Genomic DNA, 46,329 nt, shown 5'->3' with positions numbered 1-46,329 from the left:
GTATCAGGCATATCGGCAGTCATACAGGGCACGGTGCGCGGCCCGGACCGGGCCTGCCGCCGGGGCGGGCTACGCTACATCGGCCCGCACGTCGAACTCCACCTTCCAGCGTTCTTCGCCACCCACGGGCACGGCGTTGAGCTCCAGCGTGCCGATGTCGGTCACGCGTGCATGCAGGGTGACGGGCACGATCTCGCCGGGCGCACGGCCTTCGGCGGGCAGGTGGGCCTCGATCTCCTGCAGCTCGACCAGTTCCTCTGGGCCCCAGAAGTCCAGCACGGTGCCGACCTGGTCGGCGCGGCGCACGGAGGAGCCGAAAAAGCGCAGGCGCACGGGCTCGCCCACGACCAGGCCGAATTCCTGGGTGTCCAGCGCCACCTCGGTGCCCTCTTCCATGCCGAAGGGCGCCAGGCACAGGGCCGAGATGGGCGGCTCCATGCCGGGGATGGCGGGCATGTTGCTTTCCACGCCCACGTAATAGCTCTGCGCCGTGCCGCCACGGATGCGCACGCCACGGCCCGCAGCCGCCACATGGCCGAAGTAGGCGGCGCCGCGCGCCACGGCCAGGTCCAGGTTGGCGCCGTCCAGCAGGCGCGCGGGTTGCGCGCCTTCGCCGGCCAGCCAGCCGTTGACGACTTCCAGGATGCGCTGCTCGATCTGCGGCGCCTTGAGCACGCCGCCGTTGAACAGGATGGCCGAGGGATGCAGGAAGGACGCGCCCTCGAGCTGCGTGCCCTTGAGGCCTTCGATCTGCTCGGTGGCGCCGGCCTGGCGCGAGAGGAAGGCCGCCAGGTGGCGCGTGACGGCCGCGTCCTGCGCATACGGCAGGCCCAGCTGGGTCAGCGCGGCGCGCGCGCGGGTCTGGGGCTTGTCGGAGACGGCGGCGCGCGGGAAGAAGCCTTCCACCAGCATCTGCAGCACCTCGTCACGCGTGACCTCGGTGCGGATGCTGCCGCCGATGAGCTTGCTGCCCCGGCTGGGCACGACCACGGGCACGGACTGCAGCGAGGCGTCGGCCAGCAGTTGCTCCTTGGCCTGGCGGCAGCCATGGGCCAGGGCGCGGGTCTGCCAGGCGTCGAGCTGCCTGCCCTCCTGGGCCAGCTTGCGCGCCACGCCGTAGGCCAGGGCCAGGTCCATGTTGTCGCCGCCCAGCAGGATGTGCTCGCCCACGGCCACGCGCTGCAGCTCCAGGCCGCCGTCCTTTTCCAGCACGGCGATCAGCGACAGGTCGGTGGTGCCGCCGCCCACGTCCACGACGAGGATGATCTCGCCGCTTTGCACCTGCTTGCGCCACTGGCCGCCGCTGGCCTGGATCCAGCTGTACAGCGCAGCCTGGGGTTCCTCCAGCAGCGTGAGCTTCTGGAAGCCCGCCGCGCGGCAGGCCTCGGCCGTCAGCTCGCGCGCGGCCGGGTCGAACGAGGCGGGAATGGTCACCGTCACATCCTGGGCGTCGAACGGCGCCTCGGGATGGGCCTGCTCCCAGGCCCAGCGCAGGTGCGACAGGTAGCGGATGGAGGCGGTCAGGGGCGAGACGCGGTGCACCTCCTCGGGCGCATCGGCCGGCAGCAGGGGCGAGCGGCGGTCCACGCCCGGATGGCACAGCCAGCTCTTGGCGCTGGAGACCAGCCGGATCGGCGTGGCCGCGCCGCGCGATCGCGCGAACTCGCCCACCACGAAGTCCTGGCTGGCGCCCCAGGGCAGGGCCATGTCGGCCGCAGTCAGCTCGCTTTCATGCGGCAGGTAAAGGAAGGACGGCAGCAGCGGGCGCGCCTCCACGCTGGAGGGGCCGGTGAGCTGGGGAATGTCCAGCACGCCCTGCTCCACCTTCTCGCCATCGCTGGCCTGGCGGTCCACATAGGAGAGCGCGCAATGCGTGGTGCCCAGGTCGATGCCGATGCTGTAGCGCGCCTGGGAGGATTGACGGGACTGGTTCATGCTCACAGCTCCACCTCGGCCTGGGCCACGATGGCGGCAGCCTTGTGATCGGTGAGCTGGGGCAGGCGGACATCGTCCACGCGCCAGCCGCGGTGGCCCAGCGTGCCCGTGAAGGGTGCCTGGCCGACCACGTTGCCCGTCAGGCGCACGGCGGCGGCATCAAAGCCTGCGGCCAGCGTGACGCGGCTGCCTTCGGCCTCGGCACGCACGGGGGCGATGCTGAAATGCTCGCGCAGCACCTTGCGGCAGCCTTCGTGCACCACGCGCGCTGCGGCGCCGATCTCGGCATCGGCATAGCCGGCCACGTCTTCCTGCACGAAGTCCACAAAGCGCGCCTCGCGCTGCAGCAGGCCCAGCAGCTGCAGGGCGGCAGTGCCAGCGGGTGCGGCCGGCTCCACGACGGTCTTTTCGACGATCTTCTCGACCGGCACCTCGACACGCTTTTCAACCACTTTCTCGACCACCTTTTCGACAGGCACCTCGACACGGACCTCGACGATCCGGTCCACGGGCACCTCCACGCGCACCTCCTTGGGTGCGGGCGGCGGCACGTCGGCGGCCAGCGGCTCGCCGTCGCGCAGGCGGGACACATCGGCGGCCAGGGGGCCGTTGCCGAGGATGGCGAAGAAACTGCCGATCGCGATGGCGATGCGGCTCAGGAACGAGGGGGGAGTCTTGGAATTCATGGGCTTCTCTTGGCGAGAGGACCCTGCCGGGCCGATCGCCGCGCAGCAGGGCAACCGGGCGCCGATGGTCCTCCACCGGGCGCCCGCAGGGTCCGTGATGTTACCCAAAGCAACGAAGCCCCGTCCTGTACACGGCCCCATGCCCCCGTGCGCAAATGGCCTCGCGGCATAATCGCGGCTGCTCCTGCCCCTGTCCATGGCCCATACACGCCTTTTCCGCCACGCCCCGACCCGCTGCACCGCCTTGCGCGCGCAGCGGCCGCAGCGCGTGCACGGCGTGCCCACGGCCTTCATCAGCCTGTGCGGCTTCACGGCCCTGCTTTCCGCCGCCGTGCGGAAAGCCTGAGGTCCAACCCCAGCTTCCCGCACGGCCCCCGCAGCGAATCCCGCATGCGAAGCGCATGCCAGGAGCTGCCGGCCCACGCCCCGCATCTCCCTGGCCTGCACGCCTTTTCGGCCGCGCCGCCGCATGGCGCAGCCGCCTTGACCCCGGAGCCGATGATGGACATGGAACTCTCCCAAAACTTTCTGCGTGCCAAAAGCCCCTGCGCGGCGGGCTTTCGCTGGTTCGTGCGCAACCGCCATGACGGCAACGACTACCAGCGCGTGCTCGACGCCCTGGTGGGCGATGGCCGCGTCGAGGACGCGCGCTGGCTCATGAACCAGTTCGGCCCCACCGACGCCGTGCTGGAGGTCGATCACCTGGAGGCCGATGCCCTGGTGTTCGCGGGCAGCGTCGTCGTGCATGGCGAGCTGCGCGTGCCCGGCCTGCTGGCCGTGGGCCGCACGCTGCAGGCCGGCGCCGGCATCCACGCCGGCCGCATCGAGGCCGGCCAGGACCTGCACAGTGGCGGCGCCATCTTCTGCAGCGGCCCGCTGCAGGCCGGCGGCCTGGTCAAGGCCGCCTGGAGCGTGGACGTGCACGAGGAACTGCGCGCCGAGGACGTGCGCGCCGGCTGGGAGCTGCGCTGCGGCGCCGACCTGCGCCTGGGCGGCGGCGCACAGGCCGGCCAGGACATCGAGGTACAGGGCGCCATCCGCTGCGGCAAGGGCCTGCGCGCGGGCGGCAGCATCCGCGCCAGCGGCCTGATCGAGCTGGGCCATGGCCTGTACGCTGGCGCCGACGTGGAAGGCGGCAGCCATATCGAGGTGGACTGGGGCATGCGTGCGCTGGGCGACATCCGCGCGGCCTGCAGCATCCGCGCGGGCGAGACCCTGCATGCCGAAGGCGAGATCGCGGCCGGCCCCGGCTACGGCATCTATGCGGGCATGAACGTGCAGCAGGATGCCTGGCCGTCCTGTGCCTGGGTGCATGCGGCGCAGCGCCCGCCGGCACTGCTCAGCGGCTGGTGGGAGGAGGCAGCGGCACCGGCCTGATGCCCGCAGGGACACGCCGGCCTGCGCCCCCGCAGCGCAGCGCCGCGATGCAAAATACCCGCTTCGCCGCCGACCGGGCGGCTCCAAGGAATCCCACATCGTGTTCACCGGCATCATCCAGGCCGTGGCAAGCATTGCCGCGCTGCGCGACCAGAACGGCCTGCGCACCTTCACCCTCGACTTTCCCGAAGGCTTCTGCCAGGACCTGGCCATCGGCGCCAGCGTCTCCACCGACGGCGTGTGCCTGACGGTGACGGAGATCCTCTCGCCCACGCGCGCCACGTTCGATGTGATGCTGCAAAGCCTGAACATCACCACGCTGGGCGGCTATGCCGTGGGCGGGCGCGTCAATGTGGAGCGCGCGGCAAAGGATGGCGCCGAGATCGGCGGCCATCCGCTGTCGGGCCATGTGGATTTCACCTCGCCCGTGCTGGAAGTGGCCTCCAGCGACACCAACCACCGCATCCGCTTCGGCATTCCCGAGGGCTTTCGCCACTACGTGTTCGCCAAGGGCTACATCGCCATCAACGGCGCCAGCCTCACGGTGTCCGAGGTGGACCGCCAGGCAGGCTGGTTCGAGGTCTGGCTGATCCCCGAGACGCGCCGCATGACCGTGTTCGAGTCCAAGGGCGTGGGCGACCTGCTCAATGTGGAGATCGACCGCAGCACACAGGTCGTGGTGGACACCGTGCGCGAGACCGTGCAGCAAAGCCTGGGCCGCCTGCAGCCCGTGCTAGAAGCCCTGCTCAAGGAAAAAGGCCTGAGCCTGGACGACTTCATAGACGTCCCCAAGCTGCCCGGCTGACTGCCTTCGTCGTTCAACGCCCTGCCGCCAGCGGCGGATTGAAACGCCGCAGGCGCAGCGCGTTGCTGAGCACGAAGACGCTGGACAGCGCCATGGCCCCAGCCGCGAACACGGGCGACAGCAGCGTGCCGTTGACGGGGTACAGCAGCCCCGCGGCCACGGGGATCAGGGCCACGTTGTAGGCAAAGGCCCAGAACAGGTTCTGCCGGATGTTGGCCATGGTGGCCTTGGACAGCGCGATCGCATTGGGCACGCCGCCCAGGTCGCCTGACATCAGCACCACGTCGGCCGCCTCGATGGCGATGTCCGTGCCCGTGCCGATGGCCAGGCCCACATCGGCCTCGGCCAGGGCCGGCGCGTCGTTGATGCCGTCGCCCACATAGGCCAGCGTGCCGTGCTCGGCCTTCAGGCGCTTGACGGCATCGACTTTGCCGCCGGGCAGCACCTCGGCCACCACCTCGTCGATGCCCAGCTGGCGGGCGATGGCCTCGGCCGTGCGGCGGTTGTCGCCGGTGATCATGGCCACCTTCAGGCCCAGGCCGTGCAAAGCGGCAATGGCGGCCGGCGTGCTGTCCTTGATGGGATCGGCCACGGCGATCATGGCGGCCAGACGGCCGTCCACGGCGGCATACAGCGGCGTCTTGCCTTCGTCGCCCAGGCGCGCGGCCTCGTCTGCCAGCGTGTCCACCTGCAGGCCCAATTCGCGCATGAAGCGGTCGGCACCGATCTCCACGCGCACGCCGTCCACCTGGGCGCGCACGCCAAAGCCTGTCACCGATTCAAAGCGATCCACGGCACCCAGCGGCAGATCCTCGGCCTTGGCAGCATCCACGATGGCGCGTGCAATCGGGTGCTCGGAGCGGTCTTCCACGGCCGCCACCAGCGCCAGCACGCGGCTGCGCTCGCCCTCGAAGCCCGGGGCCAGCACCAGGTCGGTCAGCTCGGGGCGGCCGCGCGTCAGCGTGCCCGTCTTGTCCACGGCCACCACGCGGGCGTCCTTGAGGGTCTGCAGGGCCTCGCCCTTGCGCAGCAGCACGCCCATCTGCGCGGCCCGGCCCGTGCCCACCATGATGGAGGTGGGCGTGGCCAGGCCCATGGCACAGGGGCAGGCGATGATGAGCACGGCCACGGCATTGACCAGCGCAAAGCTCAGTGCGGGCGACGGCCCCCAGGCCAGCCATGCGCCGAAGGTCAGCAGGGCCACGGCCATCACGGCCGGCACGAACCACATGGTGACCTGGTCCACCAGCGCCTGTATGGGCAGCTTGGAGCCCTGGGCCTGCTCGACCATGCGGATGATCTGCGCCAGCAGCGTGTCCGCGCCCACCTTGGTGGCGCGAAAGGCCAGAGCGCCGTTCTGGTTCACCGTGCCGCCGACCAGTTCTGCACCCGGGGTTTTCTCGACCGGCACGGGCTCGCCGCTGATCATGGATTCATCGACGAAGCTGCTGCCCTCGATGACCTCGCCATCGACGGGAATGCGCTCGCCGGGCCGCACCTCGATGGTGTCGCCCGCACGCACGGCGGCGATGTCCACCTCCTGCACGGCGCCGTCCTTGCGCACGCGCGCCGTCTTGGCCTGCAGTCGCACCAGGCGGCGGATGGCCTCCGAGGTATTGCCCTTGGCGCGCGCCTCCATGAAGCGGCCCAGCAGAATCAGCGCCACGATCACGGCCGCCGCCTCGTAATACACATTCACCGTGCCGGCCGGCAGCCACTGCGGCACGAAGGTGGCCACCAGCGAATAGGCAAAGGCCGCCGAGGTGCCCACGGCCACCAGCGAATTCATGTCGGGGGCGCCGCGCAGCAGCGCGGGAATGCCCTTCTGGACGAAACGCAGGCCCGGCCCGAACAGCACGATGGCCGACAGCAGGCACTGCAGATACCAGCTGTTCTGGGTGCCGATGGCCTGCCCCACCCAGTGGTGGAAGGCCGGCACCATGTGGCCGCCCATCTCCAGCACGAACACCGGCAGCGCAAACACCGTGGCCACGATCAGCGAGCGCTTGAGCGAGGCCCGCTCGCGCGCCTGGCGCTGCTCCGTGCCGTCTTCGGCCGGCGACTGCGCAGCGCCGCCTTCACTGGCCGGGTTCGCGCTGGCGCCCAGCGGCCGCGCTTCGTACCCGGCCTTGTGCACAGCTGCCACAAGGGCCGCCACACCTGCACTGCCAGCCAGCGTCACCACTGCACGTTCGGTGGCCAGGTTCACGCTGGCCGATTGCACGCCCTCCACCTTTTTCAGCGCACGCTCCACGCGGCCCACGCAGGAGGCGCAGGTCATGCCCTCCACCTCCAGTTCCACGCTGGACTGGGGCACCTCGTAGCCGGCCTTCTCGATGGCTGCAATGGCGGCCGGCAGATCGGCCGCGCCCTCGAAGCGGATGCTGGCCTTTTCGGTGGCCAGGTTGACCACGGCCTCCTGCACGCCGGGCAGCTTCTTGAGCGCGCGTTCCACACGCCCCACGCAGGAGGCGCAGGTCATGCCCTGAACGGGCAGGTCTATGGCCATGCCGGCCTTGGTCGATGCATTCATTGCCTGACTCCTTTGTTCTCGCATGCAGGCACTTTAGAGATTGCCACCATGTCAAGGTCAAGCCCCCTGCAAGGCGATTTCATCGCCGTGTCATCAGCCTTGCCCAGCATCGGCGGCCGTGACAAACCGATACAGAGAGAACCCGTTCATGTCCTTGACCTCCCATCGCCCCGCCCTGCGCCCGCTGGCCGTGGCCCTGGCTGCCTCCGCCCTGATCGCCGGTTGCGGCGGCTCCGGCAACGACACGCCCGCAGGCCAGCCGCTGGAGCTGCGCATTCTGCACATCAACGATCACCACTCCACGCTGGAGTCCAAGAGCAAGACCCTGCAGCTGGACGCCGGCACGGGCAAGGCCGAAGCCGTGGCCGTGGACGCCGCAGGCTTTGCGCGCGTGACCCAGGCCATCGAGGAGCTGGCCGCGCAGTCGCCCAACGTGCTCAAGCTGCACGCCGGCGACGCGCTCACCGGCACGCTGTACTTCAACCGTGCAGGCGCCGACGGCGAGGCCGATGCCGCACTCATGAACACCGTCTGCTTTGACGCCTTCACGCTGGGCAACCACGAGTTCGACAAGGGCGACAGCGGCCTCAAGTCCTTCCTGGACCGCCTGCGCACAGGCACATGCAAGACGCCCGTGCTCAGCGCCAACGTGCGCTTTGGCGCCAACTCGGCCCTGAACGCGGCCAAGGCGCCCGGCTATGTGAACCCCTCCACCGTGGTGGAGCGCGGCGGCCAGAAGATCGGCATCGTCGGCCTGACCATTGCGGGCAAGACCAAGGCATCGTCCAGCCCCGATGCCGACACCACCTTCGAGGACGAGGCTACGGCGGCCCAGCGCGAAATCGACGCGCTGCGCGCCAAGGGCATCAACAAGATCATCGTCATGAGCCATGTGGGCTATGAGTACGACCGCCAGATCGTGCCCAAGCTCAGCGGCGTGGACGTGGTCGTGGGCGGCGACTCGCACACCCTGCTCGGCCCCGACGTGCTCAACACCACGGGCGTGGGCACGCCCGGCGGCGCCTACCCCACGCGCCTGGCCGACAAGGACGGCAGCCCCGTCTGCGTGGTCCAGGCCTGGGAGTACGCCCAGGTCGTCGGCGACCTCAAGGTCCAGTTCGACGCCGACGGCCGCGTCACCCAGTGCACGGGCACGCCCCATGTGCTGATCGGCGACAGCTTCACCATCGCCGGCAAGGCCGCCACCGATGCGCAAAAGACCGCTCTCAAGGCCAGTGCCGCCGCCACCGGCGTGCTGCGCGTGACCACGCCCTCGGCCAAGGCCACCGCCGCGCTGCAGCCGTTCAAGGACAAGGTCGCCCAGTTCAACCTCAAGCAGGTCGCCACCGTGCCCCAGGAACTGTGCTCGCGCCGCGTGCCCGGCGGCGTCGGCACCATGAACTACAGCCAGTCCAGCGCCGCCTGCAATGCCGAAGGCAGCGTCAGCGTGCGCGGCGGCGACATCCAGCAGCTCGTGGCCCAGGCCTACCTGGACGAAGCCAACCGCCACTACGGCGGCGCAGACATCACCCTGCAAAGCGGCGGCGGCGTGCGCATCCCGCTGCTGGGCCAGACCACGGCCGCCCAGGTCATCCAGGTCCTGCCCTTCGGCAACAAGCTGTTCCGCCTGGACATCACCGGCACGGAAGTCAAGGGCATGCTCGAAGACGGCCTGCAGGCCGTGTATGGCCCCAGCGGCACAACCGGCCCCTACCCCTACACGGGCGGCCTGCGCTTTGACGTGAATGCGGCAGCGGCGGCCGGCCAGCGCGTGTCGGGCATCGAGGTGTATGACAACGCGAGCAAGACGTGGAAGCCGCTGGATACGGCGCGCACGTACAAGCTGTTCGTGCTGAGCTTCAATGCCACGGGCGGCGATGGCTACAAGACGCTGGCGGCCGTGCCTGATGCGCGCCGTCTGGACATTGGCGTGCTCGATTCCGATGTGTTCTTCAACTATATCGAGAGGCAGCCGGTGGATGCGGTGTCTGGTCTGCCGCTGCTGTCGCGGCTGCCGATGGATCTGTACAGCACGCGTAGTTTTCAGGGTGGGCGCTGATTAGTTCACGCTCTTTTTTGAGACCCTGCCGGGGGGTTGTTTTTCGAGGCCGGGTCTCGGCCCGGCGGCCGACCTACTTTCCTTTGTTTCGCCACCGGTACGCCGGCCGAAGGAAAGTAGGCAAAGCAAAAGCGACCCGGATGTCCGCGACCCCTTCGCTTCGCTGCGGGGCAACCTGCGTCGTGGCGGTTGCGGGGTTCGCTGCGGAACTCGCTGCGTTCACTGCGTGAACTCCGCTCAGACAACCGCAGCGAGTCAGATCACGAAGCAGTCCTGTCCTTCGGCAGGACTGCAACCCCGCAACCACCACGCCGCAGGCGCTGACATACGGGGGAGTTTTTTCGGGCCGTCGCTGCGCTCGGCCCCATTGACAAAAACAGCCGAGCGCAGCGATGGCGCGTCGGCTGTTTTGCATTTTTGGCTGTTGGCTGTTCCCCAGCCTCCCCCCTTCTGCCCACGCCTGCGTTGGGCGGGATGCGGGGTGGCAAGCCTGCCGCAGGACAGGCTTGCTTCGTTGTCTAGCTCGCCGTGATGTTTGAGTGAAGCGCGCAGCGCGCAACGAGTTTCACGGCGCACCCCGCATCCCGCCCAACGCAGGTCGCCCGCAGCGAAGCGGAGGGTCGTGGGCAGTTCGGGGCGCGCTTCTTTGCCCCGCTTTCTTGTCGCGCGACAAGAAAGCGGGTCGGCCGCCGGGCCGAGACCCGGCCTCGAAAAACAACCACCCGGCAGGGTCAAAAAAAGACCCACCAGCAAACCAGCAAAAAAGGCGCCACCAGCATCCCTGCCAGCAGCGCCTTCCTCAGCCAATCATCAGACCAAGATCAGCGAACGGTATCGCCCAAAACAAGCCCTTCACGGCGCGGATCAGCCCCACCTTCCAGCTGCGCCTGCCCATTGCGCTGCACCCGCAAGATGGTGCCAATACCGCTGGACTGCGCACTGATGGACACCACATGGCCCAGGGCACGCAGGCCGCTGACCAGCGGATCGTCGTTGCCGCCATTGGCCGTGTTGATGTTGGGGTGCTCGCCGCCCACGTTGGTGGTCGGGCTGTTGGCCGCGCCGAAGTCCACCAGCGACGTGGCCTGCTGGGCATCCAGACCCCAGTCCAGCGCGCCGACCAGGGTCTTGGTCACGTACTGGATGATGGTGCTGCCGCCTGGCGAGCCCGTGGCCATCTTGAAGTCGCCGGCGGTGCCGTCGGTCTTCAGGTCGAACACCAGCGTGGGCGCCATGGAGCTGCGCGGGCGCTTGCCCGGCTGCACGCGGTTGGCGACCGGGCCTTCGGTGGTGCTGGGGATGGCAGCAAAGTCGGTCAGCTGGTTGTTGAGCACGAAGCCGCGCGTGACGTGGAAGGAGCCCATGCTGGACTCCACCGTGGTCGTCATGCTCAGTGCGTTGCCCTTGGCATCGACGATGCTCATGTGCGTGGTGCCGGCCTCCTTGACATCGACCACGCCCTGCGAAGGCGTGCCGAAGTTGCCTGCCTGGGCCGTGCCCATGCTCTTGGTCGTGGAGATGAGGGCGGCGCGCTGGCGCAGGTAGCTCTTGTCCAGCATCAGGGCCGGCGAGCCGCCGGGCAGGGGCACGAAGTCGGTGTCGGCCACGTATTTGTCACGGTCGGCATAGGCCAGGCGCAGGGCTTCGCTGACCAGGTGCACGCCCATCACCGAGGGCTTGCCGCCCTCGCCATCGATGGCCGTGGGCGCATAGGCCTTGAGGTCGAAGTTCTCCAGAATGCCCATGGCCTGTGCCACGGCGATGCCGCCGGACGACGGCGGCGGCATGCTGCAGACCATGTAGCGCGCGCGGTAGGTGGTGCAGACGGCCTCGCGGCGCTTGGCCTCGTAGCTGGCCAGATCCTGCAGCGTGGTCTTGCCGGGGGTGATGGGTGCGCCGTCCGAGACGGTCTGCGTCACGCCCACCTTGCTGACGATGGCCTGGGCCAGGTCGCCACGGTAGAAGGCGTCGGCGCCGCCATTGGCGATGCTGCGCAGCGTGTCGGCATAGGGCTGGTTGACGAACTTGACGCCCAGCGCCAGCGGCTTGCCCTGGGCATCGAAGTACAGCTTGGCGGCGTCGGCGTCGCGCGCCAGTTCCACCTTGGAGCCGTCCAGCGCCGCAGCCATGCGGCCGCTGATGGGAAAGCCCTTGCTGGCCAGGTCAATGCCCGAATTGAACAGCTGGGGCCACGCGGTCTTGCCGTAGTCCTTGTGCGCGAGTTCCAGCATGCGCACCACGCCCGGCGTGCCGATGGAGCGGCCGCTGGCGCGCGCCGAGGGCTTGGGCGCAGTCTGGTCGGCGGTGTCGTCCACGTAGCGCAGGTAGTTTTCCGTGGCGGCGGCAGGCGCGGTCTCGCGGCCGTCATAGGCCACGACCTTGCCCGTGGCTGCATCGCGGTAGAGCATGAGGGCGCCACCGCCGATGCCGCTGGACTGCGGCTCCACCAGGCCCAGCACCATCTGCACGGCCACGGCCGCATCCACGGCCGAGCCGCCGGACTTGAGCACCTCGCAACCCGCCTTGGACGCCAGCGGGTTGGCCGTGACCACCATGTACTTGGAGGTGTGCAGGGCCTTCTTGCCGAGGCGGTAGCCCGACGAGGGTTCGGGTGCGGCAGGATCACCGGGCAGGCCCGAGCCCACGACCACGCTGCCATCGCCCGAGGTGATGGCACAGGCGGCCAGGTCGTCCTGGCCCGATCCGCCATTGCCGCCGCCTCCGCACGATGCGAGGAACAGCGGCGTGGCGGCCGCAAGGCCGATCCACTGCCATGCAGGCAGGCGTTGCCTGGAAGGGGGTTGCTTCATGAAATGTCTCCTTGTGGTGCGTGGAATGCGTTGATCTTGTTCACCTGGGGCAGCACCCGCCCGCAGGCTTGCCGCGAGCTTACATCCGTTCCACCACCACTTCGCGCAGATGCAGCCACGCGGTGCAGGACGTCCGTCCGGCGCCTGAGCGACCCGGCATCCATGCAATCTTCATACCAAGCGTGTGCCCTGTTTTAGCGAGCATGAAGGATGCGAGGCAATTGAACTGACGCTAGCGTTCGGAACGCTGCTGCGATGTTTGACGCATGTGTTGTGTTGTCTGCGGGACAGTCTCCGTTGGCAGGCGCCAGTCAAAACCGGCTGCCGTGTTGCCACGCACCAAGGATTCGAGAGGCAACGCAGGTCGCGCCCCATCCGGCCAGGCGTCCGTATGACGCAGAAATGCCCAGAGCGCATCGCTTTCATGCCGCTCTCCATAGGTCACCCTCTCCCTGGCGTTGTCTCGGCCCTCATTCTTGGCGGCGAGCAGCTGCGCCTGGCACCAGGCCACCTCCCGTACCAAGGCAGTCGCCGCAGGTACGTCTCCAAGCTTGAGCCACATGCCTTCCAATGCAAAGGCCCGAATGTTGGCGCAGTAGCTGGGAACCGACCCCACGCGCTCGAATCCGAAAGCTCGGCCATCCTTCGTGTTCAGGCGCAGATAGTCTCCCCAGAGCGGACTGCTATCGATCCACCCCGTCGATGGATCCACCAGCACCCTGGCGATGCGCTCGGCCTGATCCATGCCGCGTTGATCCGGGATGGTGTGCACTCCCTGCGACCTGCAGGACCTCAACGAATAAAGCTTGTTGGACGGCACGTCATGCCAGCCATTCAATCGACGATCCGCATAGGCGTTGACGCATGCCTGCTTCTCCTGCGCGACCTGCTTTCCGCTCGTGCGATCCGCAATGGTGCGGAACACAAAAATCGCAGCCGCCACGATCAGGCCGGCTATCGCCAGCCGAGCTCCAAGCACCTTGAGAGCCAGTCCCGCCAGCTTGGCCCCGGCCACAAGCCCCATTGAGGCACGCGTGCCTATTGGAATCCGGTGCCATGCCAACCCCCAATGATGCAATTGCTCTTCGGGAAGCCACCACTTCAGCCATGATTGCCATTGCTGTTCCACGTAACCCAGAAACCTCGGCGTGAGCAGCAGCTCCCGTGCAGAGTCGGGATTGGGCTCGCCGAGCAAGCCTGTCGCTACTTTGTGCAGCATGGGAGGTAGCCGCGCCAGGCTATCCAGTATGTGTTCGAGTGGCTCCACACCCACCCCTCGGCGGCGCCAGTCGAACACGGCATCTGCGGCCAGCAGCAAGGCGCTGCTGCGCGCCCCGAAGGTCCTGCCGGCGATGCGCCGTGCGAGCTGCCGCTCGAAGGCCTCACGGTTGTCGAAGCCCTGCAATTCCGGCCTTTTCAACAGGATCCGAAGCTCCTGCGTGGCGGCATCCAGCTCCCATGGCTGGAATCGACACTGCCATCCATCCAGCACACGGTTGGCCACATCCTCTGGTGGGTCTGGTGGCTCTGGTGGCTCTGGTGGCTCTGGTGGCTCTGGTGGCTCCGGTGGCTCCGGTGGCTCCGGTGGCTCCGGTGGCTCCGGTGGCTCCGGTGGCTCCGGTGGCTCGGGAGTTTCTGCCAACTCCATCTGTTTGGTTGGCTCGGCATGTTCAGGGCGATCCGGGCCAGGTGCCGGCCTGGCAATGAAAGCCAAAGAGTCTCGGACAAATGCGTCTGCCTGCGGTTCATTCAGCTGCGCTTGGGCGCCAGGCTCCTGCACATTTGCATTTGCCCGCACATGGGCCATTGCCAGCTCGTAAGCGGCGCGCAATTCCATGAAAGCCTGTGGCTGGGACACCTGATCCAGGCCCTTGAGCAACTGCGCGTAAGCCCTGCGCACTGCACGCCCATCAGAGTCGGGGGGCAGCCCAAGTTGTGCGAATGCCTCGCTCAGAGTCATGGCTACTCCAGATCAGGGAGGAACTGGTCAGCCTCGATACTCGCCAGCAGGTCTTCAAGCCGCTTGCGCGGCTGTGCGAACCTGCGCTCATCCTGCGTCTCCAGCGCCACCTCGAGGCCCAGAATTGCATCGGCCAGCAGGCTACGCCACTGGCCAAGCAACTGCGTGTGGTGCCGCTCGGCCCGCGCCATCAGCGCACGCACTTCCAGACGGTCACGCGGGTGCAGCTTGAGCCCCTGCAATCTTTCCAGGCATCTAGACAGCTCCTCCGGAGAGAGCCGCTCGGCCGATGACTCGATCACCAGTTGCTTTACCTGCCCCTGCTGCTGTTCGCCGCGCAGCGGCCAGGCCTCGACTTCCAGCAGACCGTTGGCATCGAGTGTGAAGCGTACGTCGAACGCCACATCGCCGAATTTGCCTCGCGGCAATGGCAGCAGGAGCTTGCCCAGCGCCGTGTTGTCCTGCACACGACGCGCCTCTCCCTGATAGATCTCGATAGCAATCTGCGTTTGGTCCGCCGACACCGGGTAGAAACGCTTCACCCGGCTCGCTGGAACAATGGTGTTGCGCTCCAGCACCGGCGCCATGAAGCCCGTCTGCCGATGTCCGTTGCCCAGTTCCCTGGAGACATGGATTCCGAGCGTATAGGGACAGACATCCGTCATCACCCGCTCGGCCAGCGCCTTGTCGCGCCCGCGCAGCGCGGCCTGCACCGCAGCACCGAGTGCCACGACCTCATCGGGATCGAGCGAGACTTCGGGAAAGCGCCCGAACAGCCGCGTCACCAGCTGCCGCACGGCCAGCAGACGCGTGCTCCCACCGGCGAGCACGACGGCATCCAGCTCCTGCGGGCGAATGCGCGAATCACGCAAGGCGCGCTCGACCGGCTGGCGCATGCGCTCCAGCAACGGTTCAAGTACAGCTTCAAGGTCCCGCAGTGTCCAGGTCATCGCCAGCGACTCGCCATCGACATCGATGCGCATCACGGCAGCTTCCTGTACGGCCAGCCTGCGCTTGGCGGCCTCGGCCGCACGCCGCAGCCGCGCGCCCACCTCAGGCTGGTGCAACTGCTCCTCGGACATGCCCGCATGCTGCGCAAAGCGCCGCACCATGAGCTCATCCACATCCTCGCCGCCCAGGCGGTTGTCGCCCGCCGTGGCGCGCACCTCCATCACGCCCTCGAACAGTTCAAGCACCGACACATCGAACGTGCCGCCGCCCAGGTCGAAGACCAGAAAGCGCCCCTCATCCCGATGCAGCCCGTACGCCAGAGCCGCCGCCGTGGGCTCGTTGAGCAAGGTGATGTTCGCAAACCCCGCCAGCACGCCCGCCGCGCGCGTGGCCTGACGCTGCGCGTCGGCAAAGTAGGCAGGGACGGTGATCACCACGTCCGTCACCACCGCGCCCAGATCGGCTTCCACATCAGCCTTGAGAGATCGCAGCACCAGCGCCGACAACTCCTCGGCACGCATCAGATGCTCACCCAGCCGAAACACCCGCGCCGTGCCCATATCGCGCTTGAACACGGCGCAACTCAGGTGCGGATGGCTCTGCAGCCGTTCACGCGCCGGCTCTCCCACCAGCAGGCGGCCATCGCTGTCCACACTGACGACGGAGGGCGTCAGCACTTTTCCAAGGGCATTGGGCACCAGGCGGGCGCAGCCGTCCTGCCACACCGCCACAAGGCTGTGCGTGGTGCCCAGATCGATACCTACGAACATGTTTTTTCCCCTCTCGAAACATCAGCGTCATTCCAGCCGTGCGCTGACGGCCTCATTCGCAGGCTGTGAACAAAACCTGCTGATACCGGATTAGTTAGCTTGGAGTGATCTACATCCCCTCGATGAGGGTCGCCTGCCGGATCATCCTTGCTGGATGTGCTGTCTTATAAACACCCGACCGTAGAACTACAACCCAGGCGGACGAGGACAGATCAGCGGCACGCCGGGTACTTCCCTGGGCTCATCAGGCCTGCTGATATCCACAATACGCAGCCCGCACTTGCGCACGCCAGCCCAGACAAAATCCACACGGTAGACGCTATCGGCAGTGGGCGTGAACAGCTTGGTTACCGGCCCACAGGACCCTCTGCTGTACTGGTCTTGCCAGGAGGAGAAGCCTTTGACCTGTACTGGTGCATCTGCAGGCACTACGGCCTCTCGCACAGTTGGAACGCCGCTGAGCTTGTTGCTCAACGCTGCAATCCAGGGCAGCAGCACGCCCTCGCCTCCATCGCGGACAGATCCTGCGAATTCAAAGCCTTCGCACGCCGTGCTGGCTGAGCTGATGGAGAACCCTGCCGACATGGGCATGCCTGTGGAGCGAAGATGCAATGTGGCGTCTTTGGGCTGTGGTGTGTAGTTGCGGCGAGGTTCGATGGCGCAGCCAGCCAGTAAAGCGCCCACAAAAAGGATCAATACAGAATAATGCATTTCACTCATATTTATCCCGCATTTTCACTTAAACCAATGAAAACACAAATCATCAATATCACTGGCAGCCATCAAATATCCACAGAAACTTTGAAAATACATTCAATCAAAGATTTTCACAGCATGCTTCAATAAATATATTTATTGAAAAAACCGCTCAAACCAGCGATTTTTAAGCATCAAAATCTTTATTTATCAAATTATTCATGATGCATACACCGAGATTACGCGATCGCATAAATTACACTTCAGGGTTGAATATTTTCAATATTTAATATCTTCAAATCATGCATAAAATTCATAAATTCATCTTCAGGTACATCCTTAAGAATTTCATCGATAGGATTTTCATCCATAAATCTCGCCAACGACTCAATATTTCGCATATGAAATTCTTTATTCCATCCCCCATATAATATAATAATCACGATTTTCCACATAAAAACTTCCATAGGCAAGGTAAAAGAGTCTTGAAAGTTATATATTACATATCCCATAACCTCATCATGTCCCCAACCTTTCTTTATCGCATGATCCCTGCACCCCTCGTAATAGCATTCAAATGCCCATGATTTCATCATCGAATATGAAACTCTTTTTTCCATAAATCATTTCCAACAGCCGCTCTTAATGATTCTTTATCTGAACCTTAATTTAATACGTGCCTAGGGATTCTCTGCAAAACCTCGCTTTCTGAAAATTCAACCAGATCAGATCAACAAGTTGCGATCGATTGAATGCAGGAATGAATTTTACAGATCATCCTTAGCATAATGAAATATCGCTCACATCAGAACCAAAATCCTTATATATAGATATTATTTCGCTCATAAAATCATGATTCACATCAAAATCAAGATACCTCCAATCACCAAGGCCATATCCCTCAATTAATTCATCAAGCTTTTTGGTACTTGAATATATAACTCCATTCCACAATACAAGAGATTCCTCATTTCCATCGACCTCTAAAGTTTCATATTTTCTTGAAAACTTCACAATGTCTTTGATCTTATAAATATCCGTATTTACACAACCAATCAATCCTGATGAATAATTTCTAAAGACAAACCTTGAAACGGCGTTTCTCCACTTATCCTGATTAGCCCCATACTGACCACCACACCATCCAGAGAGAATACTGACGCCTGATATATCATCTAATGAGGCAGCAATAAGATTTCGCTGATAACCCAACAACAATTCATACTTCATTCTATTTCCTAGGAAATTTAAACTGTGCAGGCTTATTTCTATTGATATAAAACTACGACTTACGTAAGAAGGAACAAAATGCGCGGCTTGCCATAGGGCGCAGCACGTTGTCGCATCCTGTTTGTGTAAGTCCTTAAAACGATAGTTCTAATACTGGGAATTTTCGCAACTTCACTTTCAGATGAAATTCATACCTCCCTCTTATATATCTCAAAATTATTGCTAGACAAATCAGGTGTTGATACGTGTAGTCTTCTACAACTTGGACACCAATAAACAGTTCTTGAATCTAGATCAATTTTTTCGAAAAATGAATCCACATCAATCCCCTTATTTTTAACAATAGCGTTGCCAATATCCTCTACATTTGCATTCTTAATCAACATCAAATCATAACTCTCTCTCCCAGTAGAAAGATGAAATACATACCCACACAAGCATCTATATTTAGGCATAATTTATTTCTGCCTTTTAAGCACCTTTAGCTTACCATTTGAACTAAATATCAATGTATCAATATTTTCTGCATTAGGTTTTATCCAAAACCATGTTACTCAAGATTTCTATTTCATAATCAGTCAAATCCTTCTGCACCATCACCCCATTTCCCTGCTTGTTCTTCTTCTCTATGGCACGTGCCATATTAGGCAGCTCCGTAGATGGATCCGGACTGTACTCGTCAACTTGCCCGATTCCTTCCACATAATAATCAGCTTTCCGTCCTGGCTGATTTGCGATGAATTAGTCGGCTGATGAACCACATTAAAATCGTTATCCGCAAGTGCATCAGCCTCTTTTATCTCGTTAACTCCAGGCGCAGCCCCGGGCAAAGCACTGACGCCACCCCCATTTTTGTTCTCGCTGAGAACAAGCTGCGGCCCTTGCGGTTCTGGGATCGGGGTAACAGTTGTAGTGTCTGAAGGGTCTGCTATCGGTTTGCCATTAGGACCCAACCCACCCTTCGGACTATCATTAGGTGTCGTAGTAGTGCCGCCACCAGGATTCGGATTTCCAGTCTGATCCCCACCAGTGTGATTCGGCCCTGGAGCAGGCGTTTCCGGCTTACCTTGCACCCCTCAATAGTCGAGGATCCACACCTTGCGCAATAAGCGACAGCGTACACATGGGGATCAGCCCACATCCGCGCATCCACGACTGGCCAACGGCACTGGCAATCTGCTCTTTGGTCAGACTGGACAGATACTGCGCCATCTGCGGTGCAAAATTCTTCGCGCATGCAGGTATCGCGTAGCATCCGATCAAGGCCAGTGAGCCTCCCTTCAGCAACACATTATGGCAAAGGGTGCCACCGCGTTGTTTGACGCTCCATTCGCGCCAGTAGCTGCACCGGGTGCACCGCCAATGCTGGCGCCAGCACCCAACGCATAGCCTTGCACAAAAGCATCCACCACGAGCTCCAGCAAGCTTCGAAGTTACCTTGATGCCCGCTTCAACGTTGTCAGTATCTTGTTCTTATCAATTCAGTAAATATCCTATATATATCCATATGACCGAGCCGCACGAACAATATCTGCTTCAGAGCTACTGCCGACTCCACTAATATCAATAGCCCTCTTCCACAAACCTTTTATATCAGATCCAAAAGAGTCGATTAACAACTCCTTCTCTCCTGCGATCATATGGTATTCATCGCACACATTTAGATAACAAAATTTCTCTGATTCAGGAAAAATAAAATATGCACCATCATACAAAGGAATCATACCTCTCCGAATTATTTTAACATTCTCGACACTTAAATAAAAATTAGCTATTAAAGCCGGAGAAAACATTTCAATCTCAGGAATTACATTGCGATGTTTTTTCGAAAATGATTTTGATGGCAAAGCATATGCATACTCTTTAAAATTATTTTCCAAAATATTGAAAGTCTTATCGAAAAGATAATTTTCTATATCCTCATCATTGCACGATATTATTCCAACACTCCAGTTTTTCAAATCCACATAATCCGCAGATATCATTGTACCGAAATGATTATCAATCATATCTCTAAAATTGATGATATCATTTATTTTATTGGAATCATACAGGCAATAAAACTCTCTTTCCTCGCCTATTATCCAAGGGACTCTCTTAACCTCAGCATCAGACATAAGATACCTTCACAGAAGTCAAAAATAATACGATTTCATTTTTCAGGATACCTGATTTTTACCACCGACTTTCCATCTGGTCGCTGAATTTCAATTGTACTTCCCTCCATTGAGCGGCTTCCTGGTCTAGATATTACTTTTGTGCCATCAGGCAAAATAGCAATTTTTCCATTCCCGTATTTTGTACCCATATCTTTTATTTCACCGCCATGCGAAAGATAGTCAAAATCACTTTCCAAAGATGATCCGGGATAGGAAACCACGTTCCTTGTCCCAGACGTTCCTCTACCAGGTATAGAAACATCTACCCCTCCGGCTAGAACATCATTAATCTTCTCAATATTCTTTTGATCAACCCCTTTGGATGAACCAACAGTTGGATCTTCAGCGGGATTTTTAACAGGATGTCCCGGCGCATTAAATACCAGGGGATTTCCTTGATTTTCTGGAATTAAAGAACCCGGAGAACCTCCAAGTGGTGGATTTTGACCAACCGGCTTTCCGCCAATCCCTTTTTCAACTTTACCCCCATCGTCAGGTGTATTCGTAGTGCTGCCATCAGGATTTGGATTCCTCGTCTGATCCCCTCCAGTGTGGTTCGGCCCAGGAGGCAGCGTGACGGGCTTGCCAGGAACTACGGGTACAAACCCCTCAATCCCCATGAGCGACGCAGCAGCCCAACAAGCAGGAGTCATTTTGCAGGCATTGATCAGATCAACTCTGTCACCGATCATTTCAAGCAGACTGGGGCCAACATTTCTAGCGCAGGTCTCCATTGCAAAGCAACCAGCCAAAACCAAGGGGCCTTCCTTCTGAAGGACGTATTGCCTGAAAAGAAGCGTGTTATTTGCCGTCTCGTTGACACCGACGGCAGCGCCCGCACTACCTCCAGTCACAGCGCCTACACCTGCGCCATAGCCTTGCACCAAGGCATCCACCACGGGCTCCGGCAAGCCAGCTCCCCGCAGCAGGGCCTGTGCCTGCGGCGCCGTCAGTGAGGTAAACCCGCCAGCGGCCGCACCGCCCACGCCGCCTGTCGCGCCGCCAATCAGCGCATGGCCGACGGCACGGCATGCGCCGCTGGGTCCCCAGCACTCTGCCGCTTCAGCATCCTGGTTCTTCAGTGCTTCGGCATATTGCCTGGTGGCGTAGTTGCCCCATGCTGCGCTGCCTTGCTTGCCAAACTCCCGCGTGATCTCGATCTGCGCATTGACGTTCTCGCGCACCTTGTCCTTGTCGAAGATGGGCTTGAGGCCTGTCTCCTTGTCCCCCGTGCGCGCACCGCTGTCACCCGCCACGCCGCTGATGCCTGCCTTGGTGGTGCTGCTGGCATTGCCGCTGTCGCTGCCCACGCCGGCACTGCCGCCCGTCAGGCCTTTACCTGTGTCGAGTGCGGCCTTTTTTTGTTCTTCCGTCTTGGCTGTGCTCTGGTCACCTGCCTGGAAGCCCACGCTGCCGCCTGCGCTCCAGCCGCTGGCGTCGTAGGCCGCGTGGTTTTCAATGTCGCTGGTGGTCAGCTTGCCGCCCGTTTCAAAGCGGTTCTTGCCGTCGTCCATCGCCACCTGGGTGCTGGTGATGGCGCCGCCCTTGAGCGTGGTGTCGCCCTTGACCTTGACGTCAAAGCCACCGTCGCCAGCGCGGATGCCGCTTTGCTCGACCACGCTCTGGTAGTCGCTGTCGATGCGCGTGCGCCCGGCGCTGCCGCCCACGCTGGAGGGGCCGTAGCACAGGGGAGGCACGCACAGGCTGACGTTGAGGCCTGCGCTGCTGCTTTTCTCGTTGTAGGTGCTCTTGTCCTGCAGGCTTTCGATGGCGAGGTTGCCGCCTATGTCGGCCTTTACCGTGTCGGCCACGATGGTGGCGCCCTTGAGCGTGGTGTCGCCGCCGCTTTGCACGCTGGCCGTGCCGCCTGCCTTGATGTGGGTGTTGGTGTGGCTGAGGCTTTCACCGCTGCCGCTGCCCTTGCCCTTGCTGAGCCCCACATTGACGCTGAAGCCGTTCTTGCTGCCCAGGGTGAAGGCCACGCCCACGCTGGCCGAGCTGCTGCTTTGGCTGTTTTGCTCGGCAAAGCGGTTTTCTGCCGCTTCCAGGACGATGTTGCCCTTGTCCGCAGCCAGGCGTACGTCCTTGGCGGCTTCCACGCTGCTGCCGCGCACGTGGACGTCACCCTGGGTGGCCGTGATGCTGACGTTGCCGTCGGCCTTGACCAGGGAGCCTACGGCGCTGTTGACCTGGTATTCGCTGGTGCTGCGGCTGGAGCTTTTGCCCAGGCTGAGGCTGATGCCTACGCTGGTGGCACTGCTGGGGTCTGCGATGAGCTGGCTGGCCTTGCCATAGGTTTCATAGGCCGCCATGCCGGCAGCGGCCGCACCCAGTGCCTGCATCCGGGCATCGCTGGTCTTGCCGGTCGCCCCGGCAATGCGGGCGACCGTCTCGCCGCCTTGCACGACATTGACCACGGGGTTGCTGATGCTGACGCTCAGCCCGCTCTGTTTGGCCCGCATCTCGAACTTGTCGCGCTCGAGCTCGCGCGCCTCGTTGATCTCAACGCTCTTGCCGACGATGTTCACATCACCCTGCGCCAGCACGGCCGAGCCCGTCTGGCGGTACTGGTTGCCGGCCACGATGGAGGCGTTGCCGCCCTGCGCCTGCACGCTGGAGCCGGCCGCGCGCACGCTTTCGTTGCTGCGGTCGATGGTGACGGACTTGGAACCCAGCGTGATGCCGAAGCCGCCGCCGCTGAACAGGCCCGATTTCTTGGTCTGGCTGTGGCTGGTGGCGGCGGCGCTGTCCTGGCCCGCCAGCAGTTGCACGTCGCGCCCGGCCACCAGGCCCACGTCGCCCTGGCCCACCACGTGCGAGCCGGTCACACTGATGTCGCGCCCGGCCTGCAGGTAGATGTTGTTGGCACTGAGCACGCTGCCTTCGCTGAGGCTGCTGGCGCCTTCTTCGATGGTGTGGGTGCTTTTCTTTTTGAAGGTGCTTTTTTTCTTGGTGTAGGTTTCCTCGAAGCGGCCGTGCTCTGTCTGCATGTCCTGCAGGCTGACGTCGCGGCTGGCGATGAGGCTGGCGTCGCCCTTGGCGGTGACGGTGGCGCCCTTGAGGGTGATGTCGCCCTGGCCGTCTTGCGCTTTGCCGTTCGCCACCATGCTGAGGTTGCGGCCCGCCTCGATTTCTCCGCCCGACAGGGATTCGCTGCGCTGGAACAGCGCATGGTCGTAGTTCTTGCGGTGCTCTTCCTCCAGGCTGCTGGACTTGTCCACCAGGGCTTCGACGCGCACGCTGGCGCCTTGCACCAGAACGTCCTCACCGGCCTTGATGCGCGAGCCCAGGGCCACCACGTCGCCCTTGGCCCGCAGCGTGACGCCGCCTTCGCCGCCATCGATGGTGGTGCCGGTGTGGGTCAGGGTGTCGGTGCGCCGCTGGGTTTCGCCGATCTTGATACGGATCTCGGGATCGGTGAGGTTGTTGTCCGCGTCGTAGTGCTGGGTGACGAGGATCTGGTCCTCTTTCTTGTGCGTGCTTTCGGCCTTGGCGGTGGCGCCCAGGCGGATGTCGCCGTCGGCATACAGGCCCGTGCCCTTCTTGCCTTCGACCTTGCTGGCGACCAGGTCGATGTTGCCGCCCGCGTCCAGCACGATCTTGCCCGCGTCGCTGACGAAGCGGCCATCGGTGGCGGTGATGTTGCCGCTGGCCTGCAGGTAGCCGCCGTCATGCGCGACGATGCTGCCGCGGCTGTTGTCGATGTCGCCCTTGAGGGAGGTCAGCAGGGTGCCGGTCTCTATCTTGCCGTCCCGGTTGTCGAGGCTGCCGCCGCTGAGGCTGGTGTAGCCGCCCGCGCGAATGCTGGCGCCGAAGTTGTCTATGCCTTCGGCGGCGCGTATGGCCAGGTTGTTGGTGACTTCGAGCTGGCCCCGGTTGATGAACTGGCCGTTGAGATTGAGTTCCAGATCATTGGCGCTGATGCCGCCCGGCACGATCTGCATCTGCTTCCAGTCGGGCCAGGCCACGCTCTTGCCGCCGCCCAGCAGGGCGGCCACGCCGCCTTCGGGCGTGGCCAGTTCAGGGCGCGAGAGGTCCAGCGGCCTGGAGGTCCGGGGCGGCAGGCCTTCGTCGCCCGGGCCCTTGATGTCGCTGCCCTGGCCCTTGGTGTCGCCGGCGCCTATGGTGCCGGGGTCGCCGCCCAGGACCTTGAATTCCCTGGGCGCGTCGGCCTTGCCGGCATCGCCGGTCTTGACGTCGCCCTTGACGGCCTGGCCGTCGGGGCCCTTGGCCACGTCGCCGGGCTTGACCTCGCGGTTGCGGGCTTCCACGACCAGGGGCAGGCCCGTGGCGGGATCAATGCCGGGCCGTACGGTGATGGTGCCGCCATTGATGGTGATGGCATCGCCGACGATGGTGCCGGTATCGGGCCCGACCAGAGTGATGGTGGAGCTGCCGCTGCCGGTGTTCAGGCGCGGCACGCTGCGGGCCAGGCCTTCGACGGTGACGATGTCCCCGTCGGCGTTCTTGCCCTCCCAGGTGATGGTCTGGTTCTTCTTGCGCTGCTCGATGCTGCCGCCACCCACGCTGGCGTCCGAGGCCTCATTGACCAGGGAGCCGTCGAAGCCGCCGCCGATGTACAGCTGCGCACGCTGCGCCACGTCGGTGTAGCCGACGACGCGCACTTCCTTGAGCTCGGCCAGCGCGGCCGGGTATTCGGGCACCTCGTAGGTGCCATCGCGCACGTCGGGCTCGCCACTGCCGCTGCGGGTGCCCGTGGCTTCGTTGTGGATGCTGCCTTTGGCGCTGCCGGCGATGGCGACGCTGCCCTGGTTGTGCAGGGTGCCGGTCCAGGCCACGGAGTTGCCGCCATAGGACCAGCTTTCCGAGGCGCCCACGTTGATGCCGCCCACGTTGAGCTGAAGGTGGCCCAGGGCCAGCAGTTCGTTGCCGGTGGCTCCATAGGCGCCGGCCATGGTGAGGGTGACGTCGCCCAGGCTGCCCACGGTGCCGCCGCTGTTGCTGTAGCCGCCGGACTGGATGTTGAGCTTGCCGCCCGCGACGAGGGTGCCGCCGCTGTTGCTGAAGCCGCCCGTGGTGTTGATGTCGATCTCGCCGGGCGCGCCGCCCTGGCCATAGACCGTGCCCTGGTTGCTGAAACCCGAGCCCTTGATGCGGATGTCCTGGCCCAGCAGGTTGGCACCGTCGCCGTTGCTGACCGCGCCGCTGGCCTGCAGTTGCAGGCCGCCGCTGGCGGCCGCCGTGCCGGTGTTGGCAATGCCGCCGGAGCTGGCGGTGAGCTTCGCATCGCCGCTCTTGGCCAGCAGCGTGCCCTGGTTGTCGATGCTGGCGGCGTTGATGGTGACGCTGCTGCCCTGGATCTGGCCGGTCACCCCTTCGGCAGGGGCGCCATTGCTGAAGGCACCGGCCGATGTGATGTTGACGGCGCCGCCTGCCTGCATCTGCCCGCCCGCGTTCTGCACGGAGGGGCCCGAGATGGTGAGGTCGCCACCGGCCGAGATGATGCCGGTGCTGGCGCCACCACTGGCGCCTGCGGAAGTGTAGGGGTCGTTGACGCTGCGCGTGTTGTTGAGGCTGCCCTGGATATTGACGCTGCTGCCTGCGCTGACCACGCCCTTGTTGGTCATGCTGCCGACGTTGACGGTGAGCGCGCCGCCCGCATGCACGGTGCCCGGGTCCTGGCTGTAGCGCCAGTCTTCGGGGGCTGAGCCCGCGCCGCAGCCGCTGGCCGAGACGCAGCTGCGCGATTCGGTCAGCCCGTTGTCGAAGCTGCCGCCCGAGATGCTCAGGGAGCCCGAGGACTGGATCTGCCCATCGTTGCCTATGCTGCTGCCGCTGAGGGTGACGTCGCCGCCCGCCAGGGAGCCGCTGTTGGAGATGGAGCCGCCATAGACGCCGAGCGAGCCGCTGGCGCCTATGCTGCCGCTGTTGCTCAGGCTGCCATCTATGCCCACGCTGGAGCCGGAGATGCTGCCCGAGTTGCCGGTGGCGCCCAGGGAGATGCCCTGCGCACCGATCTGGCCGCTGTTGTCCAAGGCGGCCATGGTGATGGTGCTGGCGGCAATGTTGCCGCTGTTGCTGGTGCTGCCCGAGACGCCCAAGCTGCCCTGGGCATAGACGCTGCCGCCCTGGTTGCCCAGCGCGCCGTCGATGGTGATGTCGTCGGCCACGACGCTGCCGCTGCTCGACAGAGTGCCGCCGTGCGTGAGGTTGCCGCCCGCCTGGATGGTGCCCTGGCTGCTGGTGCCGCCTGCCGCCTGCAGCGCCATGTCCTGCCCGGCGCTGAATTTGCCCTGGCTGCCCAGGCGCGTGGCGCCCCCGGCCTGGACGGTGAGTTGGCCCGGTGTGACGATGCCGCCAGCGCGGGCCAGGTTGCTGTCGATGTTGCGCGCACGGATGGAGATGTCCTGCTGCGACTGGATCAGGCCTTCGTTGGAGAGATCGCCGCCGGTGTCGATGTCCACCGCCTTGGCGAAGGTCATGTCGCCCCGGTTGCGGATGGCACCGTTGTCTGCCTTGAGCCGGGCCTCGCCCAGGAAGAGGCTGTTGCCTTCAAAGCCCAGGTTCTGCGCCGCATGGGCGTCGAAGTCGCCGGCCACGTCGAGGTTGCCGCCAAAGCCGATGCTGCCAGCCTCGCTGCGGGCGGTGAGCCGGCCTTGCGCGACGGTGGCACCGCCAATGGCAATGTCACCCCGGGACTTCAGTCCCAGGTCCTGTTCGGCAGAGACCTTGCCTGCGATGGCGATGGCGCCGCCGGAGCTGGCAAGCTCACCCTTGCGCAGTTGCAGGTCGCCGCCCACGCGCACGCCGTCCGAGCCCTGCAGGCGCGCATCGCCCAGCGTAGCGAGGCCGCCGCCCACGTCGATGGCACCGGCCTTGGCCTCGATGTCCATGCCGTCGTTGACGCGCAGCTCCTTGCCCACGGCGAAGCCCTGGCCGGCGCTGGCATCGAGCCTGCCGGTGACGCGCATCTGCCCGCCCGCCTTGCCGCCCGAAGTCTCGCCGTAGCTTTGGCCCGCACCGCTTTGCAGGCGTGCATCGCCCAGCACCAGGGTGTCGCCGGCCACGGCAATGCGTCCGCCGGCATTCGCGGCCAGGCCCTGGCCGAAGGCTGCATCTGCACCCACGGTGATGTCCGCGCCAGCGGCGATGTCGGCCGGTCCCTGGACGGTGGCCGCGCCTGCCACCTCGTGGCTGCCTCCCGCGCGGGCCTGGTAGGCGCCGCCGGTCTCCAGGCTTTGCAGGCGGATGTTGCCGCCCGCGTCGATCACTGCAGCCTGGCCATCGGCCGTGCCGGCCACCACCTTGCCGGCCTCGGCATCGGTGCCGGCCTTGAGGCTCAGCGCCCCCGGCGTGGCGATCGTGCCGCTGATGGTGATGGCGCCCGTGCGCGCCGCGGCGTCGATGCCGGCGCCCATCAGGTCGCCCTGGATGCGCAGGGCATCGTCGGCGCGCAGCGTGGCCTGGCCCTGCGCCAGCACGCTGCGGGTGTGGACGGATGCAGCCGCAACGTCAAGATCGGCACCGGCCTGCAGGCGTTCGGCCTTGAGGGCCTGTGCCGACCGGATGTCCATGGTGCCCATGGCCGCGATGTCGCCCGCCACCGTGATGTCACGGCCTGCGCGCAGTTGCAGGTTCTCGCCGGAAAGCACCGGCCCCTGGACGTCGATCTGGCCTGCGGACAGGGCGGTGATGCCCCGGTTGGCAACCAGCTGGCCCCGGCTGGCGATGCCGCCATCCCCGGCCTCCAGTTGCATGCCTCCACCGGCCTGCAGGCCCTTGTCGAGGCTGATGGAGCTGCCTGACAGCGCCACGTCGCGCCCGGCGAAGGCATCGCCGCGCACGGTGGTATCACCCTTGGCGGCAATGCGCGCATCGCGCCCGGCATGCAGTGTTCCATCGACGAGTACATTGCCCGCCGCAGTCACGCCGGCATCGCGCCCGGCCAGCAGGTTGCCCGTTGCAATGCTGCCCGTCGAGGATTCCAGGCGCACATCGCGCGCGGCCTGCGCCTGCTCCAGGGAGATGTTGCCCTGGCTGCGGATGTCGAGGTCTTCGTTGGTGAGGATGGACTTGGCGGTGATGCCTTCGGCGCCGGCGCTCAGGGTGGTGCTGCCTGCCGAGCGCAAGTCGCCTCCCAGCTGGAGCTTCTGGCCTGCCTTCATGTTGACGGCGCCTTGCGACAGCACATCACCGGCAATGCGGATATTGCGGCCCTCGACGGACAGGCCCGCAGCCTCCATGCCCTTGTCGGCGGAGAAGTCGCCGCCCGCACTCCATTGCTGGGAACCGGCCGAGCCCACCTGCCCGCCCAGGCGGATGTCCCCGCCCGCCTTGCCCGTGATGCCGCCGCCCGCAAGGATGTCGCCGTGCGCCGTGAGATTGCCTGCGGCATTGAAGCTGGCCTTGCCGCCCGATGTGACCGGGCCGGCCATGGTCAGGTCGCCACCTGCGCTCAGGCCCAGGTCGCGCCCGGCAGTGATGGCACCGTCGAACCGGGCGTCGCCCCCGCTGGAAAGATTCGCGCTACCCGTGACACTGACATCGCCACGCGCATGCAGGGAGTCGCCGACGCGCAGGTTCAGGTCGCCGCCGATGGACAGGCCTTTTTCCATGCTGCCGAGATCGACCCGGCTGGCGTCCACATTGGTTTCGCCGGCCGAGATGTCACCGTTGATGCCCACGGTGCCCGCCTTCATGCTCAGCGACTGGCCCACCTGGGCACTGCCGATGAGGTCAACCGATCGAACACCGTCGAGCTGGAAGTTCTCGCCAACGACGCTGCGTCCCGTGACGTCGATGGTGTCGGCCGAAACCTTGGCGCTGCGGTTGACCTGCAACTGCCCCGACAGCAACGCACCTTGGCCGGCCCGCATGTCCAGGCTGCCCGCGACTGCGGTGACGCCGCCCAGGGACGCACCTTCGCCCGCGTCGATGGCCAGGTCGCCACCCACCAGCAGCTTGCCGGTCTGGTGGACGTTTTTGCCACCCAGTGTGGTGGCGCCCGCAACCTGCACGGTGCTTGCGCCAGAACCCATCTGCAGGTCGCCACCCGCACGCGCCTGCAGGCTGCCGGCGGTCACGAGATCGCCGCTCACGGCGATGCCGCCCTGCGCGCTTTGCAGCCGGATGTCGCCCTGCGCCTGAACGGGTCCGTTGAACTGCATGCCGTCCCGGCCGCTGACCTGCAGTTGCTTGCCCGCAGAGACTTCTCCAGCAACGCTGACATAGCCATCGCTGTCGATGCGGATGTCCCGTGCCGATGCCAGGGAACCCGTGCTGACGCGGCCGGCGCTCTGGATCTCCACGTCGCGCTGGTAGGCCAGAAGCGGGCCCTGCAGGTTGACGCCCATGCCGGCATCGGTGGAGATGACACGGATCTGGCCTGCGGTCATGGCACCGAGGGCCGTGGCATCGATGGCCAGGGCCCGGCCCGACTGCGCTGGAGCCGGGGTCTGCGGGGACTGCGGGGATTCGGAAGCGGCACGCGCGGAGCCCGGCATGGCGGGCGTCTTGCCAGCCGTCAGGTTGATGCTGGAGATGTCCTGGTTCAGGTAGTGGGCGCGCAGGGGAGCGTCGATGCTCAGCATCTCGCCGATCAGGTCGAGCTGGCCCACGGTGCCTTCGATGCCCGAGCCGCGCACTTCGATGCGGCCACCGGTGACGTCGAAGCCCTGTTTCCTGGCATCCTGGAACGTGCTGCCCTGGCCGCTGGCATCCAGCCAGGTGGGCCGGCCCGTGCTCAGGGTAAGCCTGGGCGTATTGACCACGCCACAACCATCGCAGGTAATGCCGTTGGGGTTGGCGATGATGACGGTGGCGGGCGCGCCGAAGACTTCCACCGTGCCCCGCATCTGGCCGGGTGTTCCGGTGACGGTGACCTCGTTGACGATGGTGTTGGCCGCGCGTCCACCGGACAGGTTTGGATTGGCAGCAGCATTGCCGCCCAGCAGCGGGGTGCCACCGATGAGGCTGTTGTTGAGAACGACTCCGGACGTGGGCACATCGAAGCGCTCGTACTGGTTGAGCGAGGTTCCGGCCGCATTGGGCGCCGTGATGTTGACCAGGGCACCACCACCCGGCAGCGACTGGATGCCCGGCTGGAAGGCCATCGGCGCGCGCGGGTCGGCAATGGGCCCGCCGAATGGGCCTGCGATGGCCCCGGCCGGCGGCTGCGGCTGGGCCTGCGCGGTGCCAACCATGACCAGTTGCAGTTGAGTCAGCCAAAAAACAGCGGCCATGAACGCCGCCGTGCGCCGGGCCCAACGAGGGGCGCGGTGCGCGGTTCTCGGTTCCTCGAGCACAGGGGAGGACTGTTGGTTGTGCTGGCTCATGGTCGGTGCATGCATGCTGGGCTCCCTCTTCATTGCTCTGTCTTGTCTGTCTCTGTGTTGCTGCTGTCTTGCTGCCGGTGCGCCTGCGCGGGCGGTACAGCGCTAGAACTGGTAGGCCAGGCTGGCATTGACACGCCAGCCGGGCTTGGGCATTTCACTGGGTGTGCGCAATGGCTTGCCCGCGATCAGCTCGGCGAAGCCGCCCGCGAAGGCGATGCGCAGCCCGCCTCCTGCGCTGGCCAGGGCATGTGAGCGGCTGTCTGCAACGGTGGACAGCCGCGCCGCATCCACAAACAGGTAAGGCTCGTAGCGGATCTGCCCGCCCAGGATCTGGGGCGGCCGCTGCAACGCCCATTCATTGCGCCAGACCATGCCCTTGTCGCCGCCAACGGCCGATTCGGGAAATCCGCGCACGCTGCCCACGCCTCCGGCGAAGATCTGCTCGGACGAGTACAACGGATGCCGGCTCCATTGGCCCAACGCACGCGAGCGCCAGGTCAGGAGGCTGCCCAACGGCCGCTCGACCGATGCCGACAGCTCCAGCTTGGTGAACCGGTAGCGGGCGGCCTCCCGGGGCAGGTCGGCCGGGTCGCGGTTGGTGTCCAGCCAGGGCATGCCGCGCGAGATGCCCGCATCCACCGTCCACTGGCCCAGCCCCTGTCCGGCTTGAAAGCGCGTGAGGCGGTTGATGCCCAGGCGCAGCACGGCCTGGGTCTGCGGGCTGAGCGAGATGTTGTTGACGGAACGCTCGGCCTTGCGGTGCGAGAAGCTCAGGTCCATGGCCGTCTTGCTGTTCTGGTCGCGCTGCAGCAGGCGGCTCAGCGACAGCGTGTAGGTCTTCGATGTGCCGTGGACCAGGGCGGTGTCGCCAATGAGGTTCTGGTATTCCGACACGGAAGCCATGGCCGACAGCGTGGCGTAGCCCAGCGGCACGGAGAAGGTGCCATACAGGGCGTTGGTTTCCGTGCTGGTGGTCAGGCCGGCGCCCAGCGACTCCATCAGGCCCAGCACATTGCCGGCATCCAGGCCCAGCTGCACGCGAAGGCGGCCGGTGGCGGCCGCGCCCTGGTTGTCCAGCGAGACGTTGTAGCGCGCGGCCTGGCCCGCCTGGTTGACGAACTCGACGATGGAGCCGCCCGGCTGCGTGCCCGGGCGGATCTGCACCTGCACGTTGTTGCGCCTGAGGCGGTTGAACTGGTCCACCGACTGCTCGATGTCGCGCAGGCGCAGCACGTCGCCCTGCTTCATGGCAAGGGCCAGATGCACGCCCGGAGCCTGATCGTCGCCAGGACCGACGGGGGTGCCGTTGAACAGCAATTGCTCGATGCGGCCCGGCACGATGGTGAGGGACAGCACGCCCTCCTGCAGGCTCTGGTTGCCCACGTAGGCACGCGAGGTGGTGTAGCCCGCAGCGATCAGGGCCCGGTTGACCCGCTCCAGCAGCACGTTGATGTGTTCGACCCCGATCGAGCGGCCGACAAAGGGCGCGGTGACCCTGGCAAAGACAGCCTCCGGCAGCAACGCCATGCCGTCTTGCCTGATGGTATGAATGGGAAAGGCCGGTCCCTGGGGTTGCAGGCCTTCGGGGAATCGGTCTTCCATGCCTGCGGCTGCGGCAGCGGGTTGCTCGAATTCAATGCTGGCGGGTGCGGAGCGGCGCAGCATTTCCTCGCGCAGTTTTTCCTGCTGTTCGCGGATGATCTGGTCGTTGGGGTCGCGCGCAGACACAGGCTGTGCATGGACGAGCATCGGGCTGAGGGCCAGCGCGCAGATGCCCGCGGCGGATTTCCAGTGGCTCATGCGGTTCACCACCAGAAGATGCCGAGGTGGTCCTCGATGCGCACTGCATCGCGGGAAGGCTTGCGAATCACCTCGATGGCGCCGTCCACGCCTTCGGAGGCTTGCAACACCCCGCCGTCCTGGTATGCCAGCCCCTTGAGAACCAGCCGTCCTTGCTGGACGGTGTAGCTGCCGCCCTGGTCCGTGGCATAGATCCTGGCCCAGGTGTCGCCGAACAGGGCCTTGAGACCCTTGTCGCGCAGGATGACGGTATGCACGGGGCGCCCTCGCGCAATGACCTCGGGAGCCTCCAGGGTCATGCCCTTGCCTGCGTAGACCTGGCCGGCATCGTTGAGGATCTTCCCGCCAGCACGTATATCGACCGATTCGGCGCCCATGATCTGCCCGCCCACCAGCGCCTCGTTGGAGGAGGCTGTGCGCCTGCAGACGAACAGGAAGCAGCTTTGCCGGTATTCGAATCCGCCAATGCTGTGCGCCTTGGTCACGACGCTCTCTTGCGCCTCTATCTTGATGCCGCCCTGGTTGGAGAACACATGGCCGCCCAGGTTGGAGAAGTTGCGCGCCGTGACCTGCACATTGCCTTGCGCCACCCAATAGGCCTGGTTGGCAGGATCGGCCAGCTCGCCCATGTCCACGCTGTAGCCTTTTCTGCGCTTGAAGACGCTGTGCGACTGCCAGTCGCTCTGGCCTGCCCCCGCAATGTGCACGCTTTCATTGCGCACATCCGCAGCACCTCGGATGAACAGATCGCTGTTGGAGACAATGCGCGCGTTGACGGAGTCCAGGCCCCGCCCACTGTCCAGGAACACGGAGCCTTCCTTGCCGAAAATCAGCGCGGTTTTGCTGGCCCCGACGGGCGTCCGGTGCTCTATGTCGCCGCCGGCCTTGAGCACGACGGCATGGGCATCCTCTGCGTCGCCGACGCCCTGCTGGCCGGATATCTCGCCACCCAGGTTGCGAATGGATCCGTCGGCCTGGAGCCGGACGCGGCTGCCCGCCACCAGCAGGCTGCTTTCTTCCCCACGCGAGCTGAGCACGATTTCCTGGGAACGTATGTCCACCTGTCCCTGGGCCTGCACCTTGCCGCCGATCTGTTCCAGCTGTCCCGTGCTGGTCAGCCGGAAATCCCCGGCCGAGGCCACCATCTGCCCCTGGTTGCGCACACCGGCGCCCTGGTCGGTCACCAGAATCTCGATACGCCCGGAGGTGACCTTGGAATCCGCATTCAGGTCCACCGCCAATGCGGTGCTGCGCGCCTTCCCGCCCTCGTAGTAGACCCATGGCGTCAAGTTGTCCGTTGGCGACGCCGCCGTATCGAACTGGGCCGTGGATTCCCCGGCCACCATGCGGACAAGGGCGCTTGATGACGAGAACTCGTTGGTGACGGCACCCTGCAGGGCAATGCTCTTGGCAATCATCTCCAGACGGATCAGATTGCCGGTGACCCCCTGCTCGCCAATCACGATCTCGCCTTGCTTCGTATGGACATCCACCAGCCGCTGGACATAGCCCGAAGGCTGCAATTGATCGCGCAGCGTCACGGCGCCCGTGGTCAGGGCAACGCTGCCGAAATTGACGAAGCTGCCTCCATTGACGCGTATGCCGTTCTGATTCGCAAAAATCAGATTGGCGCGGGGGCCATTGACATCGATGGCTCCTGTGATATGCGAGGGCGCAGCGGAAAACACCTCGGCCACGATGGTTCGCGCCTTGACTCCCTCATTCAAGAAGGTAAGTCCAGCCTTGCCCACATCGAACTGGCTGAAGCCGTTGTATGAAACACCGTCCGTGACCTGGGCCGGCGTGACCTGCACGCGGCCACCATCACCCATGTTCACCCGCGTGGCGGAATCTGGCAGGGCCGTGACCCTCGATACCACTTCCGACCGGACGGTACCCACCCCTGCCAGCCCGCAGACTATGACTCCCAATGCGCCGCGGAGCGCGGCGCCTCCCATTGTTTTTTTCATATGGCGTAACCAGCCTCAATACCCGCACACCCGGAATTGAGGCCAGCATGTCAATCTGGTTGGACTCCATTGCCCGCATATGGCTCCCCTTGCCGGCAACCCTCTCTTGAAAAAGCCCCAAAAGCTTCCGGCTATGCCCGCAGGAAACTGATGGGGGGAGCAAATGATCAGGGAAATCACCGCTCCAGCCAATACACCTTTTTTGACAATGGGATTTTCCTTCTAGGAATTTTCTGATTCTCATGGGAAGAATCAGGAGTTCGCCTATTGATTGGCATGCTATTGACACCACCGGTAAAGCGCCCGTTGCAGTCATCGGGCACATGCATTCGCATGCCTTGCATTTCTCGCAAGCCTGGGGCAATGCATCTACGGTTTGCGGCCCGGTCCCAGTCCCTTGGTGTTTCAGTGTTTCAGGCCTGCCGGCGGCCTGCCCCGCACGCCCGCCTGGCCTTTGCGAACCCGAGCACGCTCCATGGGTGTGGCCGCTGTCGCCTGTGCCGGGCGCTGCTTTGCCTTACCATCGCCGGCCCTCTGCTTGATAGGTACAAGCCATGATCCGCGTCTCTGAACTGAAACTGCCCCTGTCGGCGGTGCAATACCACCCCGACAGCCACACCGAATATCTGCCCCTGGAGCCGCTGCGCGCCCTGGCCGCGCGCCAGCTGGGCATTGCCGAGGAGGCCATTGCCTCCGTGCACGTGCACAAGCGCAGCTTCGATGCGCGCAAGGCCGAGCTGCTGGCCGTCTACATCGTGGACCTGACGCTGGCCGACGAGAGCCAGGAAGCCGCACTGCTGGAGCAGTTCTCCAGCCATGCCCATGTGAACCCCACGCCCGACATGCGCTGGCATGCCGTGGGCCAGGCGCCTGCCGACCTGCAGCGCCGGCCCGTGGTGGTGGGCTTCGGGCCTTGCGGCATCTTTGCGGCCCTGGTGCTGGCGCAGATGGGCTTCAGGCCCATCGTGATCGAGCGCGGCCGCTCGGTGCGCGAGCGCACCCAGGACACCTGGGGCCTGTGGCGCAAGCGCGAGCTGGCGCCCGAGTCCAATGTGCAGTTTGGCGAAGGCGGCGCAGGCACCTTCTCCGACGGCAAGCTCTACAGCCAGATCAAGGACCCGCGCCACCTGGGCCGCAAGGTGATGCAGGAGTTCGTCACCCACGGCGCACCGCCAGAGATCCTCTATGCCGCGCACCCGCACATCGGCACCTTCAAGCTGGTGAAGGTGGTCGAGGGCATCCGCGAGGAAATCATCCGCCTGGGCGGTGAGATCCGCTTCGGCCAGCGCGTGTGTGACATGCGCATCGAGGGCGAGGGCGAGGACCGCCATCTCACCGCCCTGGAGGTGCTGGACCAGGACAGCGGCGAGCGCCAGTGGCTGGAGACCGACCATGCCGTGATGGCCCTGGGCCACAGCTCGCGCGACACCTTCGCCATGTTCTACGAACGCGGCGTGCACATGGAGGCCAAGCCGTTCTCGGTGGGCTTTCGCATCGAGCATCCGCAGAGCCTGATCGACCGGGCGCGCTGGGGCAGGCATGCCGGCCACCCGCTGCTGGGCGCGGCCGACTACAAGCTGGTGCACCACGCCAGCAACGGGCGCGCGGTCTACAGCTTTTGCATGTGCCCGGGCGGCACCGTGGTGGCGGCCACCAGCGAGCCCGAGCGCGTGGTCACCAACGGCATGAGCCAGTACTCGCGTGCCGAGCGCAATGCCAACGCCGGCATGGTCTGCGCCATCGACCCCTCCGACTATCCGCGCGATGCCAAGAGCTTTGCCTGGGCCTTCGACGGCAAGACCCATGGCGTGGAAGACCTCAAGGACGGCGAACTGCACCCGCTGTCGGGCATCGTGCTGCAGCGCCAGCTGGAGACCAAGGCCTACCTGCTGGGCGGACGCAACTACAACGCGCCGGGCCAGCTGGTGGGCGACTTCATCGCGGGCAAGGAATCGGCCGCGCTGGGCGAGGTCGAGCCCTCCTACCAGCCCGGCATCACGCTGACCAACCTGCACCACGTGCTGCCGGCCTACGCCATCGAGGCCATGCGCGAGGCCCTGCCCGCCTTCGGCAAGAAGATCCGCGGCTACGACATGCACGACGCCGTGCTCACCGGCGTGGAAACGCGCACCTCCTCGCCCGTGAAGATCGAGCGCGGCGCGGACTTCCACAGCCTGAACACGCGCGGCCTGTACCCGGCCGGCGAAGGCGCCAGCTACGCGGGCGGCATCCTGTCGGCCGGCGTGGATGGCGTCAAGGTGGGCGAGGCCGTGGCCTGCGCCATCCTCGGGCTGCCCCTGCCCTCGTCGGGCGCACGCGGCTCCGGTGGCGCAGCATGACACCGCGTCCGCACCGTTTCGCCGCCCCCTCGCGCACCCAGCTGCTGGCCGCCATCGCGGCCATGGGCGTGGTGGTGCTGTCGTCCAACATCCTGGTGCAGTACGCCATCAACGACTGGCTGACCTGGGGTGCCATCACCTATCCGTTCGCCTTCCTGGTGAGCGAGCTGGTCAACCGCAGCTTCGGCCCGCAGCAGGCCCGGCGCGTGGCCTGGGTGGGCTTTGCCGTGGCCGTGGCCGCCTCGCTGGTGCTGGCGCCGCCGCGCATCGCGCTGGCCTCGGGCGCGGCCTTCATTGCCTCGCAGTGGCTGGACATCGGCGTGTTCCACCGCCTGCGTGCGGGCCGCTGGTGGCGTGCCCCCCTGGTGGCCACGCTGCTGGCCGCCTGCCTGGACACCTTCCTGTTCTGGAGCATCGCCTTCGCAGGCGCTGCCGAGCCCTGGGTGACCTGGGCCCTGGGCGACCTGGGCGTGAAGCTGGTGCTGGGCGTGGCGCTGCTGCTGCCCTTCCGGCTCGCCATCGCCCGGTGGTGGAAAGGCCCATCGGCAATCGCCAGCGCCAAATAAAGCCGACGCGGCTCGCACGGACTCGATCTCAAGCCAGGGGTACCGAGCAAGGGCCTACGCCGGCCGCGCCGCCCCGCAGCGAGGGTGCCGTCCCCCTCCCGCGCGGCGAGAGAGGGGACGCCGTGCAACGGGAAGCGGCGTCCGCCGCTCCGGGGAGTCCAATAACTATGGGTTGCGCTGCAGGTAGTCCACGGCCAGCGCGGCCAGTGAACGCGCGCCCGTGGGCAGTTGCTTCTCGTCGATGTCGAACAGCGGCGAGTGGTTGGACGGTGCCTTGGCAAAGTCCTGGCCTGCCGGCGGCGCGCCCAGGAAGTAGAAGAAGCCCGGCACCACCTTCTGGAATTCCGAGAAATCCTCGGAGCCGCTGACCTTGGGAATCACCATGGCCTTGCCGCCCATGGCCAGCTTGAGCGCGGGCAGCGAGGCTTCGGTCAGCGCGGCGGGGTTGGTGGTCACCGGATAGGCCACGGGACCGAAACGCACCTTGGCCTTGGCGCCGCTGGAGGCCGCGATCTGCTCGGCCGTGGCGGTGATGCGCTTGTGCGCCTCCTGGCGCATGTCCTCGTCGAAGGTGCGCAGCGTGCCCTGCATCTCCACGTTGTCCGGGATGATGTTGTAGCGCGTGCCGCCCTGGATGGAGCCGATCGTCAGCACGGCCGGCTCCAGGCTGATGTTGAGCTGGCGGCTGACCACGGTCTGCAGGCCCAGCACCACCTGGCTGGCCGCGACGATGGGATCGACCGCATTCCACGGCGACGAGCCATGGCCGCCCCGGCCCTCGACCTGGATGCTCAGGCTGTCCGAACCCGCCATCAGCGGCCCGCTGCGATAGCCCACCATGCCCGAGGGCAGGTTGGCCGTGATGTGCAGGCCGTAGATGGCCTGCACGTCCTTGAGCACGCCGGCCTCCACCATGGCTTTGGCACCAAAGCTGGGCACATGGCCGTGGGCATCGGCCTCCACCGGGGCGCCTTCCTCGGCGGGCTGGAAGATGAACTTCACCGTGCCGGGCAGCTTCGCGCGCATGCCGGCCAGCGCCTCGGCCGCGCCCATGAGCATGGCCACGTGGGCATCGTGCCCGCAGGCATGCATGACCGAAACCTCCTTGCCCATGTACTGGGCCTTGGCCTTGGAGGCAAAGGGCAGGCCGGTCTTCTCGGCCACGGGCAGCGCATCCATGTCGGCACGCAGCGCCACGGTCTTGCCCGGCCGGCCGCCGCGCAGCACGCCCACCACGCCCGTGCCGCCCACGCCGGTCTGCACCTCCATGCCCAGGCGGCGCAGGTGATCGGCCACCAGCTTGGCCGTGCGTTCTTCCTGCCCCGACAGTTCAGGGTGCTGGTGGATGTCGCGGCGCCAATCCACCATCTTGGGCGCCAGCGGCTGGATGGCGGCATCCAGGGCCGCCAGGCCCTGTGCATCGAGCCCCTGGGCGCTGGCCGCCAGTGGCAGGCCGCAGGCCAGCAGCCCGGCCAGGGCGATGGAGCGCAGGCCTGTGCGCGGGAAGGAGGAAGGCTTTGTCTCGGCGCTGGTGTGGAGCATCTTCGTGGTCCTGGAAAGTGGCACAAGCAGCCATGCTAAAAGTGAAGCACGTATGACGGGCACGTCAAAATCGCCATTCGAGGAGCCAGAACCGCCATGCCCCGAGCCTTCATCATCGAGCTGCCCTGCCTGGAGCACAGCGCCATCGGCCATGCCGCGCACCTGGTCGAAATGCTGCGCAGCGCCAACCTGGTCGCCAGCCTGCGCCTGGGCCGGCGCGCGCCACGCTTTGGCTGGCGCTGGGTCGACGGCCAGGGCCGGCCCCTGCCCGCCATGCCGCATGCGGCCGAAGGCGCGGCAGCCGAGGGGCCCGCGCAGGCCGTCTTCGTGAGCGCGCTGCACTGCCCCGACATCCCGTCCATCCGCGACATCGTCGCCGCGCATCCGGCCCTCGTGCGCCGCATCACCACGGCCTTCGACCAGGGCCTGGCCGTCTGCACGCTGGGCAGCGCCGCCTGGTTTGCGGCAGCGGGCGGCCGCTGCCAGGGCCGGCTTGTGGCCCTGCCCTGGTATTTCATGGGTGGCTTCGGCCTGGACTTCCCGGGCATCGAACTGGCCGAGGGCCAACCCTTCGTGGACGACAGGCCCTGGCTCAGCGCCTCCCACCCCGAGGCCCTGGCACCCATGGCCGTTGCACTCACCCGCCATGCCTTCGGCGACGACCTGGCCGCAGCGCTGGCCGCCGTGCTGCAGCCCGATGCCCAGCGTGAACGCGCCACCCGCGCCGCCCTGCAGGACCGCCGCATTCCCGCCACGCGCAACAGCGTGCTGGCCCATGCCATCGCCTGGCTGGAGGCACGCGTGGAGCAGCCCTATGACCTGCAGGCCCTCGCGCACGCGGCATCCACCAGCCCGCGCACCCTGCTGCGCCACTTCCAGCAGGAACTGGGCCACAGCCCGCTGGACCACCTGCACCGCCTGCGCTGCGCGCGGGCCCGGGTGCTGCTGGAGATCACGCTGGAGAGCGTACCGTCCGTGGCGCTGGCCTGCGGGTATGGGGATGCCTCGGCGTTTCGGCGGGTGTTTTTGCGGTATGTGGGAATGGCGCCTGCGGCCTATCGGGAAAGGCATGCGTTGAGGGCGCCCAGGAGGCGGTGGAGGGTGGGGGCTGCTTGATTGTTTTTGCCCCTGCCGGGGGGTTCTTTGCGAGGCCGGGTCTCGGCCCGGCAGCCGACCTACTTTCTTATCGCGCGATAAGAAAGTAGGCAAAGAAACGCGCCCGAATGCCCGCGACCCCTGCGCTTCGCTCCGGGGCAACCTGCGTCGTGGCGGTTGCGGGGTTCGCTGCGGAACTCGCTGCGTTCACTGCGTGAACTCCGCTCAGACAACCGCAGCGAGTCAGATCACGAAGCAGTCCTGTCCTTCGGCAGGACTGCAACCCCGCAACCACCACGCCGCAGGCGCTGACATACGGGGAGTTGGTACGGGCCTTCGCTTCGCTCGGCCCCGTCTTGGAGCCGAGCGCAGCGATGGCGCCGGCTGTTGGCAGTTGGCAGTTGGCTATCCCCAGCCTCCCCCCTTCTGCCCACGCCTGCGTTGGGCGGGATGCGGGGTGGCAAGCCTGCCGAAGGACAGGCTTGCTTCGTTGTCTAGCTCGCCGTGATGTTTGAGTGAAGCGCGCAGCGCGCAACGAGTTTCACGGCGCACCCCGCATCCCGCCCAACGCAGGTCGCCCGCAGCGAAGCGAAGGGTCGTGGGCAGTTCGGGGCGCGCTTCTTTGCCCCGCTTTCTTGTCGCGCGACAAGAAAGCGGGTCGGCCGCCGGGCCGAAACCCGGCCTCGAAAAACAACCACCCGGCGGGGTCAAAAAGCAGACCCGAGAACAAAAACAACCTAGTCCACCGTCACCTTCGCCTCCCGAATCACCCTCCCCCACTTCTCCGTCTCGGCAGCAATGAACCGATCGCACTCCTCAGGCGTGGACCCCTCCGCAAACGTCCCCATCACCTGCTCCAGCCGCTGCGACACCTCGGCACTGCGGATGATGCGCGACACCTCGGCGGACATGCGCTGCACGATCTCGCGCGGCACGCCGGCCGGCGCGATCATGGCCGCCCAGGTGCTGCCCAGCAAGCCGTCGTAGCCCTGCTCCACGAAGGTGGGCACGTCGGGCAGCGCGGCCAGGCGCTTGTCGCTGGCCACGCCGATGAGGCGGATGCGGCCGGCCTTGGCGGGCTGGATGAGGTTGGGCGGCGGGTCCAGGAACAGCGGGATCTGGCCGCCCATGAGGTCGGCCAGCGCGGGCGCGGCGCCCTTGTAGGGCACGTGGACCATGTCCGTCTTGGTGAGCAGCTTCATCAGCTCGGTGGTCAGGTGGGCGCTGGAGCCGCTGCCCGAGGAGCCGAAGCCCACCTTGCCCGGATTGGCCTTGGCATAGGCGATCAGCTCGGGGGTGGTCTTGAAGGGCGCATTCATGGCCACGGCAGCGACCAGGGGCGAGACGCCCATGAGCGAGACGCCGACCAGGTCCTTCTTCGGGTTGTAGGGCAGCTTGGGATAGAGCGTGGTGTTGGCCGCATAGGCCGCGATGACCACGCCGAAGGTGTGCCCGTCCGGCGCGGCCTTGGCGATCTGGTCCACGCCGATGATGCTGTTGGCGCCCGGCTTGTTCTCCACGATGACGGGCTGGCCCAGGGCCTTTTGCAGGCCGACCTGCAGCAGGCGCGCCATCTGGTCGGTGAAGCCGCCTGCCGTGTACGGAACGATGATGCGGATGGGCTTGGAAGGCCAGGGGCTCTGGGCCCAGGCCGAGGGGGCCAGCACGGTGGTGGCTGCTGCAGCGGCGGCAGCGGTCGATTGCAAAAAGCCGCGGCGGGAAGTCGAAGGCATGGTGTCTCTGGGTTCTTCTCAGTTGAAAAATGGCCCCCACGCTACCCTTGCTGCGCAAGGTCCGCTGCCCCCCAAGGGGGCCGCTTTTCATCTTGGGGCGGCCCGGCGATGAAAAAACGCCACGCAACAGCGCAGCGTCGGATGGAAAAAGGGCTCAGTACCCCCGCGCCACATCCACAAGGTTGAGCAGCGGCTCGCCCGCGCGCAGGCGGCGCAGGTTCTCCAGGCACTGGCGGGCCACGGTGTCGGCCGAGGCCTGGGCCGCGATGTGCGGCGTGACAAAGGCCTTGGGATGGCCCCAGGCCTTGTTGCCGGGCTGGGGCGGCTCGTCGCGCAGCACGTCCAGCGCGGCGCCGGCCAGGTGGCCTTCGTCGAGCAGGGCCAGCAGGTCGTCTTCCACCACCTGCTCGCCGCGCCCCACGTTGATGAAGTAGGCGCCGCGCGGCAGCAGGGACAGGGTGCGGCGGTCCAGCAGGTCGCGCGTCTCGGGCGTGAGCGGCAAGGCGCAGACCAGGATGTCGCTGGCGGACAGCAGCTGCTTCAGACCTTCGGCACCGCTGTGCGTGGCCAGGCCTGCAATGCTCTTGGCGCTGCGGCTCCAGCCTGCGACGGGGTAGCCGATGGCCTGCATGGCGCCGGCCACGAAGCGGCCGACCTCGCCCAGTCCCAGGATGCCCACGCGGCAGTCTGCGCTGGCGCGCACGGGGCGGCGCAGCCAGTCGCCGGCCTGCTGCTGGCGCGCGAACAGGTCCAGCTCGCGCGTGTGGCGCAGCGCGGTGCCGACCACGTACTGTGCGATCTCCACATGCTGCTGCGGATCGACGGTGCGCGCCACGGGCAGGCCGGCCGGCAGGTCAGGCACGGCCAGCAGCTTGTCCACGCCCGCGCTGGGCGCGCACAGCAGCTTCAGGCCCGGATAGGCCGGCAGCACGCCCGGCTTGAGGCTCCAGGCGAGCATGGCCTCGACCGCGTCGGCCGGCGCCTCCTCGCGGTGGCCCCAGACCTGCACGCCGGGCGCCAGCGCGCGCAGCGAGTCGACGATGGGCGCGCCCATGCTCGGGTGGATATTGACCAGAATTCCCATTGATTTCTCCATGAATCTGAGCACTGTTCGCTGCCTGCGAAACAGCAACAGCCCAAGCGCGGGACACCAAGCAAGGGCCTATGCCGGCCGCGCCGCCCCGCAGCGAGGGTGTCGTCCCCCTCCCGCGAAGCGAGAGAGGGCGCCGTGCACACGGGGGAAGGCGCGCAGCGACTCAGGGGGTGTTAGTCCTTGTAACTTGGATCGATTCGATCAAGACGGCGCAGCAGGCCGGGCCAGGCCAAGCCTGCGCCCTTGCCCTTGGTGACCTGGCGCGACTGGTTGACCGCGTCGGCAATGATGTCCTGCGGGATGCGCGTGAGCTCGCCGCCGCCCGACTGCGCCAGGATCTGGATGCGGCAGGCCGACTCCAGCGTGTACATGGCCAGCACAGCCTCGGCCACGTTGCGGCCGCAGGTCAGCAGGCCGTGGTTGCGCAGGATGAGGAAGTTGCTGGCACCCAGGTCATCGACCAGGCGCGGCTTCTCGTCGTCACGCAGGGCCACGCCTTCGTAGTCGTGGTAGGCCAGGCGCGCCAGCGGGAAGATGGACTGCTGCGAGATGGGCAGCAGCCCTTCCTTCTGCGCCGAGACGGCCACGCCATAGCGCGTGTGCGTGTGCAGCACGCACTGCACCTCGGGGCGGCCGTCGTGGATGGCGCTGTGGATGACGAAGCCGGCCGGGTTGACGTCGTACTCGGTCTCCATCAGCGGCCGGCCTTCGTGATCGACCTTGACCAGGCTGGACGCAGTGATCTCGTCGAACAGCATGCCGTAGGGGTTGATCAGGAACTGGTCGGGCTGGCCCGGCACGCGCGCCGAGATGTGGGTGAAGATCAGGTCGTCCCAGCCGAAGTGGGCGACCAGCCGGTAGGCGGCGGCCAGCTCGATGCGGGTCTGCCATTCCTCGGCCGTCACCTGGCGGCGGACCTCGGACATCGTGGTGTCGTTGCTCATGGGGTGTACCTCTTGGTGGACATCGTGGTGGACATCGTTTGGAGAAAGCATCCGCCGGTTCAGCGCCCCGTCGCGTACTGGTCGCGCAGCTCGCGCTTGAGCACCTTGCCGATGGCGCTGCGCGGCAGCTCGGCAATGAAGCGCAGGTCCGCCAGGCGCTGGGTCTTGCCGGCCCGCTGGTTGTACCAGCCCATGATGTCCTCGGGCAGGGCCGGCTGCCCCGCGCGCGACACCACGTAGGCCACGGGCGTCTCGCCCCATTGCTCGGACGGCACGCCGACCACGGCCACGTCGTCCACTGCCGGGTGGTCGCGCAGCTGGGTCTCCAGGTCGCTGGGGTAGATGTTGAAGCCGCCGCTGATGATCATGTCCTTGCGGCGGTCGAACAGGGTGAGGAATCCATCGGCATCGAAGCGGCCCACGTCGCCCGTGCGGATGAAGCGCTTGCCCGTGGGGTCGAACCATTCGGCCTCGCGCGTCTTGGCGGGCTGGCCGTGGTAGCCGGTCATCATGCTGGCCGAATGGCCCACGACCTCGCCATCCTCGCCGGGGGCGACCTCGTGGCCGTCCTCGTCGATGAGGCGGATGTCATGGCCCTCGGCGGGCTTGCCCACGGTGTGCAGCTTGTCCTGGTGCAGATGGGCTTCGAGGATGCAGGTGCCGCCGCCTTCGGTCATGCCGTAGAACTCGGTCAGGCTGCCGGGCCAGCGCGCCACCACGTCGGCCTTGAGCTCGGCCCGGAATGGCGCGCTGGTGCAGAACTTGGCGCGGAAGCTGGACAGGTCATGCTCGCCGAACTGCGGCAGCGCCATGATGCGCTGGTACTGCACGGGCACCAGCATGGTGTGGGTGACGCGGTGCTGCTGGGCCAGCTGCAGGTAGCGGGCCGCGTCGAATTTAGGCATCAGTACCACGCAGCCGCCGCTGCCCAGCGTGGGGAAGAACACCACCAGCGTGGTGTTGGAGTACAGCGGCGTGGCCAGCAGCGTCGTGCCCTCGGGGCCGTAGCCGTAGACGCTGCCCCGGTTGATGTGGGCCCAGCGCATGCCGTGCGACTGCACGATGCCCTTGGGGGTGCCCGTGGTGCCCGAGGAATAGATGATGTTGAACGGCGCGGCCGGCTCCACGCTCACGGGCGCGGGCTGCGCGCCTTCGGGCGCCAGCCAGTCGTCAAAGGCCCGGCCGGGCGCGGCACCGTCCAGCGAGATGCATTGCAGGGCGCCGTCGGCAGGCACCAGGTCCTGGGCCGCCTTGTCGAGGAACAGGTGGCGCGCCTGGGCATCGCGCAGCATGGAGGCCAGGCTGTCGGCCGTGGAGGACGGCGCCAGCGGCGCAACCACCACGCCCGCGCGCAAGGCGCCCAGGAACAGCGCGGCATAGCGCACCGAGTTCAACGCGCAGATGGCAATCGCCTGGCCAGGCTGCACGCCGTCGCGCTGCAGCGCGGCGGCCACGCGGTCCATGAGGGCGTCGAGCTGCGCGTAGCTCAGCGTCTGCTGGTCGTCGCGTAGGGCCGTATGGGCAGGCTGCTGGCGCGCGTGGCTGCGGATCAGTTCGGCCAGCGTGGTGAAGGGCGCATCGGGCGAAGGCAGGGAGACAGTCATGAGGGACTCCGTTTCACGAATTCACGAATCTCAAGCGGACTGCGCCCGCCAGCCCCCTGGCCCTGCGGGCGCATTGGAGGACAGGCCTACTTGGCGGCCAGGCCCAGGCGGTCGATCAGGACCTTGTCCTTGGCATAGGCCTCGCGCACCCACTGCGCATAGTCGGCGCCGGAGCGGTACCAGGCGTCCTGGTTCAGCTGCTTGAGCACCTCGATGTGGCGCGGGTCATCCATGGCTTTCTTGAAGGCGTCGTGCAGCTTGCGCACCACGGCCGGGTCCATGCCCTTGGGGCCGGCCAGTCCGTAGGGCGAGGTGGAGACCACGCCATAGCCCAGCTCCTTGGCCGTGGGCACGTCGGGCCAGCGCTGGGTGCGCTTTTCGCCGAAGGTCATGAGCAGGCGCATCTGGCCGCCATCCACATAGGTGTCCCAGCCCGAGGCATCGCTTTGCGCGGCCACGTGGCCGCCCAGCAGGGCCTGCTGCAGGTCGGCGTTGCCCTTGAAGGGCACGTGGTTGAGCGTGACCTTGGCGTTCTCGGCCAGCTCCTCCATCAGCAGGTGGGGCGAGGAGCCTATGCCGGTGGAGCCGTACTCGATCTTGCCGGGGCTCTTGCGCGCGGCGGCAATGTATTCGTTGAAGCTCTTGTAGGGCGAGTCCGAGCGCACCGTGAAGCCGAAGGTGTAGCCCGAGACGCCGATGATGTAGGTGAAGTCCGTGACCGGGTTCCAGGCCGTCTTCTGCATGTGCGCCATGCGCAGCATGGACATGGGGAACTGGGTGATGGTGTAGCCATCGGGCTTGGCCGTGCGGGACATGTTGCCCGGGCCCAGCGTGCCGCCCGCGCCGGGCTTGTTCTCCACGATGATGGTCTGACCCAGCTGCTTGCCCGCAATGTCGGCCAGGGTGCGCATGTGGCGGTCGGTGGAGCCGCCTGCGGGGAAGGGCACGATCAGCGTGATCGGGCGCGTGGGAAAGTCGCTGGCCTGGGCCCATGCCGGTGCGCTGGCGCCCGTGGTGGCCACAAAGACAACAGCCGCAAGCGCAAGGCTGCGGCGGCCAATGGAAATCTGCATATCTGTCTCCTGCATCTCTGAACCAGGTGGGGCCGGGGCACATGCCTTGTGTGCCGCTCTGACCAGGGCCCGGATGCTTCACCCGGGCCCGTTGGCACCGCCTCCCGGTGCGGTGCCTTGCGTTCTTACAGCGACTGCACCAGCTCGGGCACGGCCTGGAACAGGTCGGCCTCCAGGCCGTAGTCGGCCACCGAGAAGATCGGTGCCTCGGGGTCCTTGTTGATCGCCACGATCACCTTGGAGTCCTTCATGCCGGCCAAGTGCTGGATGGCACCGGAAATACCGGCCGCAATGTACAGCTGGG

At 65.4% G+C, this 46,329-nt stretch carries 27 protein-coding genes; 7 read left to right on the top strand and 20 right to left on the bottom strand.

Annotated features, from left to right (window positions below):
* Positions 1–69 precede the first annotated feature (69 nt).
* Together BW39_RS19770 and BW39_RS19765 are read right to left on the bottom strand one after the other, a co-directional pair.
* Positions 70–1,935: an Hsp70 family protein gene (locus BW39_RS19770; RefSeq protein WP_043823814.1), complete on the bottom strand. Its 1,866-nt coding sequence runs from the start codon at positions 1,933–1,935 to the stop codon at positions 70–72.
* A gap of 2 nt (positions 1,936–1,937) precedes the next feature.
* Positions 1,938–2,621 (bottom strand): DUF2760 domain-containing protein, encoded by a 684-nt coding sequence (locus BW39_RS19765; RefSeq protein WP_043823813.1) that lies wholly within the window; start codon positions 2,619–2,621, stop codon positions 1,938–1,940.
* Between the two features lie 196 nt (positions 2,622–2,817).
* On the opposite strand from BW39_RS19765, the gene BW39_RS31750 reads away from it, so the two are divergent.
* The 3 genes from BW39_RS31750 to BW39_RS19755 all read left to right on the top strand — a co-directional run bounded on the left by BW39_RS31750 (position 2,818) and on the right by BW39_RS19755 (position 4,803).
* Complete coding sequence (locus BW39_RS31750) at positions 2,818–2,967, top strand: hypothetical protein (protein ID WP_013800628.1); 150 nt, start codon at positions 2,818–2,820, stop codon at positions 2,965–2,967.
* A gap of 155 nt (positions 2,968–3,122) precedes the next feature.
* Positions 3,123–3,998, top strand: a complete 876-nt coding sequence (locus BW39_RS19760; protein WP_043823815.1) for a hypothetical protein — start codon at positions 3,123–3,125, stop codon at positions 3,996–3,998.
* Positions 3,999–4,098: 100 nt separating this feature from the next.
* Complete coding sequence (locus tag BW39_RS19755; protein WP_012207520.1) at positions 4,099–4,803, top strand: riboflavin synthase; 705 nt, start codon at positions 4,099–4,101, stop codon at positions 4,801–4,803.
* A 13-nt stretch (positions 4,804–4,816) separates the two neighbouring features.
* Here BW39_RS19755 and BW39_RS19750 read toward each other — a convergent pair whose 3' ends face one another.
* Positions 4,817–7,336, bottom strand: coding sequence for a heavy metal translocating P-type ATPase (locus BW39_RS19750; RefSeq protein ID WP_043823812.1), 2,520 nt, complete (start codon positions 7,334–7,336; stop codon positions 4,817–4,819).
* A 148-nt stretch (positions 7,337–7,484) separates the two neighbouring features.
* Between BW39_RS19750 and BW39_RS19745 the strand changes: the two genes are divergently transcribed.
* Positions 7,485–9,395: a bifunctional metallophosphatase/5'-nucleotidase gene (locus tag BW39_RS19745; protein ID WP_043823811.1), complete on the top strand. Its 1,911-nt coding sequence runs from the start codon at positions 7,485–7,487 to the stop codon at positions 9,393–9,395.
* Between the two features lie 821 nt (positions 9,396–10,216).
* On the opposite strand, the gene ggt is transcribed toward BW39_RS19745, so the two are convergent.
* The 10 genes from ggt to BW39_RS19715 all read right to left on the bottom strand — a co-directional run bounded on the left by ggt (position 10,217) and on the right by BW39_RS19715 (position 33,898).
* A complete protein-coding gene (gene ggt / locus BW39_RS19740) occupies positions 10,217–12,205 on the bottom strand; it encodes a gamma-glutamyltransferase (RefSeq protein WP_043823810.1) in 1,989 nt (662 codons plus the stop codon).
* 232 nt (positions 12,206–12,437) lie between these two features.
* Complete coding sequence (locus BW39_RS31745; protein WP_043823809.1) at positions 12,438–14,165, bottom strand: molecular chaperone DnaJ; 1,728 nt, start codon at positions 14,163–14,165, stop codon at positions 12,438–12,440.
* Between the two features lie 2 nt (positions 14,166–14,167).
* Positions 14,168–15,886, bottom strand: coding sequence for a molecular chaperone HscC (locus tag BW39_RS19730; protein WP_043823808.1), 1,719 nt, complete (start codon positions 15,884–15,886; stop codon positions 14,168–14,170).
* A gap of 186 nt (positions 15,887–16,072) precedes the next feature.
* Complete coding sequence (locus tag BW39_RS31215; RefSeq protein WP_152547281.1) at positions 16,073–16,606, bottom strand: hypothetical protein; 534 nt, start codon at positions 16,604–16,606, stop codon at positions 16,073–16,075.
* 239 nt (positions 16,607–16,845) lie between these two features.
* Positions 16,846–17,202, bottom strand: coding sequence for a hypothetical protein (locus BW39_RS31210; protein WP_152547280.1), 357 nt, complete (start codon positions 17,200–17,202; stop codon positions 16,846–16,848).
* 160 nt (positions 17,203–17,362) lie between these two features.
* A complete protein-coding gene (locus tag BW39_RS31205; RefSeq protein WP_152547279.1) occupies positions 17,363–17,812 on the bottom strand; it encodes a hypothetical protein in 450 nt (149 codons plus the stop codon).
* A 1,493-nt stretch (positions 17,813–19,305) separates the two neighbouring features.
* Complete coding sequence (locus tag BW39_RS31200; RefSeq protein WP_152547278.1) at positions 19,306–19,929, bottom strand: hypothetical protein; 624 nt, start codon at positions 19,927–19,929, stop codon at positions 19,306–19,308.
* 35 nt (positions 19,930–19,964) lie between these two features.
* Entirely contained in the window at positions 19,965–30,173 is a 10,209-nt protein-coding gene (locus tag BW39_RS19725) for a hemagglutinin repeat-containing protein (RefSeq protein WP_161787005.1), read from the bottom strand.
* A 195-nt stretch (positions 30,174–30,368) separates the two neighbouring features.
* Positions 30,369–32,066, bottom strand: coding sequence for a ShlB/FhaC/HecB family hemolysin secretion/activation protein (locus BW39_RS19720; RefSeq protein ID WP_043823806.1), 1,698 nt, complete (start codon positions 32,064–32,066; stop codon positions 30,369–30,371).
* A 5-nt stretch (positions 32,067–32,071) separates the two neighbouring features.
* Positions 32,072–33,898: a filamentous hemagglutinin N-terminal domain-containing protein gene (locus tag BW39_RS19715; protein WP_043823805.1), complete on the bottom strand. Its 1,827-nt coding sequence runs from the start codon at positions 33,896–33,898 to the stop codon at positions 32,072–32,074.
* Between the two features lie 692 nt (positions 33,899–34,590).
* On the opposite strand from BW39_RS19715, the gene BW39_RS19710 reads away from it, so the two are divergent.
* Together BW39_RS19710 and BW39_RS19705 are read left to right on the top strand one after the other, a co-directional pair.
* On the top strand, positions 34,591–36,375 hold the full coding sequence (locus tag BW39_RS19710) for an NAD(P)/FAD-dependent oxidoreductase (RefSeq protein WP_043823804.1): 1,785 nt from the start codon (positions 34,591–34,593) through the stop codon (positions 36,373–36,375).
* Positions 36,372–36,941 (top strand): VUT family protein, encoded by a 570-nt coding sequence (locus BW39_RS19705; RefSeq protein ID WP_034390445.1) that lies wholly within the window; start codon positions 36,372–36,374, stop codon positions 36,939–36,941. The genes BW39_RS19710 and BW39_RS19705 overlap by 4 nt, the downstream gene beginning before the upstream one ends.
* Before the next feature lie 165 nt (positions 36,942–37,106).
* Here the strand turns inward: BW39_RS19705 and BW39_RS19700 are convergent, their stop codons facing one another.
* On the bottom strand, positions 37,107–38,483 hold the full coding sequence (locus tag BW39_RS19700; protein WP_043823803.1) for an amidohydrolase: 1,377 nt from the start codon (positions 38,481–38,483) through the stop codon (positions 37,107–37,109).
* 96 nt (positions 38,484–38,579) lie between these two features.
* Between BW39_RS19700 and BW39_RS19695 the strand changes: the two genes are divergently transcribed.
* Positions 38,580–39,599 carry a GlxA family transcriptional regulator gene (locus tag BW39_RS19695; protein ID WP_043823802.1) on the top strand — a complete coding sequence of 340 codons (1,020 nt, stop codon included), beginning with the start codon at positions 38,580–38,582 and terminating at the stop codon, positions 39,597–39,599.
* Positions 39,600–40,315: 716 nt separating this feature from the next.
* Here the strand turns inward: BW39_RS19695 and BW39_RS19690 are convergent.
* The 6 genes from BW39_RS19690 to BW39_RS19665 form a co-directional block, all read right to left on the bottom strand.
* Positions 40,316–41,311, bottom strand: a complete 996-nt coding sequence (locus BW39_RS19690) for a tripartite tricarboxylate transporter substrate binding protein (RefSeq protein WP_043823801.1) — start codon at positions 41,309–41,311, stop codon at positions 40,316–40,318.
* A 154-nt stretch (positions 41,312–41,465) separates the two neighbouring features.
* Positions 41,466–42,395, bottom strand: coding sequence for a 2-hydroxyacid dehydrogenase (locus BW39_RS19685; RefSeq protein ID WP_043823800.1), 930 nt, complete (start codon positions 42,393–42,395; stop codon positions 41,466–41,468).
* 182 nt (positions 42,396–42,577) lie between these two features.
* Positions 42,578–43,348, bottom strand: coding sequence for a class II aldolase/adducin family protein (locus BW39_RS19680; protein WP_012203336.1), 771 nt, complete (start codon positions 43,346–43,348; stop codon positions 42,578–42,580).
* Between the two features lie 59 nt (positions 43,349–43,407).
* Entirely contained in the window at positions 43,408–44,952 is a 1,545-nt protein-coding gene (locus BW39_RS19675) for a class I adenylate-forming enzyme family protein (protein ID WP_043823799.1), read from the bottom strand.
* Positions 44,953–45,038: 86 nt separating this feature from the next.
* Positions 45,039–46,025, bottom strand: a complete 987-nt coding sequence (locus tag BW39_RS19670; RefSeq protein WP_012203334.1) for a tripartite tricarboxylate transporter substrate binding protein — start codon at positions 46,023–46,025, stop codon at positions 45,039–45,041.
* Positions 46,026–46,150: 125 nt separating this feature from the next.
* On the bottom strand, positions 46,151–46,329 hold a 179-nt coding region (locus tag BW39_RS19665; protein ID WP_043823798.1), incomplete at its 5' end, for an FAD-binding protein.

Source organism: Delftia sp. RIT313 (assembly GCF_000632165.1).
In the GTDB taxonomy this organism is placed as follows: domain Bacteria; phylum Pseudomonadota; class Gammaproteobacteria; order Burkholderiales; family Burkholderiaceae_C; genus Comamonas; species Comamonas acidovorans.
This window is presented reverse-complemented; position numbering and strand designations above follow the sequence as displayed.

What these genes read in the sequence shown, in the direction of transcription:
- BW39_RS19770 (WP_043823814.1), bottom strand. Translation starts at nt 1,935, where the DNA reads ATGAACCAGTCCCGTCAATCCTCCCAGGCGCGCTACAGCATCGGCATC.
- BW39_RS19765 (WP_043823813.1), bottom strand. Translation starts at nt 2,621, where the DNA reads ATGAATTCCAAGACTCCCCCCTCGTTCCTGAGCCGCATCGCCATCGCG.
- BW39_RS31750 (WP_013800628.1), top strand. Translation starts at nt 2,818, where the DNA reads ATGGCCCATACACGCCTTTTCCGCCACGCCCCGACCCGCTGCACCGCC.
- BW39_RS19760 (WP_043823815.1), top strand. Translation starts at nt 3,123, where the DNA reads ATGGACATGGAACTCTCCCAAAACTTTCTGCGTGCCAAAAGCCCCTGC.
- BW39_RS19750 (WP_043823812.1), bottom strand. Translation starts at nt 7,336, where the DNA reads ATGAATGCATCGACCAAGGCCGGCATGGCCATAGACCTGCCCGTTCAG.
- BW39_RS19745 (WP_043823811.1), top strand. Translation starts at nt 7,485, where the DNA reads ATGTCCTTGACCTCCCATCGCCCCGCCCTGCGCCCGCTGGCCGTGGCC.
- ggt (WP_043823810.1), bottom strand. Translation starts at nt 12,205, where the DNA reads ATGAAGCAACCCCCTTCCAGGCAACGCCTGCCTGCATGGCAGTGGATC.
- BW39_RS31745 (WP_043823809.1), bottom strand. Translation starts at nt 14,165, where the DNA reads ATGACTCTGAGCGAGGCATTCGCACAACTTGGGCTGCCCCCCGACTCT.
- BW39_RS19730 (WP_043823808.1), bottom strand. Translation starts at nt 15,886, where the DNA reads ATGTTCGTAGGTATCGATCTGGGCACCACGCACAGCCTTGTGGCGGTG.
- BW39_RS31215 (WP_152547281.1), bottom strand. Translation starts at nt 16,606, where the DNA reads ATGAGTGAAATGCATTATTCTGTATTGATCCTTTTTGTGGGCGCTTTA.
- BW39_RS31210 (WP_152547280.1), bottom strand. Translation starts at nt 17,202, where the DNA reads ATGGAAAAAAGAGTTTCATATTCGATGATGAAATCATGGGCATTTGAA.
- BW39_RS31205 (WP_152547279.1), bottom strand. Translation starts at nt 17,812, where the DNA reads ATGAAGTATGAATTGTTGTTGGGTTATCAGCGAAATCTTATTGCTGCC.
- BW39_RS31200 (WP_152547278.1), bottom strand. Translation starts at nt 19,929, where the DNA reads ATGTCTGATGCTGAGGTTAAGAGAGTCCCTTGGATAATAGGCGAGGAA.
- BW39_RS19725 (WP_161787005.1), bottom strand. Translation starts at nt 30,173, where the DNA reads ATGGCCGCTGTTTTTTGGCTGACTCAACTGCAACTGGTCATGGTTGGC.
- BW39_RS19720 (WP_043823806.1), bottom strand. Translation starts at nt 32,066, where the DNA reads ATGAGCCACTGGAAATCCGCCGCGGGCATCTGCGCGCTGGCCCTCAGC.
- BW39_RS19715 (WP_043823805.1), bottom strand. Translation starts at nt 33,898, where the DNA reads ATGGGTGATGGTGGCCGCGTGCAGGTCACGCCGGCCCAGGTCACGGAC.
- BW39_RS19710 (WP_043823804.1), top strand. Translation starts at nt 34,591, where the DNA reads ATGATCCGCGTCTCTGAACTGAAACTGCCCCTGTCGGCGGTGCAATAC.
- BW39_RS19705 (WP_034390445.1), top strand. Translation starts at nt 36,372, where the DNA reads ATGACACCGCGTCCGCACCGTTTCGCCGCCCCCTCGCGCACCCAGCTG.
- BW39_RS19700 (WP_043823803.1), bottom strand. Translation starts at nt 38,483, where the DNA reads ATGCTCCACACCAGCGCCGAGACAAAGCCTTCCTCCTTCCCGCGCACA.
- BW39_RS19695 (WP_043823802.1), top strand. Translation starts at nt 38,580, where the DNA reads ATGCCCCGAGCCTTCATCATCGAGCTGCCCTGCCTGGAGCACAGCGCC.
- BW39_RS19690 (WP_043823801.1), bottom strand. Translation starts at nt 41,311, where the DNA reads ATGCCTTCGACTTCCCGCCGCGGCTTTTTGCAATCGACCGCTGCCGCC.
- BW39_RS19685 (WP_043823800.1), bottom strand. Translation starts at nt 42,395, where the DNA reads ATGGGAATTCTGGTCAATATCCACCCGAGCATGGGCGCGCCCATCGTC.
- BW39_RS19680 (WP_012203336.1), bottom strand. Translation starts at nt 43,348, where the DNA reads ATGAGCAACGACACCACGATGTCCGAGGTCCGCCGCCAGGTGACGGCC.
- BW39_RS19675 (WP_043823799.1), bottom strand. Translation starts at nt 44,952, where the DNA reads ATGACTGTCTCCCTGCCTTCGCCCGATGCGCCCTTCACCACGCTGGCC.
- BW39_RS19670 (WP_012203334.1), bottom strand. Translation starts at nt 46,025, where the DNA reads ATGCAGATTTCCATTGGCCGCCGCAGCCTTGCGCTTGCGGCTGTTGTC.